The 56949-nt window shown below is 66.0% G+C and carries 52 protein-coding genes (2 of these 52 cut by a window edge); 24 read left to right on the top strand and 28 right to left on the bottom strand.

The features are described from left to right. The 6 genes from bioD to EQZ23_RS15125 form a co-directional block, all read left to right on the top strand. Positions 1-355 carry the 3' portion of a dethiobiotin synthase gene (gene bioD / locus EQZ23_RS15150; protein ID WP_128455246.1) on the top strand. It extends 263 nt beyond the left edge of the window, so only the last 355 of its 618 coding nucleotides appear in the window; its start codon lies beyond the left edge, outside the window; the stop codon is at positions 353-355. Further along, positions 352-1611, top strand: coding sequence for an adenosylmethionine--8-amino-7-oxononanoate transaminase (locus tag EQZ23_RS15145; protein ID WP_128455245.1), 1260 nt, complete (start codon positions 352-354; stop codon positions 1609-1611). Before bioD ends, EQZ23_RS15145 begins: the two co-directional genes overlap by 4 nt. Positions 1612-1731: 120 nt before the next feature. Further along, entirely contained in the window at positions 1732-2814 is a 1083-nt protein-coding gene (locus EQZ23_RS15140) for a PHB depolymerase family esterase (RefSeq protein WP_240663600.1), read from the top strand. 358 nt (positions 2815-3172) lie between these two features. Further along, positions 3173-4546 (top strand): MATE family efflux transporter, encoded by a 1374-nt coding sequence (locus EQZ23_RS15135; protein ID WP_128455244.1) that lies wholly within the window; start codon positions 3173-3175, stop codon positions 4544-4546. 85 nt (positions 4547-4631) lie between these two features. Continuing rightward, the gene (locus tag EQZ23_RS15130) at positions 4632-4850 is read left to right on the top strand and encodes a hypothetical protein (protein WP_128455243.1); all 219 of its coding nucleotides are present in this window, start codon (positions 4632-4634) and stop codon (positions 4848-4850) included. A 39-nt stretch (positions 4851-4889) separates the two neighbouring features. Continuing rightward, positions 4890-5285: an MAPEG family protein gene (locus tag EQZ23_RS15125; protein WP_128455242.1), complete on the top strand. Its 396-nt coding sequence runs from the start codon at positions 4890-4892 to the stop codon at positions 5283-5285. Positions 5286-5288: 3 nt separating this feature from the next. Here EQZ23_RS15125 and mmsB read toward each other — a convergent pair whose 3' ends face one another. The 6 genes from mmsB to EQZ23_RS15095 all read right to left on the bottom strand — a co-directional run bounded on the left by mmsB (position 5289) and on the right by EQZ23_RS15095 (position 11333). Further along, the gene (gene mmsB, locus EQZ23_RS15120) at positions 5289-6164 is read right to left on the bottom strand and encodes a 3-hydroxyisobutyrate dehydrogenase (RefSeq protein ID WP_128455241.1); all 876 of its coding nucleotides are present in this window, start codon (positions 6162-6164) and stop codon (positions 5289-5291) included. Between the two features lie 95 nt (positions 6165-6259). Further along, positions 6260-7036, bottom strand: a complete 777-nt coding sequence (locus EQZ23_RS15115) for an enoyl-CoA hydratase (RefSeq protein WP_128455240.1) — start codon at positions 7034-7036, stop codon at positions 6260-6262. Between the two features lie 95 nt (positions 7037-7131). Beyond that, a complete protein-coding gene (locus tag EQZ23_RS15110) occupies positions 7132-8175 on the bottom strand; it encodes an enoyl-CoA hydratase/isomerase family protein (RefSeq protein ID WP_128455239.1) in 1044 nt (347 codons plus the stop codon). A gap of 109 nt (positions 8176-8284) precedes the next feature. After that, entirely contained in the window at positions 8285-9430 is a 1146-nt protein-coding gene (locus EQZ23_RS15105) for an acyl-CoA dehydrogenase family protein (RefSeq protein ID WP_128455238.1), read from the bottom strand. Further along, positions 9427-9837 carry a VOC family protein gene (locus EQZ23_RS15100; protein WP_128455237.1) on the bottom strand — a complete coding sequence of 137 codons (411 nt, stop codon included), beginning with the start codon at positions 9835-9837 and terminating at the stop codon, positions 9427-9429. Before EQZ23_RS15100 ends, EQZ23_RS15105 begins: the two co-directional genes overlap by 4 nt. Further along, entirely contained in the window at positions 9837-11333 is a 1497-nt protein-coding gene (locus tag EQZ23_RS15095) for a CoA-acylating methylmalonate-semialdehyde dehydrogenase (protein WP_128455236.1), read from the bottom strand. Before EQZ23_RS15095 ends, EQZ23_RS15100 begins: the two co-directional genes overlap by 1 nt. Positions 11334-11439: 106 nt before the next feature. Here EQZ23_RS15095 and EQZ23_RS15090 point away from each other — a divergent pair, with 106 nt between their 5' ends. Together EQZ23_RS15090 and EQZ23_RS15085 are read left to right on the top strand one after the other, a co-directional pair. After that, the gene (locus EQZ23_RS15090; protein ID WP_128455235.1) at positions 11440-12345 is read left to right on the top strand and encodes a LysR family transcriptional regulator; all 906 of its coding nucleotides are present in this window, start codon (positions 11440-11442) and stop codon (positions 12343-12345) included. A gap of 54 nt (positions 12346-12399) precedes the next feature. Then, positions 12400-12717: a hypothetical protein gene (locus EQZ23_RS15085; RefSeq protein ID WP_128455234.1), complete on the top strand. Its 318-nt coding sequence runs from the start codon at positions 12400-12402 to the stop codon at positions 12715-12717. 84 nt (positions 12718-12801) lie between these two features. Here the strand turns inward: EQZ23_RS15085 and EQZ23_RS15080 are convergent, their stop codons facing one another. The 4 genes from EQZ23_RS15080 to EQZ23_RS15065 all read right to left on the bottom strand — a co-directional run bounded on the left by EQZ23_RS15080 (position 12802) and on the right by EQZ23_RS15065 (position 18213). Then, positions 12802-13884 (bottom strand): acyl-CoA dehydrogenase, encoded by a 1083-nt coding sequence (locus EQZ23_RS15080; protein ID WP_128455233.1) that lies wholly within the window; start codon positions 13882-13884, stop codon positions 12802-12804. 4 nt (positions 13885-13888) lie between these two features. After that, positions 13889-15085 carry an acyl-CoA dehydrogenase family protein gene (locus tag EQZ23_RS15075; protein WP_128455619.1) on the bottom strand — a complete coding sequence of 399 codons (1197 nt, stop codon included), beginning with the start codon at positions 15083-15085 and terminating at the stop codon, positions 13889-13891. 185 nt (positions 15086-15270) lie between these two features. Then, entirely contained in the window at positions 15271-16824 is a 1554-nt protein-coding gene (locus EQZ23_RS15070) for an alginate export family protein (RefSeq protein ID WP_128455232.1), read from the bottom strand. A gap of 54 nt (positions 16825-16878) precedes the next feature. Next, positions 16879-18213 (bottom strand): dicarboxylate/amino acid:cation symporter, encoded by a 1335-nt coding sequence (locus EQZ23_RS15065; protein WP_276318477.1) that lies wholly within the window; start codon positions 18211-18213, stop codon positions 16879-16881. A 205-nt stretch (positions 18214-18418) separates the two neighbouring features. On the opposite strand from EQZ23_RS15065, the gene EQZ23_RS15060 reads away from it, so the two are divergent. Beyond that, positions 18419-20203, top strand: a complete 1785-nt coding sequence (locus EQZ23_RS15060) for an ATP-binding protein (RefSeq protein WP_206364270.1) — start codon at positions 18419-18421, stop codon at positions 20201-20203. Continuing rightward, entirely contained in the window at positions 20200-21525 is a 1326-nt protein-coding gene (locus tag EQZ23_RS15055) for a sigma-54 dependent transcriptional regulator (protein WP_128455230.1), read from the top strand. Before EQZ23_RS15060 ends, EQZ23_RS15055 begins: the two co-directional genes overlap by 4 nt. Positions 21526-21692: 167 nt before the next feature. Here EQZ23_RS15055 and EQZ23_RS15050 read toward each other — a convergent pair whose 3' ends face one another. From EQZ23_RS15050 to rpiA, 14 genes are all read right to left on the bottom strand, one after another. After that, positions 21693-22751 (bottom strand): AbrB family transcriptional regulator, encoded by a 1059-nt coding sequence (locus EQZ23_RS15050; protein ID WP_128455229.1) that lies wholly within the window; start codon positions 22749-22751, stop codon positions 21693-21695. Further along, positions 22748-23410, bottom strand: a complete 663-nt coding sequence (locus EQZ23_RS15045; RefSeq protein ID WP_128455617.1) for a hypothetical protein — start codon at positions 23408-23410, stop codon at positions 22748-22750. The genes EQZ23_RS15050 and EQZ23_RS15045 overlap by 4 nt, the downstream gene beginning before the upstream one ends. Further along, complete coding sequence (locus EQZ23_RS15040; protein WP_128455228.1) at positions 23410-24708, bottom strand: Hsp70 family protein; 1299 nt, start codon at positions 24706-24708, stop codon at positions 23410-23412. The genes EQZ23_RS15045 and EQZ23_RS15040 overlap by 1 nt, the downstream gene beginning before the upstream one ends. 124 nt (positions 24709-24832) lie before the next feature. Continuing rightward, complete coding sequence (locus tag EQZ23_RS15035; protein ID WP_128455227.1) at positions 24833-25288, bottom strand: YaiI/YqxD family protein; 456 nt, start codon at positions 25286-25288, stop codon at positions 24833-24835. Between the two features lie 134 nt (positions 25289-25422). After that, positions 25423-27195 (bottom strand): DEAD/DEAH box helicase, encoded by a 1773-nt coding sequence (locus tag EQZ23_RS15030; protein WP_128455226.1) that lies wholly within the window; start codon positions 27193-27195, stop codon positions 25423-25425. Positions 27196-27251: 56 nt separating this feature from the next. Next, the gene (locus EQZ23_RS15025; RefSeq protein ID WP_128455225.1) at positions 27252-28424 is read right to left on the bottom strand and encodes an NAD(P)/FAD-dependent oxidoreductase; all 1173 of its coding nucleotides are present in this window, start codon (positions 28422-28424) and stop codon (positions 27252-27254) included. A 321-nt stretch (positions 28425-28745) separates the two neighbouring features. Next, the gene (locus EQZ23_RS15020) at positions 28746-28928 is read right to left on the bottom strand and encodes a hypothetical protein (protein WP_128455224.1); all 183 of its coding nucleotides are present in this window, start codon (positions 28926-28928) and stop codon (positions 28746-28748) included. Beyond that, positions 28928-29395, bottom strand: coding sequence for a GreA/GreB family elongation factor (locus EQZ23_RS15015; protein ID WP_128455223.1), 468 nt, complete (start codon positions 29393-29395; stop codon positions 28928-28930). The genes EQZ23_RS15020 and EQZ23_RS15015 overlap by 1 nt, the downstream gene beginning before the upstream one ends. Before the next feature lie 4 nt (positions 29396-29399). Next, complete coding sequence (locus EQZ23_RS15010) at positions 29400-30143, bottom strand: HAD-IIB family hydrolase (protein ID WP_128455222.1); 744 nt, start codon at positions 30141-30143, stop codon at positions 29400-29402. Further along, a complete protein-coding gene (locus tag EQZ23_RS15005) occupies positions 30140-30982 on the bottom strand; it encodes a Cof-type HAD-IIB family hydrolase (protein WP_128455221.1) in 843 nt (280 codons plus the stop codon). The genes EQZ23_RS15010 and EQZ23_RS15005 overlap by 4 nt, the downstream gene beginning before the upstream one ends. Then, positions 30979-31962, bottom strand: coding sequence for a phosphogluconate dehydrogenase (NAD(+)-dependent, decarboxylating) (gene gnd, locus EQZ23_RS15000; protein ID WP_128455220.1), 984 nt, complete (start codon positions 31960-31962; stop codon positions 30979-30981). The genes EQZ23_RS15005 and gnd overlap by 4 nt, the downstream gene beginning before the upstream one ends. Positions 31963-32099: 137 nt before the next feature. Next, on the bottom strand, positions 32100-33224 hold the full coding sequence (gene tal, locus EQZ23_RS14995) for a transaldolase (protein ID WP_128455219.1): 1125 nt from the start codon (positions 33222-33224) through the stop codon (positions 32100-32102). Further along, entirely contained in the window at positions 33224-35314 is a 2091-nt protein-coding gene (gene tkt / locus EQZ23_RS14990) for a transketolase (RefSeq protein WP_164913468.1), read from the bottom strand. The genes tal and tkt overlap by 1 nt, the downstream gene beginning before the upstream one ends. Positions 35315-35383: 69 nt before the next feature. Next, on the bottom strand, positions 35384-36058 hold the full coding sequence (gene rpiA / locus EQZ23_RS14985) for a ribose-5-phosphate isomerase RpiA (protein ID WP_128455218.1): 675 nt from the start codon (positions 36056-36058) through the stop codon (positions 35384-35386). A 374-nt stretch (positions 36059-36432) separates the two neighbouring features. On the opposite strand from rpiA, the gene EQZ23_RS14980 reads away from it, so the two are divergent. From EQZ23_RS14980 to EQZ23_RS14970, 3 genes are read left to right on the top strand one after another with little or no spacing between them, the layout of a single operon-like run. Then, positions 36433-37653 carry an efflux RND transporter periplasmic adaptor subunit gene (locus tag EQZ23_RS14980; RefSeq protein ID WP_128455615.1) on the top strand — a complete coding sequence of 407 codons (1221 nt, stop codon included), beginning with the start codon at positions 36433-36435 and terminating at the stop codon, positions 37651-37653. 6 nt (positions 37654-37659) lie between these two features. Beyond that, complete coding sequence (locus EQZ23_RS14975; protein ID WP_128455217.1) at positions 37660-40953, top strand: multidrug efflux RND transporter permease subunit; 3294 nt, start codon at positions 37660-37662, stop codon at positions 40951-40953. Beyond that, positions 40953-42521, top strand: coding sequence for an efflux transporter outer membrane subunit (locus tag EQZ23_RS14970; RefSeq protein ID WP_128455216.1), 1569 nt, complete (start codon positions 40953-40955; stop codon positions 42519-42521). The genes EQZ23_RS14975 and EQZ23_RS14970 overlap by 1 nt, the downstream gene beginning before the upstream one ends. A gap of 299 nt (positions 42522-42820) precedes the next feature. Here EQZ23_RS14970 and EQZ23_RS14965 read toward each other — a convergent pair whose 3' ends face one another. Continuing rightward, complete coding sequence (locus EQZ23_RS14965) at positions 42821-43384, bottom strand: transcriptional regulator (RefSeq protein ID WP_128455215.1); 564 nt, start codon at positions 43382-43384, stop codon at positions 42821-42823. A 6-nt stretch (positions 43385-43390) separates the two neighbouring features. Beyond that, the gene (locus tag EQZ23_RS14960) at positions 43391-44530 is read right to left on the bottom strand and encodes a Gfo/Idh/MocA family oxidoreductase (RefSeq protein ID WP_128455214.1); all 1140 of its coding nucleotides are present in this window, start codon (positions 44528-44530) and stop codon (positions 43391-43393) included. A 204-nt stretch (positions 44531-44734) separates the two neighbouring features. Between EQZ23_RS14960 and EQZ23_RS14955 the strand changes: the two genes are divergently transcribed. From EQZ23_RS14955 to EQZ23_RS14940, 5 genes are all read left to right on the top strand, one after another. Further along, positions 44735-47389, top strand: a complete 2655-nt coding sequence (locus EQZ23_RS14955; protein WP_128455213.1) for an EAL domain-containing protein — start codon at positions 44735-44737, stop codon at positions 47387-47389. Between the two features lie 231 nt (positions 47390-47620). Then, the gene (locus tag EQZ23_RS14950; protein WP_240663599.1) at positions 47621-48319 is read left to right on the top strand and encodes a haloacid dehalogenase type II; all 699 of its coding nucleotides are present in this window, start codon (positions 47621-47623) and stop codon (positions 48317-48319) included. Between the two features lie 117 nt (positions 48320-48436). Continuing rightward, complete coding sequence (locus EQZ23_RS20055; RefSeq protein WP_206364269.1) at positions 48437-48994, top strand: PAS domain-containing protein; 558 nt, start codon at positions 48437-48439, stop codon at positions 48992-48994. A 12-nt stretch (positions 48995-49006) separates the two neighbouring features. Further along, a complete protein-coding gene (locus tag EQZ23_RS14945; RefSeq protein WP_206364268.1) occupies positions 49007-50566 on the top strand; it encodes a PAS domain-containing sensor histidine kinase in 1560 nt (519 codons plus the stop codon). A 727-nt stretch (positions 50567-51293) separates the two neighbouring features. Continuing rightward, positions 51294-53213 (top strand): ribonucleoside-diphosphate reductase subunit alpha, encoded by a 1920-nt coding sequence (locus tag EQZ23_RS14940; protein WP_128455211.1) that lies wholly within the window; start codon positions 51294-51296, stop codon positions 53211-53213. Between the two features lie 100 nt (positions 53214-53313). Here EQZ23_RS14940 and EQZ23_RS14935 read toward each other — a convergent pair whose 3' ends face one another. Continuing rightward, positions 53314-53574: a DUF2171 domain-containing protein gene (locus EQZ23_RS14935; protein WP_128455210.1), complete on the bottom strand. Its 261-nt coding sequence runs from the start codon at positions 53572-53574 to the stop codon at positions 53314-53316. Between the two features lie 77 nt (positions 53575-53651). Here EQZ23_RS14935 and EQZ23_RS14930 point away from each other — a divergent pair, with 77 nt between their 5' ends. The 6 genes from EQZ23_RS14930 (at position 53652) to EQZ23_RS14905 (ending at position 56627) form a co-directional block, all read left to right on the top strand. Continuing rightward, positions 53652-53834: a hypothetical protein gene (locus tag EQZ23_RS14930; protein ID WP_240663598.1), complete on the top strand. Its 183-nt coding sequence runs from the start codon at positions 53652-53654 to the stop codon at positions 53832-53834. Positions 53835-53896: 62 nt separating this feature from the next. After that, positions 53897-54949, top strand: a complete 1053-nt coding sequence (locus EQZ23_RS14925) for a ribonucleotide-diphosphate reductase subunit beta (RefSeq protein WP_128455208.1) — start codon at positions 53897-53899, stop codon at positions 54947-54949. Further along, on the top strand, positions 54946-55770 hold the full coding sequence (locus EQZ23_RS14920) for an HAD family hydrolase (protein WP_128455207.1): 825 nt from the start codon (positions 54946-54948) through the stop codon (positions 55768-55770). Before EQZ23_RS14925 ends, EQZ23_RS14920 begins: the two co-directional genes overlap by 4 nt. 24 nt (positions 55771-55794) lie before the next feature. Then, positions 55795-56031, top strand: a complete 237-nt coding sequence (locus EQZ23_RS14915; protein WP_128455206.1) for a transcriptional regulator — start codon at positions 55795-55797, stop codon at positions 56029-56031. 70 nt (positions 56032-56101) lie between these two features. Continuing rightward, positions 56102-56371 carry a DUF4160 domain-containing protein gene (locus tag EQZ23_RS14910; protein WP_056412170.1) on the top strand — a complete coding sequence of 90 codons (270 nt, stop codon included), beginning with the start codon at positions 56102-56104 and terminating at the stop codon, positions 56369-56371. After that, positions 56364-56627, top strand: coding sequence for a DUF2442 domain-containing protein (locus tag EQZ23_RS14905; protein ID WP_128455205.1), 264 nt, complete (start codon positions 56364-56366; stop codon positions 56625-56627). The genes EQZ23_RS14910 and EQZ23_RS14905 overlap by 8 nt, the downstream gene beginning before the upstream one ends. 22 nt (positions 56628-56649) lie before the next feature. Here EQZ23_RS14905 and EQZ23_RS20050 read toward each other — a convergent pair whose 3' ends face one another. Then, positions 56650-56949, bottom strand: partial view of a thermonuclease family protein gene (locus EQZ23_RS20050; protein WP_240663597.1) — the 3' portion only. The gene runs 489 nt beyond the window's last position; the window shows 300 of its 789 coding nt (coding positions 490-789); its start codon lies off the right edge, out of view; its stop codon occupies positions 56650-56652.

Genomic DNA, 56949 nt, shown 5'->3' with positions numbered 1-56949 from the left:
CGCAATCGACGGTCCGATGGTCGTCGAGGGGGCGGGCGGTGTGATGGTACCGGTGACGCGCGACCTGATCTTCGCGGACCTGTTCGCGCGGTGGGCCAAGCCGGTGGTGCTCGTTGCGCGCACGGGGCTCGGCACGATCAATCACAGCCTATTGTCGATCGAGGCGTTGCGCGCGCGCGGCGTGCCGATCCTCGGTATCGCGTTCGTCGGCGACGCGGTCGAGGACAGCGAAGCGACCATCGCGGCACTCGGAAAGGTCCGCCGGCTCGGCCGCCTGCCCCGGCTCGATCCGTTGAACGCAGCGACCTTGGCCGAGGCGTTCGCTGCGAGCTTCGACCTGGAGGCGTTCCGGTGAGCGATTCCCCCGTCTGGCATCCGTTCACGCAGCACGGCCTGCGCGAGCCGATCCCGCTCGTCACGCATGCCGAGGGTGCGGCGCTCTACACGTCCGACGGGCGTCGGATCGTCGATGCGATTTCGTCCTGGTGGGTCACCACGCATGGCCACGCCAACCCGAGGATCATGGCCGCGATCGCCGAACAGGCGGGCAAGCTCGACCAGATCATCTTCGCCGGCTGGACGCACCAGCCTGCCGAAGATCTTGCGCGCGGCCTCACCGCGATCATGCCGCCCGAGCTCACCCGGGTGTTCTTCTCGGATTCCGGCTCGACCAGCGTCGAGTGCGCGCTGAAGATGGCGCTCGGCTATTGGCTGGATCGGGCTGAGGACCGCCACCGCATCCTCGTGCTGGAGCACGGCTATCACGGCGACACGATCGGCGCGATGTCGGTCGGCGCGCGCGGCGTCTTCAACCGCGCCTACGCGCCGCTGCTGTTCGACGTCGGCACGATCCCCTTCCCGGCCGCCGGGCACGAACAGGCTACGCTCGATGCGCTGGAACGCGCCTGCGCCGAACACCCGGCGGCGTTCATCGTCGAGCCGCTGCTGCTCGGCGCGGGCGGGATGCACATCTATCCGGCGCACATCCTCGCCGAGATGCGGCGGATCTGCGCGCGCCATGGCGTCCTGTTCATCGCCGACGAGGTGATGACCGGCTGGGGCCGCACCGGCACTCTGCTCGCCTGCGAACAGGCCGGCGTGGTGCCCGACATCCTGTGCCTGTCAAAGGGGCTGACCGGCGGCGCGATCCCGCTCGCGGTGACGATGACGAGCGAGCCGATCTACCAGGCGCATTACGGCACCGACAGATCGCGCATGTTCTTCCACTCGTCGAGCTACACCGCCAACCCGATCGCCTGCGCCGCTGCCAACGCGAACCTCGCCATCTGGCGCGACGAACCGGTGCGCGAGCGGATCGCCGATCTGGCCACACGCCAGGCCGCGCGGCTTGAGGCGCTCGCCCGGCATCCGCGGATCGCCAATGCCCGCGCGATCGGCACCATCACCGCGGTCGAACTGGAGGGCGAGGACGGCTATCTCTCGCAGATCGGCCCGCGCCTGCTCGCGTTCTTCGGCGAGCGCGACCTGCTGCTCCGGCCGCTCGGCAACACCGTTTACGTCATGCCGCCTTACTGCATCGACGACGCCGATCTCGACCGGATCTATACGGCGATCGGCGACGCGTGCGATGCACTCGGACATGGCTCCTGACGTTTTTGCTGCAGCGCAGCAACAAATGACGTAGACGCCGCGTTGACATAGGTTCGCGGCGGTTGTGCCTAGCGATGAAAGGCTCGCGTTTTGAGAAACATCGCCGATACCATTGCCCGCATGGCGCGCGCGGGAGCCCCTGCGCAGTTTCATGCCGGGCCAAGCCGACTGACCAGGCTGACCGAGTTCGGGACCAATCCCGGCGCGTTGCTGGGCCATAGCTACGTGCCTAGGGACCTCCCATCGGTCGCACCGTTGGTGGTGGTGCTGCACGGCTGCACGCAGACGGCGGCAGGCTATGACCACGGCTCGGGCTGGTCGCAACTGGCCGATCGCGCGGGCTTTGCGGTGCTGTTTCCCGAACAGACGCGCGCGAACAATACCAATCTCTGCTTCAACTGGTTCGCCTCCGAAGACACCGCGCAGGCCGGCGGCGAGGCCGAATCGATCGCGCAGATGACCGAGACGATGATCGCGCGCCACGGGCTCGACCGCAGCCGCGTGTACGTCACCGGGCTGTCGGCGGGCGGCGCGATGACGATGGCGATGCTGGCGACCCGTCCGGACCTGTTCGCGGGCGGCGCGGTGATTGGGGGACTCGCCTACGGGACCGCGACTGGCGTGTCGCAAGCATTCGACCGGATGCGCGGGCACGGCGACACCAGCGACACCGCGCTGGCCGACGCGGTCCGCAGCGGCGCGCGCGGGCATGACGGGGCGTGGCCGAAATTGTCGATCTGGCACGGCGCGGCGGATGCGACGGTCAACGTGTCGAACGCGGACACGATCGGGCGGCAATGGCGCGCGCTGCACGGCGTCGACGCGGAGGCGGTCCGCGAGGAGCACAGCGCCGCCGGCATGCGGCGCGTGTGGTCCGATGTCGCCGGTCGCGACGTGGTCGAGGAATGGATCGTGCCCGGCATGGGCCATGGCACGCCGATCGATCCCTCGGGGGACCGCCTGGGCAAGCCGGGGCCGTTCATGCTCGATGTCGGCATTTCGAGCACGGCGATGATCGCTGAATCTTGGGGCTTGGTCTCGGCGGACGAGGCTGCTGCGGTTGCGAAGGCGGCGCCGGAGCGGGTTGCCAAGCGGGCCATCCCGGTTCGCGGCAAAGCTGCCGCGAAGACGGCTCCGGCTCCGGCGACGGGTATCCAAGCGACGATCGAGACTGCGCTGCGGGCTGCTGGGTTGATGCGGTAGTCTGCCTGCGCCGGAGTGGTCGATGGCTGTCGCTCGCGGGGCGGATGACGGTTGCCACGACGATGATATCCCAGCTTTCGCTGGGATGACGGGGTTTTGGGGGCAGCGTTGCTCTCCCGCTCCTCACACACCTGATCGCCCCACTTCTATCCTCCCCCGCCAGGGGGAGGTGGCTGGCGCTTGCCAGACGGAGGGGGCGGTAAGGGACAATCCGTGTTGCGGGTCCTCCCCCTCCGTCGCCTACGGCGCCATCTCCCCCTTGCGGGGGAGGATCGGTAAGCTTCTCCGACAATGGCTGCCCCTCGAAGCGATCGGCCACGGTCATCGACTTGGCCTGAAACGCAGGTAAAGCCAGCGGATGACGTCGACTCCGCCCCGCCCCTGGCGCACCGAATTTGCCGCCACGCTGAAACTTGCCTGGCCGCTGGTCGCGACGAATCTCGCCCAGGCGTTGGTCGGCGCGACCGATGTGGCGATGCTCGGGCGGCTGGGTCCCGACACGCTGGCGGCAGCGACGCTGGGGCTGAACCTCTACCTCGTGTTCCTCGTTTTCGGCATGGGTCTCACGACCGCCGCGGTGCCGATGATCGCGCGCGAACGCGGCGCGCGGCCGCATGCGGTGCGCGATATCCGGCGGACCGTGCGCCAGACGATCTGGGTCGCCGCCACGCTCTGCATTCCGTCCTGGGTGATCCTCTGGAATGCCGAGGCGATCCTCGTCCACCTGCTCGACCAGGACCCGCTGCTCGCGCACGACGCGGCGCGGTTCGTGCGCGCCGTCATGTGGGGCATGCTGCCGAGCCTTGCCTTCCTCGTGCTGCGCGCGTTCGTCGCCGCGCTCGAGCGGCCCGGCTGGTCGCTGGTGGTGATGACCGGATTGCTGATCGTCAACGCCGGGCTCAACTGGTTGCTGATCTTCGGCCACGCAGGATTGCCCGCACTCGGCCTGCTCGGCTCGGGAATGGCGAGCAGCATCGCCAACGGCTTGAGCTTCGTCGCGATGGCCGCCGTCATCCTCTACGCCAAACCGTTCCGCCGCTATCGCCTGCTCGGCCGCTTCTGGCGCAGCGACTGGCCACGATACCGCGCGGTATGGACGCTCGGGCTGCCGATCGCGATCACATTGGGGTTCGAGTCCACCGTGTTCATCGCCGCGGTGTTCCTGATGGGATTGCTCGGCACCGTGCCGCTCGCCGCGCACGCGATCGCGATCCAGATCGCCGGCGTCACCTTCATGGTCCCGCTCGGCATCGCCCAAGCCGCCACCGTCCGCGTCGGTCTCGCCTCCGGACGTGGCGACCGGGCGGGGATCGGCCGCGCGGGCTGGGCGGCGTTCGCGATCGGCGAAGGCTTCATGGTGCTGACCGCGGCTTTGCTCGTGCTCGCCCCGCAACTGCTGATCGGCATCATCCTCGACGTCGATGCGCCCGCCAACGCACCGGTCGTCGCGCTGGCGATCTCGCTGCTCGCGGTGGCCGCCGTGTTCCAGGTGGTCGACGGCGCGCAGGTGATCGGCGCGGGGATGTTGCGCGGGCTGGGCGATACCAAGGTGCCGATGATCTTCGCGGCGATCGGCTATTGGGGAATCGGCATCGGCGTCGGCGCATGGCTCGCCTTCGGCCGCGGCTGGGGCGGGGTCGGCATCTGGACCGGATTGGCGACCGGACTGGCGGTGGTCTCGGTGCTGATGATCGCCCGCTGGCAGGCGCGCGAGCGACTTGGGCTCGGCTAAGGCTCGCTTGGCCTCTTTATCCGATATTACTGATACATAGCAGCTTGGACGTGTTAACGTGTGTTACACCACGGGAGCCTGACATATGCCTGATCAAGATCGCATCGTCGCGATCGGGTTGCTCACGCAGCGCGACATTTTCGCGCTCGGCCACGACCTGTCGCGTGTCTATCCGATCGACGAGATGCCCTGCTTCGGCAGCCTGCTTTGCGCGATCGACGACGCCGACCGCGCGTTCCACCGGGACCGCGACGCGCGCCAGCTTGCCAATCCGGTCCCACACGGCGCAACCTCGCGGGCATAGCGGCGTTCGAGATCCGCTGAGCCCCTGCGGAGATCGATCATGACGCTGCCCACCGAATTGCTGCTGCTAGGCTGGTCGACGGTCCTGCTGTTCGCGTATGTGATGATCCAGGGGCAGACGGCGACGCGCGACCGCGGGCTCGACTGGAATGCCGGCTCGCGCGACGGCGAGCAGAAGCCGCTCGGCGAGATGGCCGGCCGCGCCGAACGCGCGCTCAAGAATTTCCAGGAAACCTACCCGGTCTTCGTCGCGCTAGCGCTCGGGCTGGCGGTCACCGATCGCACCGGCGGGCTCGGTGCGATCGGGGCCTGGCTCTGGTTCGGCGCGCGGATCGCCTACATCCCGCTCTACCTGTTCGGCATCAAGTACGTCCGCAGCCTGTGCTGGATGGTCTCGATCCTCGGCCTGCTGCTGATGCTGATCCGCTTTCTTTGAGGCTTAGCCTCGCAACGTCTTGATGATCGCCGAGAAATCGAGGCTACCCTGCCCGGCCGCGGCGAAAGCCTCGTAGCGCTCTGCGGCCTTCGCCCCCATCGGGGTGTCCGCGCCGGTATCCTTCGCAGCTGCCATCGCGAGCCGCAGGTCCTTGAGCATCAACGCCGCCGCGAAACCGCCCTGGTAGTCATGGTCGGCTGGCGTATCGGGACCGATCCCCGGCAGCGGCGCGTAGCTCGTCATCGACCAGCTCTGCCCCGACGACACGCTGGCAATGTCGTAGAATGCCTGCGCGTCGAGCCCGAGCTTCTCCGCCAGCACGAAGGCCTCGCACGTCGCCATCATCGTCGCGCCGAGGATCATGTTGTTGCAGATCTTCGCCGCCTGCCCCGCGCCGTTCGCGCCGGCGTGGATGACCGCCTTGCCCATGTCGGCGAGGATGACGCGCGCCCGGTCGAACGCCTCGGCCGACCCGCCGACCATGAAGGTCAGCGTGCCCGCATTGGCCGCGCCAATCCCGCCGGATACGGGCGCGTCGACCGCGACGAGACCCTTGGCCTGCGCGGCCTCGGCGACATGCTTGGCGGTGGCGACGTCGATCGTCGAACAGTCGATCAGGATCGCCGACGGTGGGGCGACGCCGAACAGCGCGTCGTAAACCTCGGCGACATGCTTGCCGGCCGGGAGCATCGTCACGATCGCCTCGGCGCCGTCCGCTGCTTCGGCAGCGGACGCGACGAGGAGGCAGCCGGCGGTTTTGGCCTTGTCGAGGGCATCGGCGCTCAGATCGAACGCGCGGACGTCGTGGCCTTTCTTGGCGAGGTTGGCCGCCATCCCGCCGCCCATATTGCCGAGCCCGATAAATGCGATCCGTGCCATCTTCTCTCTCCTAATCTTTGCCGCCGCGACTGTGTCGCTCGCGATCCGTAACCAGCGTCGTCATCCTGACGAAAGTCAGGATGACGGGCGGCGTACTACTTCCCCGTCCAGCTCCCGGCGCGCTTCTCCACAAACGCGGCCATGCCTTCGCTCTGGTCCGCGGTCCCGAACAGCCCGTGGAACAGCCGCCGCTCGAACTGGACGCCCTGCGCGAGGCCCGTCTCGAACGCTGCGTTGACCATCTCCTTGTTCGCCAGCACCGCCAGCGGCGCCATCGCGGCGATCGTCGCGGCGGTCTTCACCGCCTCCTCGATCAGGTCGTCCGCGGGCACGATCCGCGACACGAGACCGGCGCGTTCGGCTTCTTCCGCGCCCATCATCCGCCCGGTCAGGCACATCTCCATCGCCTTGGCCTTGGCGACCGCACGCGTCAGCCGCTGAGATCCGCCCATCCCCGGCGACACCGCCAGCTTGATCTCGGGCTGGCCGAACTTGGCGGTATCGGCCGCGAGGATGAAGTCGCACATCATCGCCAGCTCGCACCCGCCGCCCAGCGCGAAGCCCGACACCGCCGCGATCACGGGTTTGCGCGTCCGCGTGAAATTCTCCCAGCCGGCGAAGAAGTTGCTTGCGTACATGTCCGCAAAGCCCTGGCTCTGCATCTCCTTGATGTCCGCCCCCGCCGCAAAAGCCTTGGCCGACCCGGTCAGCACCGCGCAGCCCTGCGACGGATCCGCATCGAACGCGGCGAACGCGGCGATCAGGTCCGCCAAAATCTGCGAATTGAGCGCGTTCAGCGCCTGCGGCCGGTTCAGCGTGACGAGCGTGACGCGGCCGCGCTGCTCGACCAGGATCGTTTCGTATTCGGCCATTCAATCTCTCCTATCCCGTCACCCCAGCGAAAGCTGGGGTCTCTCGATAATGATGAGACCCCAGCTTTCGCTGGGGTGACGCGTGTTCTTTCTACTTAGCCCGGCGTCCAAGCCTCGTTCACCGGCAACGGCGCGAAGATCTGGTCGATCACGTGATCGGTCACGTCCTCGGGCGTCGCCGGATCCCAGCGCGGCGCATTGTCCTTGTCGACGATCACCGCGCGCACGCCCTCGATGAAATCATGCCGCTGCACGACATGCGCGCCGACCGCATATTCCTGTTTCATCTCGTCCGCGAAACTCGCCATCCCCGCGCCCTCATGGAGGAGGCGGAGCGAAACTTTCATGGACTGTGGCGACTTGGTCTTGAGCGTCGCGAGCGTCTGCGCTGCCCATTCGCCGCCATCCGCCTCGAGCGCGGCAAAGATGTCCTCCAGCTCATCCGACGCGAACAGCCGGTCGATGTCATCCTGCTGCGCAAGCATACGCGCCTCGGGCGCCGCCACCGACAGCGCATCGAGCACGCCAGCAATATCCTGCGGCGTCTCGCCGATCCGCGCCTTGGCGGTCTCGATCGCCTCGCCCGGCAGATAATGCGTGGCGAGCCCCAGCGCGAGGCACTCCGCGCCGTCCAACCGATGCCCGGTCAGCGCCAGAAACTGCCCGATCCGCCCCGGCAGCCGCGACAGATACCAGCCGCCGCCGACATCGGGGAACAGCCCGATCCCCGTCTCCGGCATCGCGAACTTCGTATTCTCGGTCGCAACCCGGTACGTGCAGGGCAGAGCCAGGCCCACGCCGCCGCCCATCGTGATCCCGTCCATGACCGCGACGATCGACTTCGCATAGGTGAACAGCCGGTGGTTCATCCGGTACTCGGCATGAAAAAACGCCCGCGCCTCGACGCCGTCGGTGGCACCCGAAGCGGCCAGCATCCGGATATCGCCCCCCGCGCAGAACCCCCGCCCCTCGGCATGATCGATCACGATCGCCTCGACCGCCAGATCGCCCCGCCAGCCCTCCAGCGCCTCAAGCACGCCCTCGCACATCGCAAGGTTCAGCGCATGCAACGCCTTGGGCCGGTTCAACCGAATACGGCCGACAGGCCCTCTTGTCTCAACGATCAGATCATTGGTCACGCGTTCGCCTCCAAAGCGACATCTCCGCGCCTCCGCGTCTCCGCGTGAACAAAACCTTTTTCACGCGCAGACGCGGAGGCGCGGAGGAGAAAAACATAGCTGCGCGGGCTCACTGCCTCGTCAGTTCGCGCCCGACGATCATCCGCATCACCTGGTTCGTCCCCTCGAGGATCGAATGCACGCGCAGATCGCGCCAGAAGCGCTCGATCGGGTAATCCTGCAGATACCCGTACCCGCCATGCAGCTGCAACGCGCGGTCGACCACCGACGATCCCGTATCCGTCGCCAACCGCTTCGCCATCGCCGCGAACTTGGTCTTGTCGGGCGCGTTCGCCGTCACCTTGGCCGCCGCGATGTAGAGCAGCGCGCGCGCCGCCTCCAACTCGGTCGCCATGTCCGCCAGCATGAACTGCGTGTTCTGGAAATCCGCGATCGCTTTCCCGAATTGTTTCCGGTCCTTGGTGTAGGCGATCGCCTCGTCCAGACACCGCTGCGCACCGCCGAGCGAGCACGCACCGATGTTCAGCCGCCCACCATCGAGCCCCATCATCGCGATCCGGAAGCCCTCGCCCTCGCCACCGACTATGTTCGCCGCCGGCACGCGAACGCCGTCGAAGATCACCTGCCGCGTCGGTTGCGAATGCCAGCCGAGCTTCTTCTCGTTTGCGCCGAACGACACGCCCGCCATGTCCTTCTCGATCACGAGGCAGGAAATACCCTTGGGCCCATCCTCACCGGTGCGGACCATCGTCACGTACACCTCGTTCTCACCCGCCCCCGAGATGAACTGCTTCGAGCCCGTCACGATCCAGTCGTCGCCATCGCGCACCGCGCGCGTCTTCAGCGCCGCCGCGTCGGACCCGGAGCCCGGCTCGGTCAGGCAATAGCTCGCCAGCCGGTCCATCGTCACCAGATCGGGCAGATACTTGTCCTTCACCGCGGCCGACCCGAACCGGTCGATCATCCACGCCGCCATGTTATGGATGCTGATGAACGCCGACGTCGAAGGGCATCCGTACGACATCGCCTCCATGATCAGCGCGGCTTCCAACCGCCCGAGCGCGATCCCGCCGCTTTCCTCGCTGACATAGATCGCCGCGAACCCGACCTCCGCCGCCGCCTTGATCGTATCGCGCGGGAAGATGTGTTTCTCATCCCACTCGGCCGCGTGCGGCGTGATCCGATCGGCGGTAAACCGCCGCGCCAACTCCTGGATCTCGCGCTGGTCGTCGGTGAGGTCGAACTGGTTGGTCACGAGGAAACTCCATCAATACCGGCGTCTGGCGTCGATCCGACCAGATCCCATCTGTTGCCGTACAGGTCGGCGAATACGACGACCCATCCATAAGGCTCGTCGCGCGGTTCTTCGAGAAAGTCCACGCCGCGGTCGTTGAGCGTCGCGTAAGTGGCTCTGAAATCGTCGGTATGCAAAAAATAGCATACCCGTCCGCCGCCCGCCCGGCCGATCGCGGACGACTGTTCGTCGCCGATCGCTTTGGCCAGCAGCATGGCGGAACCGCCGCCGGGGGCAGCGACACGCACCCACCGCTTGCCGCAGCCGAGATCGGTATCCTCAACCAGCGAGAAGCCGAGCACATCGACAAAATACGCGATGGCCTCATCATACTCGCGAACGACCAAGGCGACCGATGCGAGCCGCATCACCCCATCGTCGGAATGACGAAGGCATTCGCCGCATCACCCACCCCGCCATCTGGCCAGCGCTGCGTGATCGTCTTGACCTTGGTCCAGAACTTCACGCCTTCCATGCCGTGCTGGTTGGTGTCGCCGAACGCCGAGCGCTTCCAGCCACCGAACGTGTGATACGCCACCGGCACCGGGATCGGCACGTTGATGCCGACCATCCCGACATTCACCCGCGCCGCGAACTCGCGCGCCGCGTGGCCGTTGCGCGTGAAGATCGCGACGCCGTTGCCGTATTGATGCTCGCTCGGCAGCCGCACCGCCTCCTCGAAATCCGCAGCGCGGACGATCTGGAGCACTGGCCCGAAGATCTCCTCCTTGTACGCCGACATGTCGGTCGTGACGTGATCGAACAGCGACGGCCCGATGAAGAACCCCTTCTCATGCCCCTGAAGCGCAAACCCGCGCCCATCGACGACCAGCTCCGCGCCCTCGTCCACCCCGGTCTGGATCCAGTTTTCAATTCGGCTGCGGTGCGCCGCATTCACGACCGGGCCATAATGCGCGTCATTGTCGGTAGACACACCCACGCGCAGAGCCGCGATCGCCGGAATGAGCTTCTCGCGCAGTGCAATCGCCGTCTTCTCACCGACCGGCACCACCACCGGCAACGCCATGCACCGCTCGCCCGCCGATCCGAATGCCGCGCCCGACAGATCGGCGACGACCTGATCGAGGTCCGCGTCGGGCATGACGATACCGTGGTTCTTGGCCCCACCCATCGCCTGGACGCGCTTGCCCGCCTCGACGCCGCGACGGTACACGTAATGCGCGATGTCGGACGACCCGACGAAGCTGACCGCCGAGATCGCCGGATGATCGAGGATCGCGTCGACCATCTCCTTGTCGCCGTGCACGACCTGGAAGATCCCCTCGGGCAGCCCTGCCTCGACGAACAGCTCGCCCAGCCGCACCGGCACCGACGGATCGCGCTCGCTCGGCTTCAGGATGAACGCGTTGCCCGTCGCGATCGCGACGCCGCTCATCCACAGCGGAATCATCGCCGGGAAGTTGAACGGCGTGATGCCCGCGCCGATGCCGAGCGGCTGGCGCATCGAATAGACGTCGATCCCCGGCCCCGCGCCCTGCGTGTATTCACCCTTGAGGATGTGCGGGATGCCGCAACAGAACTCGATCACCTCGAGCCCGCGCTGGATATCGCCCTTCGAATCCGCGATCACCTTGCCGTGCTCGGACGAGAGCATCCGCGCCAGCTCGTCCATGTTCGCCTCGACGAGACGCTTGAACTCGAACATCACGCGGGCGCGGCGCTGCGGGTTGGTCGCGGCCCAGGCCGGCTGCGCCTTTTGCGCGGCTGCGACCGCACGGTCCAGATCGACGGCGCCCGACAGCCGCACCCGCGCCTGCACTTCGCCCGAATTCGGGTCGAACACGTCGCCGAAGCGCTCGGCGGTGCTCGCTGCACCGCTCACGAAATTCTCGATGGTCCGCATGGCATCCTCTTCTAGTTACCGGCATCGTCGGCCATAAGCGTTTCGCAGCCAAGTGGGGCTGTTTGCAGATTCGCTCTGCAAATATGCAGCACAAGGTGAGGCGTTCATGGATTGGGACGACGTCCGGTATTTCCTCGCTTTGGCGCGCACGCATCGGCTGGGACCTGCCGCAAAACTGCTCGGACAGGACGCAACGACGGTCTCGCGGCGCCTGCAACGCTTGGAAAGCCGACTCCAGACGACGCTCTTCGAACAGACCGTCGCCGGCTACGCGCTGACCGAACGCGGCACCGCATTGCTCGATCATGCCGAAAAGATGGAGGCCGCCGCGCTCGGCATCCAGGAAGTCGTCGGCACCGATGCGGGCGTGCTCGCCGGCCCGATCCGGTTGAGCGTCTCCGAAGGCTTCGGCAGCCGCATCCTCGCGCCGCGGCTCGCATCGTTTACCAACCAGCACCCGCGGATCGCGATCGACCTGATCGCGTCGACCGGCTTCCTCAACCCGTCGCGACGCGAGGCGGATATCGCGGTGATGCTCGCCCGCCCAAAGAGCGGCCCGCTCGTCGCGCGCAAGCTCACCGACTATCACCTCGGCCTCTACGCGCACGCCGATCACCTCGCGCGGACGCCGCCGATCGCTACCACCGCGGACCTCACGCGCCACCGGCTGATCGGCTATGTCCCCGACATGATCTACGCGCCCGAACTGCGCTATCTGGCGGAGATCGACGCCCGGCTCGACGCCTCGATCCGCAGCTCGAGCATCGTCGCGCAGGCCGAATTGATCGCCGCAGGTGCCGGGTGCGGGATCCTGCCCTGCTTCATCGGCGACCAGATGCCGGGGCTGGTCCGCGTGCTGCCCGGATCGGTCGACATCCAGCGCTCCTTCTGGCTCGTCGTCCACCGCGACGTCCGCCGGATCGCGCGGATCGACCGGTTCATCGCCTGGCTCGATGCGACGATCGGCGCCCTGAAGCCGCTGATGCTGGGCACGATTGTCGCATCCGGCTGAGGCTCGTATAGGCTCGCACTGCCGCGGCACTGCCGTTTTCGCTCGGAGTGAAGCGTGATCCCCCAATTATACCATGATGCGATTATCTGGATCGGTGACGGCACGGGATTGCCCGACGCCATCCTGCATATCCACGCGGGCATGGCATTGTTGATGATCGCGAGACTGGTGACGCGTCGATCGTTCGGTACGTTCATTCCATGGTGGGTCGTCGTCGCCGGCGAGGCGTTCAACGAGATCATGGATCGACTAAGTTTCGGGTCGTGGCGTGTCGAAGATACCCTGCTCGATATTCTCAACACGCTTTTGTGGCCGACCGTGATCTGTCTCGGCGTCCGCCTGCGCCCAATGATCGGCAAGCGCGCGCGGTAGGTCGCGCGCCCATCCCCCACCGTTATCCTGACGGAGCGGGCGAGGGTGACGGAGCGGCGATAACGGAACGCAGATGACGGGCGCTCACCCCAGCGCGATATACCGTTGCAGGTGATAATCCTCGTCGCCCAGCTGGTGGTCGATCATCACCAGCCGCTTGGCATAATGCGACACCGCATATTCCCACGTCATGCCGATCCCGCCGTGCAGCTGGATCGCCTCCTCGGCCACCAGCGCGCCGGTCCGCCCGATCGTGTATTTCGCCGCCGCCAGCGCCCGGTCGCGCGCCTTCGCGTCGTCGCCGTCGAACGCCGACGCCGCGTTGATCACCGCCGACTGCGCCTGCTCGATCTCGAGCAGCACCGTTGCCATCCGGTGCTGGAGCGCTTGGAACTTGCCGATCGGCACGCCAAACTGCTTCCGGTCGCGCAGATAGCCGAGCGTAGCTTCCTTCACGAACTCCATTGCTCCGAGCGCCTCCGCCGACAGCGCGAGCAACCCAGCACCGACGGCTGCATCGACGATCGCCTGCCCCTGCCCATCGCCACCAAGCCGCGCGCTGGCGCCCAGCGTCACGCCGTCGAACGTCACGTCGCCCGCCGCACCGCCCTCGACGATGTTGTAGCTGCGCACCGACACGCCGGCCGTGTCCGCGGGCACCAGCAGCACAAGCGGATCGCCGTCCTGCTCGACCACCACGACGAACACCGACGCGGCGCCTGCCTGCTGCACGACAGCCTTGGTGCCGCTCAGCGTCCAGCCGTCGCCGCTCTTCGTCGCGGTCACCGGCGTCGCGCCGTCGTCCATCGCGAACGCCGCAATCGTCTCGCCGGACACGATCCCGGCCAGCATCTCGTCCTGCCCGCCAGCAGCCGCCAGTGCGCGCCCAGCCATCAGCGCGCCAAGGAACGGCTCGACCACCAGCGCGCGGCCGAGCGCCTCGAACACCACCATGATGTCGAACCCGCTGCCGCCAAAGCCGCCCGCCGCCTCGTCGAACAGTGCCGAGACGATCCCGAGCTCGTTCAACTGCGTCCACACCGCCGGATCATACCCCGCCTCGCTATACGCCCCGGCGTTGCGCGTATCGATCGGATAGCCGTCGCGCAGCGCGCGGACGAGCGTGTCGGCCAGCATGCGCCGGTCGTCGCTGTGCTCGAAATTCATGTGCTCAGAGACCCAATATGGCTTTGGAGATGATGTTCTTCTGGATCTCGTTCGACCCGCCGAAGATCGACAGTTTCCGGTTGTTGAAATAGCTCGGCGCCGCCATCGCCGCATCCTCGGGCCCGACATCCTCGCCGTTCCACCCGGCCTCCAGCGCCTCGGGAATATACGGCGCCGCATACGAGCCATACGCGCGGCGAGTCAGCGAGGTGATCTCCTGGCGGATCTCGGTCCCCTTGATCTTGAGCATCGAGCTTTCCGCCCCCGGCGCACCGCCGCCCGCGACCGCCGCCAGCACACGCAAATTGGTCGTCTGCATGTTGGCGAGATCGATCTCGACCCGCGCCATCCGTGCCGCGAACAACGGGTCGTCGGCCAGCGCACGCCCGCCCTTCTTCTGCGTCTGCGCGACCTCCTTCAGTCGCTCGAACGACGCGATCGAGAAGCCGACCCCGGCGATGTTGGTGCGCTCATAGGTCAGCAGATACTTGGCATAGGTCCAGCCAAGATTTTCCTCCCCGACGAGGTTGGCGACCGGCACCTCGACATCGGTGAAGAACACCTCGTTCACTTCCTGCTCGCCGTCGATCAGCGTGATCGGCCGCACTTCGATGCCGGGCGACTTCATGTCGATCAGGAGGAACGAGATGCCCTCCTGCTTCTTCGCCGTCGCATCGGTGCGGACGAGGCAGAAGATCATGTCGGCATGCTGGCCGAGCGTCGTCCAGGTCTTCTGGCCGTTGACGACATAGACGTCGCCCTTCCGCACCGCGGTCGTCTTGAGCCCGGCGAGATCGGACCCCGCACCCGGCTCGGAATATCCCTGGCACCACCAGTCGGAGCCATCGAGGATCCGCGGCAGCCACTGCTTCTTCTGCTCCTCGGAGCCGTATTTGATCAGCACCGCCCCGAGCATGTTGACCCCGAACGGCACGACGCGCGGCGCGTGCGCGAGTGCGGATTCATTATCGAAAATGAAGCGCTGGATCACGCTCCAGCCCGGACCGCCCCATTCCTCGGGCCAATGGTTCGCCAGCCAGCCACGATCGTTCAGAATGCCGTGCCATTCCTCCATGTCCGACTTGCGCAGCCGCTTGCCCTCACGGACCAGCGTGGAAAGCCGTGCGGGCAGTTTGTCGCGGAAGAACGCGCGAACCTCGTCGCGGAATGATTCTTCCTCGGGCGTGAAGCTGAGATCCATGACCATGTGACTCCTGATGATGGAGCCTCTGTGCCACAGCCGAGGACGAAATTGAAGGACCGGTATGGTCGATGCGATGGAATTTGTTCTGTGATGCGACGCAAGTTAATCCGAACGGTATCGCGGCCCCTCCCGTCATCCTGACGAAAGTCAGGATGACGGGAGGGGCAGGCAGTTCGACTTGATCAGAACCGGAAGCTTAACCACCCCGCGCCGAAGTTCGAGCTCTTATACCCGGCGTTGGTCAGCGCATCGCCCGCCTTGAAATGCTCGAGCCGCCCGGTGAACGACAGCCGTGGCGAAATCGACCACACCGCCTGCAACCGCGCCGCCTGGCCGATCTCGCGCCCGCCTACATTCTGCGTGCCGACATACGGCGTCCCGTTCGAGCGATAGACCGCATCGCGCAACGTCGACCGCCACATGAACTCGTATTCGGCGGTCAACCGCACCTTCTTGATCGGCTGGAACGACACGTTCGGCGCCGCCGCGAGGAAGTTGATCGGCCCGACGAACACGCCGTAGGTGTAATAGATGTTGTTGCCGAACGGCGAGAACGACGTCCGCAGCGGCTTGGTCTGGTCGAACGCGTCGCCGCCGCTGCCGTAATCGCCACGCAGCCCGACCCGCGGCGCGGCCGCGTCCTTGCCCAGGCGATAGGTCTGCGCGGCGAACACCTGCCACGCCTTGATCGGGCGACCGTTGAAATTCCCCTCCTCGCGCGTGACGGTGTAATCGACCGTCAGCGGTCCCGCGGTGCCCCACAGGCGCCCGCCATAATAGATCCGCTCCTCGACGCCGCGCACCTGCCCCCAGATCTGGTCGCGGCTTCGCAACCGCCACAACAACGGGTCGAAAAACAGCTTCGATCCGCCGAACAGGGTCTTGGGCAGGACGACGCCAACGCTGATGCCGCTGAACCGGGTATCCTTGTCGGTCTTGTCGTCCGACAGCCCTTCGGTCCCGTAGTTGACGAAGTTGAAATCGAACACGTCGGCGCGCAGCTTCGAACCCTTCACCCAACCGCGAACGCCGTCGAGCACGAACATCAGCGCATTATTGTCGCGCGCGGAGACCAGCAGGCTGATGCCGTCGGTGAACTCCTGGCGACCGCCGCGCACCCCGACCTCGACATTGCCGACCTTGCCGTACACGTCGGCAAACGCCTGTTGCAGGAACAGGTCGTTGCGCTGCGTGCCCGCGACCGCGCCGGTGTTGACGCCGCCGACCGTCCCGTTGGCCAGCTCGCCGAACACGCGGAAATGATCGCCGAGATGCAAGTCCGCGCCGCCGACGACGCGGAGGATGTCGAGCCGCTGCGCATCCGTCTCGACCAGCCCCTGGTTGCTGGTGGAATTCACGCGCGCACGGATTTCGCCGCTCAACGTCAGATAGCTGTTCGAGGCACTGTCGATCGAAATGTACTTGAGCGCATCGAGCGGATCGTCGCGCTTGGCGGGATCCTTGTACTTGCTCCAATCCTCCGCCCAGCGCGAGATGTTGTAGCCCCCCGTCGTCGCGCCATAGCCCTCGGCCTCGGCCGGATAGGTCGCATCCTTGGCGGACGCCGGCGTGCCTGCAGGCTTTCCGCCCTTGTCGGCATTGACGGGTACGTTCGCCCCGGTCGGGTCGGTCTGCGCCGAACCGGCCTGCGACGGGCTGCCGGTCTGGGCGAAGGCGGGGCATGCGATCACGACGGCGAGCGCGCAAACGCTACCACCCACGAAAAGTCGGGTCATTTGGAACACCTTGGTTCGGAAGAAGCCGCCCACAACAACGCAGACGGCCTCAGATCAGGCAGCGTTGGGGATCGCCGCCGGGACGAGTTCGGGCAGCTTGCCCGAGAGCGCTGCGTCGAGCTTCTCGCGGTCAAGGCCGCCCTCCCAGCGCGCGACCACGATCGTCGCGACCGCGTTGCCGATGAAGTTGGTGAGGCTGCGGCACTCGCTCATGAAGCGATCGACGCCGAGGATCAGCGCCATGCCCGCGATCGGCACGGTCGGCACGATCGACAGCGTCGCGGCCAGCGTGATGAACCCCGCGCCGGTCACGCCCGCAGCCCCCTTGGACGAGATCATCGCGACGACCAGCAGCAACAGTTCCTGACCGAGCGTCAGGTGCGTGTTGGTCGCCTGCGCGATGAACAAAGCCGCCAGCGTCATGTAGATGTTGGTGCCGTCGAGGTTGAACGAATAGCCGGTCGGCACGACCAGCCCGACGACCGACTTCTCGCAGCCCGCGGCCTCCATCTTCTGGATCAGGTTCGGCAGCGCCGCTTCCGACGACGACGTGCCGAGCACCAGCAGCAGTTCGGCCTTGAGGTAACGGATCAGCTTGAAGATCGAGAAGCCGGTAAGCCGCGCGACCGTGCCGAGCACGACCACCACGAACAGCGCCGCGGTGAGATAGAAGGTCGCGACCAGCGCGCCGAGATTGGCGAGGCTGCCGATCCCGTACTTGCCGATCGTGAAGGCGATCGCACCGAACGCACCGAGCGGTGCCGCGCGCATCAGGATGCCGACCAGCTTGAAGACGATCAGGCTGAGGCGCTCGAGGAAGTTCAGCACCGGCTTGGCAGGCTCGCCGACCAGGCTCAGCGAGATACCGAACAGGATCGCGATCAGCAGAATCTGCAGGATGTTGCCGTCGGTGAACGCGCTGACCATCGTGTCCGGGATGATGCTCATCAGGAACCCGGTGATCGTCGTCTCGTGCGCCTTGACGGTATAGTCGGCGATCCCCTTGGTATCGAGCGACGAGACGTCGACGTTCATCCCCGCGCCCGGCTGGACGACGTTCGCAACGATCAGGCCGACGATCAGCGCCAGCGTCGAGAAGAACAGGAAGTAGGCGAACGCCTTGCCCGCGACGCGGCCGACCGATCCGATTTCCTTCATCCCGGCGATACCGGTGACCAGCGTCAGGAAGATCACCGGCGCGATGATCATCTTCACCAGCTTGATGAACGCATCGCCAAGCGGCTTCAGCGCCGCGCCATAGGTCGGATAGAAATGCCCGAGCGCAGCGCCGAGCGCGATCGCCACCAGCACCTGAAGGTACAATTGGCTCGACCAGCGCTTGCGCTTTGGCGTTTCCGCGACCGCATATGTCTGGGATGGTAGGGTCAACATCGTCTCCTGAAGCCTCGTCCACTGCCGCGGGACGTTATGTGCGACGGTAATGCCGGGCCGGACCCGGGACTACAAGAGTACGTCCATACCGTAATAAAACGTTGGTTTTGCGTCGTTTATCGGCATACCGACAGTTCAGATGTGCGGAAAATGCCGACTTTCCTGCATGGCGCCATACCAATGTGTGTGATAATCCGCACAAATGAATCGACCCCGCCGCCCCCTGATCGCGACCGCACTGGTCGTCCTGCTCGCGTTCGCGGCGTTGGGCGTGATCGTTGCCGGGGTCGCATCGATCTATGGTCCACGCGCCGATGCCGACGCCACCGCGGCAGTACGGATGCGCGCGGTGCAGCAGACCCGCAGCAACCTCCGCCTGCTCGAGGCCGAGTTGCAGACCTATCGCCTGCTGCCGGTCATGCTGGGCGAATATGCCGACCTCCGTGCGGCTCTGGTGTCGGGTCGCGCGGACTCTGCGCTGAACCAGAAGCTGGCGATGCTGGCGCGGCGAACCGGCGCCCCGGTGATCTACGCGCTCGATACGCAGGGGATGACGATCGCCGCCTCGAACGCCGGCCGCCCCGACAGCTTTCTCGGCCATGACTACCGGTACCGCGAGTATTTCACCGCCGCGATGGCGTCGGGCGCGACCGAGTTCTTCGCGCTGGGCAGCGTCAGCGGACGCCCCGGCCTCTATCTCTCCCGCCGGATCGAACAGGCCGGACGCCCGCTCGGCGTCGTCGTGGTCAAGGTCGAATTCGGCAAGATCGCGCGCGCCTGGATCCAGGATCAGATGGCGACCTTCGTCACCGATCGCGACGGCATCATCCTGATCTCCAGCGACCCGCGCCTGCAATTCCGCACCACGCACCCGTTGTCCGCGGCCCGCCGCGACGCGTTGATCCGTACGCGCCAGTTCGGCGCCTTTCCCCTCGCTCCCGCGCCGCTCCGGCTCGACGACGGACGCTCGCGGCTGGTCGACGGCACGCCCGCGGTAACGGTGTCGCTGCCCGTCCCGATCGCAGGCTGGCGACTGGTGCATATGGAGCCGCTCGACGCCGCGCTCCGCACCGCCGCGGCGCGCACCCGCTGGGCCACCGCGATCGCAGCGCTGGCGACGATCGCGGCGATGCTGGCCGCATGGTGGACGTATGAGCGCCGCAAGCGCAACGCCGGCGCGCGCGCCGAACTCGAAGCCGAGGTCGCGCGCCGCACCGCCGAGCTCCGCGCCACCGCCGACCGCCTCCAGATCGAAGTCGAACAGCGCGAGGTCTCTGACCAGCGCTTCCGTCAGGCGCGCGAGGAACTCGCCCACGCCAACCGCGTCGGCTCGATCGGCACGATCACCGCCAGCGTCGCGCACGAGATCAACCAGCCGGTCGCCGCGATCCGCACCTTCGCCGACAACGCCGCCGCGTTCCTCGCACGCGGCGCCCCCGACCGCGCCGCCGCCAATCTCGATTCGATCGTCGATCTCACCAGCCGGATCGGTACGATCACCGCCGGCCTGCGCCGCTACGCCCGGCGCGGCGCAGGCTCGATCGGCCCGGTCGCACTCGACGAGGCGATCGACGGCGTCCGCCTGCTGATCGGCGACCGCTTCCGCGCGAAAGGCGTCGCGCTCGACCTTCCCGCCGGCCCCGAGGCACGGCTGACGGTCATCGCCGGTCGCGTCCGCCTCGAACAAGTCCTCGTCAACCTGCTCCAGAACGCGCTCGACGCGGTTGCCGATCGCGCCGATGCGCGCGTCAGCGTCACGGTCGGGCGCCGGGGCCGCGACGTCGTGCTGACCGTCGCCGACAACGGCCCCGGCATCGATCCCAGCATGGCCGACCATCTCTTCACCCCGTTCGAGACGAGCAAGAAGGACGGCCTCGGGCTCGGCCTCGGCATCGCCCGCGACATCATGACCGAGTTCGGCGGCACGCTCGATCTCGTCCCAGCCCCCGAAGGCGCGATCTTCCGCATGATCCTGGTGAAAGCATGACCGAGCAGGCCGTCCTTCTCGTCGACGACGACGACGTTCTGCGTGGCGCGCTCGAACAATCGTTCGAACTTGCCGGCATCGCGGTCATCGCCGAGCGCGATCCGACCGCGGCGCTGGCCCGCGTCCATGCCGGGTTCGACGGCGCGGTCGTCTCTGACATCCGCATGCCGAAGATGGACGGATTGGAGCTCTTCCGCCGCATCGCCGCGATCGACCACGAGATCCCCGTCCTGCTGATGACGGGCCACGCCGACGTCGCGATGGCGGTCGCCGCGCTCAAGAACGGCGCGTTCGACTTCATCCCCAAACCCTTCGCGACCGATCACCTGATCGCGGGGGCACGCCGCGCGCTCGAAATGCGCCGCCTCGTCCTCGACAACCGCCGCCTCCGCGCCGCCGCCGAGGAGACGATCGGCGCCGAACCGCTGATCGGCGAAACCCCGGTGATGATCCGCCTCCGCGACACGATGCGCCAGATCGCGCAGGCCGATATCGACGTGCTGGTCGAGGGCGAGACGGGTACCGGCAAGGAACTCGTCGCGGTGCTCCTCCACCGCTGGAGCAACCGCCGCTCGCGGCCGTTCGTCGCGGTCAACTGCGCCGCGCTCCCCGAGGCGGTCGCGGAGATCGAGCTGTTCGGCCATGACGGCGACTCGCGCCTGCCACGCACCGGCCGGATCGAGGCATCGAACCGCGGCACGCTGTTCCTCGACGAGATCGAAAGCACCCTCCCCGCCTTCCAGGCGAAACTGCTGCGGGTGCTGGAGGAGCGCGAGGTGATGCCGGTAGGCGGCGACCTGCCCCGCGCGCTCGATCTCCGCGTGATCGCCGCCGCCAAGCCCGGCCTCGAACAAGCCGTCGAGGACGGTCGCTTCCGCGCCGACCTCCTCTTCCGCCTCGACGCGGTCCGCCTCCGCATCCCGCCGTTACGCGAACGCCGCGACGACATACCGTTGCTGTTCGGGCATCTGCTCCACCAGGCAGCGGAGCGGTTCGGCCGCGAGGTGCCGACCGTGGACACCGCCACGCTCGCCTATCTCGGCCAGCACGACTGGCCCGGCAACGTCCGCGAACTCGACAATCTGGCGAAGCGGCTGGTCCTGCGCGTCGAGGCCGAAGACCCCACCGACGAGGACAGCGACATCCCCCTCCCCGCGCGCGTCGACAAGTTCGAAGAAGCCACGATCCGCGCCACCCTCCAACAGGTCAATGGCGACGTGCGGTCAGCGCTGGCGGCGCTCGGCATCCCGCGGAAAACCTTCTACGACAAGCTCAAGCGCCACGACATCGACGTAGAGGCGTACCGGCCTGTGAAGGGCTAAGTCTCGATCCTCCCCCGCAAGGGGGAGGTGGCTGGCGCTTGCCAGATGGAGGGGGAGGAAAGGAATAACCTTGCTTCCGGGTCCTCCCCCTCCGTCACCTTCGGCGCCACCTCCCCCTTTGCGGGGGAGGATCAGGATGACCGCCGGAGATCGTTGATCCGGTCCTGCTAAGTCGGAATAACCGGCGGCACCACCCCGCCCTGCCGCGTCGCCACGAACTTCGCGAGCGGCGGCCCGATCACCAACACCCCCAGAAACCGCAACACTTGGAGCGCCATCACGAACGGCACATCCACCGGACTCGACGCGGCGATGATCGCGACCGAATCCATCCCCCCCGGGCTCGTCGCCAGATACGCGGTGACCGGATCGATCCCCGCCCAGCGCGTCAACGCCGCCGCGATCCCGCCACAGAACGCGATCAGCAGCGCCACCGACAACAGGATGCGCGGCATCGCCTTCCCCGCCACGCGCAACGTATCGCGCGTGAACGACAGCCCGATCCGCCACCCCACCACCGCATAGCTGATCGCCAGCAGCCACTGCGGCAACACCGGCTGCGCGACCCCGGTGACGTTCAGCGCAGCGCCCGCGACCAGCGACCCGAGCAGCGCCCCCGCGGGCAGCCGCAACGCGATCCCCACGCCCGCACCGATCCCGGCAATCGCGATCGTCCGCAGCACCACGAGCGTATCGACCGCCGCGAACCACGCCCCGGCGACATGATGCCCGCTCCCGCCGCCGACCATCACCGCGGCCAGCACCGACGCGACCACCGCCACGCTGACGACCCGCGTGTAGGTCATCACCGCGACCAGCCGCGAGTCCGCGCCATACGCCTGCGCCATCAACACCATCGCGCTCGCGGCACCAGGCGTCGATCCCCACACCGCGACGGTGCCGGGCAACACCTGCCACCGGCTCAGCAGATAGCCGAGCACGCTGCTCGCCGCGAGCGTGACGAAATTGACCATCAGGAACACCGGCCAATGATCCGCCACCGTCGCGACGATTCCCGTGGTGATCGATCCCGCGATCAGCGTGCCCACCGCCGCCTGCGCGCCGCGAAACGCCGAAAGAGGCACGGTCAGCGACCACCCGCGCACCGCCAGCACGACCGCCGCGATCATCGGCCCGAGCAGCAATCCCGCCGGCAGTCCGACCAGTTCCAGCACACCCGCCATCACCGCCGACAGCGCAATCAGGATAGCCCAGCGCCCGATCATGCCCTCGTGGCGAACCAGATCACATGCCGCGCCCCGCCCTTGCGCGTCGCCCGCGCGACCACCTCGTCGACCGCGAACCCCGCTTCGGCAAGCCGGTTGGCGAACGGCTTGCTCGGCGCGGACGACCACACAGCCAACACGCCGCCCGGTCGGAGCGCCGTCCACGCCAGCGAAAGCCCCCGCGCGCCATACAGCCGGTCGTTACCCGGCCGAGAAATCCCGTCAGGCCCGTTATCGACGTCGAGCAGGATCGCGTCCCAGTCGCCTTCGGCGATCACCGCCGCGACATCGCCCTCGACGATCCGGGTCCGCGGATCGGTCAGGCTCTCCCCATGCAGCGCCGCCATAGGCCCGCGCGCCCACTCGATCACCGCCGGCACGATCTCCGCGACCGCCACCTCGGCGTCGGGACCCAACCGGCCAAGCGCCGCGCGGAGAGTGAACCCCATGCCCAGCCCGCCGATCAGCATCCGCACACCCGGCCGCGCCCCGATCCGATCGCACGCCTGCTCGGCCAGCGCCTCTTCCGATCCGCTCAGCCGGCTGTTCATCAACTCGTTCGCACCGAGCATGATCGAGAACTCCGCGTCCCGCTGCAGCAGCCGGAGTTCACCCCCACCCGGCACCTGCGCCGTCCCCAGAAGAACCCGCGGCACCATCAGGCCGACCACGCCGCGATATCGTCCTGCTCGCCGATCAAGGCCAGCCCGTGCGCGATCGAGGTCAGCTCGCCGCCGCTCATGATCGCCGCCTCGCCGAACCGCTCGACGAAGATCCGCCGGATGCGCGGGATCAGCGACGATCCGCCGGTCAGGAACACCCGGTCGATCTCGCCACCGCCGACGTTGGCCACTGCCAGCGCCCGGTCCACCGCCGCCTCGATTCGGACGACGTCGTCGGCGATCCAGTCCTCGAACTGTTTGCGCGTAACGTCCGCCTCAATCTCCAGCCCCGCGCCCGCAAAGTGGAAATGCGCGTCCTCGCCTTGTGACAAAGCCCGCTTCAGCGTGCCGACCGCATCGTACAGCGGATAGCCCAGCTCGTTCTCGATCACCGCGATCATCCGCCCGATCGCGACCGGATCGACCGCGGTCTTCTGCAACCGCTCGAGCTCGGTCATCGTCTTGCGGTTGCGCATCAACGCGAGCCTCGACCAGTCCGCAAAATCGGCGAAATAGGCGCGCGGGATCTCCAGCTCCTTGCCGAACGACTTGTACGCGCCACCCTTGCCCAGCATCGGCAGCACCAGCCGGTCGAGGATGCGGTAATCGAACCGGTCGCCCGCGATCCCGACGCCCGCATGCCCCAGCGGCGTACACCGCCGTGCCGCCCCCGGCTCGGCGACGCGCACGACCGAGAAATCGCTCGTGCCCCCGCCGAAATCCGCCACCAGGATCGTCGCCGGTTCGGTCAGCCGTGTCGCATAACTGTACGCCGCGCCAAGCGGTTCGTAGACATAATGGATCTCCGAGCCGAACCCCTTGAACATCGCGTCATAGCGCGTCCGCGCCAGCGCCTCGTCGGGCCGCGCACCGGCATATTCGACCGGCCGCCCGACCACGATCCGCTGCGGCCGCGTATCGAGCCTGCCGCCGGCATGCGAAATCAGCTTGTCGAGGAACAGGTTGCCCATCTCCTCGAACCGGTATCGCTTGTCGAAGACCGATGCCTGCTCGAAACTCTTCATCGCCGCGACCGACTTGAACGACTGGATGAACCGGCTGTCGAGCGGATATTCCATATATTCGGCGATCGCCCACGGTCCCGCATCCGACGCGAGCCCCTTGCCGCTATCGTCCTGCCAGAAACACAGCGCCGACCGGAACACCGGGCTCGTCTCGGCGGGGGCGGCAAAGCTCACCAGTTCGGGCGAGCCCCCCGCCGTCCCCAGCGCCACGACGCTGTTGGTCGTGCCGAAATCCAGCCCCAGGGCGGGACCGCCAGCGTTCGTGTGCATCGCATGTTCTCCGTGAACGCGCGCCTATGGCGATACGGGGTGCAGGATGGCAACCCCGCGCGTGCACGCCATAAGCGCAACATTTCGCCCATCCCTAAAAGGGAGGGGTGAGAAACGAGCCGCCCTAAAGGCGCTTCAACCGAACGAGTGCCGCGTCGAGCGCGGAGAGGAATCTCGAGCGGTCGGTCTTCGAAAACGGTGCCGGCCCGCCGATCACGTCGCCGCCCGCGCGCAGGTCGGCCATGATCGCCCGCGTCGCGATCGCACCGCCGATCGAGCTGGTCGTGAACGGCTTGCCGGTGTTCGCCAGCACGGTCGCGCCGGCCTTCACGCAGCGATCGGCGAGCAGGATATCGGCGGTGATCACGACCGACTTCGCATCGACCTGTTCGGCGATCCAGTCGTCGGCCGCATCGAACCCATCGCTGACGACGACGCGGTTGACCAGCGGATGGACGGGCACGCGAAAATGGCTGTTCGCGACGATCGTCACCGGCACCTCGTGCCGCCACGCGACCTTGTAGATCTCCTCCTTCACCGGACACGCGTCGGCGTCGACGAGGATGCGAAGCGATGTCATCGATCCTCCCCCGCCAGGGGGAGGTGGCAGGCGTAGCCTGACGGAGGGGGCGGTGACGACGACATCCGTTGCGTGTCCTCCCCCTCCGTCACCTTCGGCGACAACTCCCCCTTGCGGGGGAGGATGAGCATCGCTCAGCTCCGCTCGCGGTTCCCGCGATACGGGGGCTTCCGCGCCGGAGCCGGACCGCCACGCGGTGCCGCACGGTGCAGCGTCGAGCGCGGACCGCCCGCATTGCTGCGACCACCACCGCCGCCGCCATCATGCCGCGCACCGCTCTCGGGCGCGCCCTGCATCGCCTCGATCGCCACGCCGCTCTCTTCTTCGCCAGCCTGCGCGGTGCGCTGAATCGCCGCCGAGAAGCGCGCCGCAACGGTGCGCGGAATCTCGAACGCGGTCTCGTTCGGCCCGATGCGGATCGCCCCGATCTCGGACTTGGTGATGTGCCCGCGACGGCAGATCAGCGGCAGGATCCAGCGCGGATCGGCGTTCTGGCGACGACCGATGTCCATCCGGAACCACACCGTGTCCTCGAAGCCTGCGCGCGGGCCCTGCGAACGCTCGTCCTGCGTCGGCTGCTTGCTCTGGTCGATCAGATCCTCGGCCTGCGGCATCGTGGCGCGGTGCATGTGCACCAGCGCCGCGGCGATATCCTCCGGCGTCTTCTCGGCCATCAGGCGGACGGCGAGTGCGCGATCCTCCTCCTCGACCTCGACCGGCTGCAACAGCATGCCGATCAGCCGCTCATGATCGTTCTTGCGGATGTCCTCGGCGGTCGGGGCGTTGACCCACTCCGCGTTGATCTTCGCACCGCGCAGCATCATTTCGACGCGACGGCGACGCGGGAACGGCACGATCAGCACGGCCGTGCCCTTCTTGCCCGCACGACCGGTACGACCCGAGCGATGCTGCAATGTCTCGGCATCGCGCGGCAGTTCGACATGAACCACCAGCGACAACGTCGGCAGATCGATTCCGCGCGCGGCAACGTCCGTGGCCACGCAGACACGCGCACGACGATCGCGCAGCGCCTGCAACGCGGCGTTACGCTCGTTCTGCGAATGCTCGCCCGACAGTGCGACCGCGGCAAAGCCACGCTCGACCAGGCTCGCATGCAGATGGCGCACGTTATCGCGAGTCGCGCAGAACAGCATCGCCGTCTCCGCCTCGTGGAAGCGCAGCAGGTTGATCACCGCATGCTCGATCTCGGACGGCGAGACCGTGACGGCCTGGTACGAGATGTCGCCATGACCGCGGTCCTCGCCGACGGTCGAGATGCGCAGCGCGTCCTTCTGGTAGCGCTTCGCAAGCGCGACGATCGGCCGCGGCATCGTCGCCGAGAACAGCAAAGTCCGGCGCTGTTCGGGCGACGCGTCGAGGATCTGCTCGAGATCCTCGCGGAAGCCCATGTCGAGCATCTCGTCGGCCTCGTCGAGCACCGCGACCTTCAAGGCCGACAGGTCGAGCGCGCCACGCTCGAGATGGTCGCGCAGACGGCCAGGCGTGCCGACGACGATATGCGCGCCGTGGGCGAGCGAACGACGCTCCTTCGAGGCGTCCATCCCACCGACGCAGGTCGAAATCCGCGCGCCGGCCTTGGCATAGAGCCACATCAGCTCGCGGCTGACCTGGAGCGCGAGCTCGCGGGTCGGCGCGATGCAGAGAACGAGCGGCTTGTGCGGGGCTGGCAGGCGCTGGACGCCGTCCTCACCCGCTTCACCGAGCAGTTCGCCGGCCATAGCCAGGCCGAACGCGACGGTCTTGCCCGACCCGGTCTGCGCCGACACGACGAGATCGCGACCGATCGCATTGTCCTCGATCACGTGCGCCTGCACGGGGGTGAGCGCGGTATAGCCACGCGCTTCGAGCGCCTCGGAGAGAAGCGACGGAATATTTGTAAAAGGCATGTACGTCCTAATTGGTGGCCGGCTTACGCAACGGCAAGGCACTGGCGTGGTGGTCCCTACAGGACTTGACCCGCGGCCCACCCGCTCGCCCATGCCCATTGGAAGTTGTAGCCGCCGAGCCACCCTGTGACATCGACCGCTTCGCCGACTGCATACAGCATTGGTACGCGTTTGGCTTGCATTGTTTGCGAGGAGAGCTCCGCGGTGCTGATTCCGCCCGCGGTGACCTCGGCCTTGGCATAGCCCTCCGAGCCATTTGGTGTGAATTGCCAGTAGCTTAGTGCGCGTTCGGCGTCCTGGAGCTTGCGATCGGTGACGGTCGAAATCTCGCCGGTCAGCGCCAGTTTCTCGCTCAAAGTCTCCGCGAGTCGGTCCGGAAGCGTGCCCCCGAGCAATTTCCGCAGAGTCGCGCGCGGCGTGGCACGCTTGGCCGCCGGCAGCCATCCGGACTCGCGATCGGGCAGGAAATCGATCCCGATCGGCTGCCCGTTGCGCCAGTAGGACGAAGCCTGGAGGATCGCCGGCCCCGACAAGCCGCGATGCGTGAACAGCGCCGCCTCGCGAAACGCGGTCTTGCCGGCAGTGGCCACGACATCCGCGGCAACCCCCGACAATTCGCGAAACAGGATCTCGTCGCCGCCCAGCGTCAGCGGCACCAGCGCTGGCCGCGGCTCGACCACCTTCAACCCGAACTGCCGCGCGAGATCATAGGCAAACCCCGTCGCGCCCATCTTGGGGATGGAAGGCCCGCCGGTCGCGATTACCAGCGCAGGCGCGGTGACGGTACGGCCTTCGATCGACACGCGGTACCGCCCGTCTGCATGTTCGACTCCGGTGACAGAGCGCCCGAGCGACAAGTCGACGCGCCCCTTGTCGCATTCGTCGAGCAGCATCTCGACGATCTGTTTCGCGGAGCCGTCGCAGAACAGCTGCCCCAGCGTCTTCTCATGCCACGCGATCCCGTAGGACTCGACGAGCGCAATGAAATCCTGCGCGGTGTAGCGACCGAGCGCGGACTTCGCGAAATGCGGGTTGGCGGAGATATAGCGATCGGCGGCGGTGTGGATGTTGGTGAAATTGCACCGCCCGCCACCGGAGATGAGAATCTTCTTCCCCGCCTGCTCGGCATGGTCGACGAGCAGAATCTTCCGCCCGCGCTGCCCGGCGACTGCAGCGCACATGAGCCCGGCGGCGCCGGCTCCAAGGATGATTGCGTCGTAGTCGGACAAGTATCGCTCCGCGCGGCTTGGGTCTGCAGCCGCCAACAAGGTGTGTCCCCGCGAAGGCGGGGACCCAGACTGGACTCCCGCCTTCGCGGGAGAACAAGGAGGGGCGGATATAGCGCATGATAGATCGCTGGACCTACCCCCCCACCCCGGCGAAGGCCGGGGCCCAATTGGGGGACGCTAGTGACGCCGGTTGCGCGCGGTTACGCCGACCTTCCCAATTGGGCCCCGGCCTCCGCCGGGGTGTTTGCACTAATCATACTCCCGTCATCCTGACGAAAGTCCAGGGTGACGGGAGTCGAGCGTCAGTGCGTCAGCCCGCCCCTACCGCAACTTCGCGATATTCAGCGCATCTTCCTTCGCGCGCGTCTTGATCGACTCCTCGCTCCGGGTCAGCGCCTTGGCGATCTGCTTCAACGCCATGCCCTTCTTCGCCAGCGTGTGCAGTTTCTGGATCTCGTCCTGCGTCCACGCCTGCCGGTGCCGTTCGAATTTAGCCTCAGCCATCAGCCGTCATCCTTGTCGATCGCTAGCACCTCGATCGCATCCGCCTTGTCCGCAAACGCCACCTTCTCGCCGACCGCAGCCCCCATCAGCGCGCGCGCCAACGGTGCCGAAAACGCCAGCCGATCCTCGCCCGGCTCGGCCTCGTCGCCCCCGACGATAGCAATAACCCGCTCCGCCCCGTTCATCCGCACCCGAACGCGCGAACCGATCCCGACCTCGTCGTCTTCAGGCTCGGGCGCAATCTCGGCGGTCGTCTGCCGCGTGTGCCAATAGCGCAGGTCGCGCAGTAAAGCCTTGCGCGCCTCCTCGTCAGCCTCCGCCGCGACCGCAGCCTCGATCGTAACAACCCGCTCGCCAATCAACCGCAACCCTCGCGCCGTGACCAGATTGGGCCCCGGCGCGATCGGCTGCTCGAACTTCGGCTCGAGATGTTCCTCGTCGCTCTCCCGGCGAAACGCGACGCTCACGAGATCACTTCAGACACGCGACGATCCCGGCGATCGCCGCCAGCGTGCCATCGACATTCTTCACCTTTACGACGTCCAGCCCAAGCTGCTCGGCCGGGTAATCATTCCCGCCCGGGAAGATCGCGTCGCCGATGAACATCATCTTGTCGAGCGCGATCCCGCTCGCATCGCTGAGCTTCTTCAAGCCATAGGCCTTGTCGACACCCTCGCGCGTGATGTCGATCGAGGTCGCACCACCCATGTTGATCGACAGCCCTGGCAGGCGCTTGCGCAGATCGGCCTGGATCACCTTGCGCTTGGCGAAATCGGGATCCCAGCTGTGCTTGGCGTCGATCGGCGCTTCCTGGCCGAGGGCCGAGAACGTGATCTGGCTCCCACGATCCTCGATCCGCTCCCCCCAGGTCTTTTCGGGAACGAAGCCAGTCGCTTCCAAGGACTCGTCGAACGCCGTCAGGATCTTCTGCTTCTCGTCGTCCTCGAACAGCTCGGCATAGACCGCGCGCCATTCGTCATCGAACCGGTACAGCTTCGTACCCGTCGTCGGCATCAGCCACAGCTTGGTGCGATCGGCGCGCTCGGGCAGGCGGCTCGCCACCTGCTTTTCGAACTGAGGCCAGTCGCCGCCCGAGATCACCGCGACATGCGCGACGTCGAGCAGATTGGCCAGCGCCTCGCCCATCGGCTCTTGCAGCGGCTGCTTGCTCTCGGCCAGCGTTCCGTCGAGATCGAAGGCAACGAGTTCTTTCATGCGGAAACTCCGGTCAGGATGAATGTGTCGATCGCGTGCGCAACGCCGTCGGCATCGTTCGCGGTGGTAACCTCATGGACGACATCGCGCACGCTCTGCGGCGCATTGCCCATGGCGATGGCCAACCCGGCCCGCTTCAGCATCGCGATGTCGTTCGCCTGATCGCCGATCGCGGCGGTGTCGGTCAAGCTCACGCCGAACGCATCCGCCAGTTCCTCGATCCCGCTGCCCTTGTTGCCGGCGACGGGCGTGATGTCGAGATAATAGGTCTGGCTCTGGACGATCGTCGCCTTGGTGTCGAACTTCGCCGCGACCTTGGCGTGCAGGTCGCGCAACAGGTCTTCGTCGTCGCTGACGAACGTCACCTTGTCGGCCTTGGCCAGCAAATCGGTAAAGTCGGAGACGATCACCGGATCCTGCGCCGATGCTTTCCGCTCGCTGCCGACATGCCCGCCCTGGTCGGTGCTGGCATACCAGACGTCACCCGCGAAGAACCATGTATCGACAGGCGCATCGCCGATGATCTCCATCGCGCCGCGAACCACGTTGACGTCGATCATGTGATGCTCGATCACCGAACCGTCGCGCTTGAACACGATACCGCCGTTAAAGGCCCCCATCGGCTCGTCGATCCCGAGCAGGTCGGCGATCGGCATCATCCCCGACCGCGGCCGCGCGCTGATGATCGTGAAGCCGAGGCCCGCCGCCTTAAGCCGCTCGACCGCGTCGACCGTCACCGGCGTTACCGTCTTCTCCTTGTCGACGAGCGTCCCGTCGACATCGGAGACGAGGAGCTTGATCGCCGACCCTTCTGCGCCGTCGCTCCTGCCGCCGCTCACTGCGGCATCTCGACATGACCGCCAAACCCGAAGCGCATCGCCGACAACAGCTTGTCGCCGAACGTATGGTCGACGCGGCTGCGATAGCGCGCATAGAGCGCGGCGGTCAGCACGTTGGCGGGCACCTTCTCCTCCATCGCCGCGTCGATCGTCCACTGGCCCTCGCCCGAATCCGCGACGCTGCCGCTATAGCCTTCGAGCGTCCCGTCCTTCGCCAGCGCGATCGCCGACAGATCGAGCAGCCACGACGAGATCACGCTCCCGCGACGCCACACTTCCGCAACGTCGACCAAGTTGATGTCGAAGCGCTCCTCCTCGACGACATGCTCGCCCGACTTGCCCTTGAGGATGTCGAAGCCCTCGGCATAGGCCTGCATCAGGCCGTATTCGATCCCGTTATGCACCATCTTGACGAAGTGCCCCGCCCCCGGCGGGCCAGCGTGGATATAGCCTTGCTCAGCGCGCGGATCGGCCTTTTCCTCGACGCGGCCCGGTGTGCGGACGATGTCGCCCATGCCCGGCGCCAGCGTCGCGAAGATCGGATCGAGCAGGTCGACGGTGTCCTTCTCGCCGCCGATCATCATGCAGTAGCCGCGCTCTAGGCCCCACACGCCGCCCGACGTACCGACGTCGACATAGTGGATGCCCTTTTCGGCCAGTTCCTTGGCACGACGGACGTCGTCCTTGTAGAAGCTGTTGCCGCCATCGATGATGATGTCGCCGTCGTTCGCCTTCGCGGCGATTGCCTGGACGGTGCTCTCGGTCGGCTCGCCCGCGGGAACCATGACCCACCAGATCGCCGGCGTGTCGAGCTTGCCGCGCATGTCGTCGAGCGACTCCGCACCGATCGCGCCGTCGGCGGCCAGCTTCTTCACGGCCTCCGCGTCACGGTCGAACGCGACGACCTCATGGCCGTCGTTCATCAACCGGCGCGCGATATTGCCGCCCATCCGGCCGAGGCCGATAAGTCCGATCTTCATGCGGAATCCTTTATGTAGGGTATGCACACCTAAAGTCCGTCACCCCGGACTTGTTCCGGGGTCCACCGTCCCGCGCACTCGAATCGATCGGTCTGGCGGAACGGTGGATGCCGGACCAAGTCCGGCATGACGTAACCTTACGCAGTCGCGGGCTGCTTCTTCGCGATCGCGCCGAGCAGGTCGTCGAACGCCTTCACGAACGATGCGACACCCTCTTCGACCAGCTTGCCGGTCACGCCGTTGAGGTCGAGCCCCAGCCGCTCGGCTTCGGCCAGCACGTGGCGGGCCGCATCGACATTCTGCGTGATCGTCTCGGCCGCAGTGCCGTGATCGCGGAACGCGTCCATCGTCTTCGGTGGCATCGTGTTGACCGTGTCCTTGCCGATCAACGTGTCGATATACAGCGTATCGGGATAGCTAGGATCCTTCACGCCGGTCGACGCCCACAACAGCCGCTGTGGCTGTGCGCCCTTGGCGGCGAGTGCCTGCCAGCGATCCGACTTCAGGAAGTCGAGATACCATTGATACGCCATCTTCGCATTGGCGATCGCAACCTTGCCGCGCACCGCCTTCAGCGCCTCGGCCTCGGCATCGCCCTTCTCGACGCGCGCATCGATCGCCTTGTCGATCGTCGAATCGATCCGGCTGACGAAGAAGCTCGCAACGCTGGCGATCCGGTCGATCGGCTTGCCCTCGGCGACGCGCTTTTCGAGCCCCGCCGCATAGGCCTCGGCGACACGCACATACGCGTCGATCGAGAACAGCAGCGTCACATTGACGTTGATCCCTTCCGAGATCGCGGTCGAGATCGCCGGGCCGCCCGCGAGCGTGCCCGGAATCTTGATCATCAGGTTCTGCCGGTCGACCGCCGCCCACAGCTTCTTCGCCTCGGCGATCGTCGCGTCGGTATCGTCCGAGATATAGGGCGACACTTCGAGGCTGACATAGCCGTCCTTCGCGTCGAGCTTGTCATAGACGGGCTTCAGCGTGTCCGCCGCCGCCTTGATGTCCTGGATCGCCAGATGCTCGTAGCGGTCGATCGTCGCCGCGCCGGGGTTCTCCTTGTCGAACTTCGCGAGCGTCGAGTCATAGGCATCACCATGCCCCATCGCCTTTTCGAAGATCGACGGGTTCGACGTGACCCCGGTCAGACCGTCCTCGTCGACCAGCTTCTGCAGGCCACCGGCCTCCAGAAACTTCCGGTCGACGAAATCGAGCCATACCGCCTGGCCATGGCCTTCGAGATCGTTGAGCGCACCCATCACTTGGTCTCCATAACCTGGCGGGCCACCTTGACGACATTGTCGACGGTGAACCCGAATTTGTCCTGCAACTTGGCGAGCGGTGCCGATGCGCCGAAGGTCGACATCGTCACAGTCGCGCCGTCGAGCCCGACATACCGATCCCAACCGATCGATCCGGCCATCTCGATCGCGACGCGGGCGCGGACGCCCTTGGGCAGCACGCTCTCCTTGTACGCGGCGTCCTGCAACTCGTAGCGATACCAGCTCGGCATCGACACGACCCGGCTCTTCACCCCGACCGCCGTCAGTTTCTCATGCGCCTCGACCGCCAGCGACACTTCGCTGCCTGTGGCGATCAGGATCACGTCGGGCGTGCCGTCACTGTCCGCAAGGACATAGCCGCCCTGCGCGACGCCGTCGGCGCTCGCGTACTTGGTCCGGTCGAGCGTCGGCAAAGCCTGGCGCGACAGGATCAGCGCGGCGGGCGTGCTCGCGTCCTTCAGGACCGCCTTCCAAGCCGCGACCACTTCGTTCGCGTCGCTCGGACGGAGCGTGTCGAGGCCGGGAATCGCGCGCAGCGTGGCGAGATGCTCGATCGGCTGGTGCGTCGGGCCGTCCTCGCCGACTCCGATCGAGTCGTGCGTGAACACCCAGACTGTGCCGACTTCCATGATCGCAGACAGTCGCACTGGTGCGCGCATGTAATCGACGAACACCAGGAAGGTGGAGCCGTAGGAGCGCAGATGCGACAACGCCATGCCGTTGACGATCGCGCCCATGCCATGTTCGCGAATGCCGAAATGGAAGTTCCTGCCGCCGTAATTCTCGGCCTCGAACGAGGGCTGGCCCTTGATGTCGGTCTTGGTCGACGGCGCGAGATCGGCAGAACCGCCGATCAACCACGGCACCTTGGCCGCAATCGCGTTGAGCACCTTGCCGCCCGAATCACGGCTGGCAAGCCCCTTGGGATCCGCCTCGAACACCGGAATGTCGGCATCCCAGCCCTCGGGAAGCTCGTCCTTGAGCAGCAGCTCAAGCTCGGCCGACAGCTCGGGGTGCGCGTCGCGATATTTGTCGGTCAGCGCGACCCACGCGTCACGCAGCTTCGCACCACGATCCGCGATCGCTCCGTTGAAATGCTCGATCACGCCGTCGGGCACGTAGAAGGACTTGTCCTCGGGCCAGCCGTAAGCCTGCTTGGTAAGGCGGATATTCTCCTCGCCGAGCGGCTCGCCGTGCGCCTTCTCGCTGCCCGCCTTGGGGCTGCCGTAGCCGATCACCGAATGCACGACTATGAAGGTCGGCTTGTCGGTGGTCGCCTTGAACGTTTCGATCGCACGGGCAAGCGCGGCGGTGTCGTTGGCGTCGTCGATATGGATGACGTTCCAGCCATAGGCGTCGAAGCGCAGACCGACATCCTCGTCGAACGCGAGGTCGGTCGCACCCTCGATCGAGATATGGTTGCTGTCGTAGATCCAGCACAAATTGCTGAGCTTCAGATGCCCGGCCATGCTCGCCGCCTCGGCGGAGACGCCCTCCATCATGTCGCCATCGCCGCACAGCGTGTAGACGTCATGGTCGAACAGCGTGAAACCGTCCTTGTTGTAGCGCGCGGCCAGCCAGCGCTCGGCGATCGCCATGCCGACCGAATTGCCGCAACCCTGGCCCAGCGGACCCGTCGTCGTCTCGACGCCCGTCGTGTGGCGATATTCGGGGTGGCCCGGCGTCTTCGACGACAGCTGGCGGAACTGCTCGATATCCGAAAGGCTGACGGCCTCCTTGCCGGTCTTGTTACCGTCCGCGTCGATCTCTTCGATTTTGGCGAGGTGGATCAGCGAATAGAGCAGCATCGACGCATGGCCGACCGACAGCACGAACCGGTCGCGGTTGGGCCAGTCGGCGTGCTTGGGATCGTAGCGCAGGAACTTCGACCAGAGCGTATAGCCGACCGGCGCCAGCGCCATCGGCGTGCCCGGATGGCCCGAATTGGCCTTCTGCACCGCGTCCATCGACAGCGTGCGGATGGTATCGATCGTGAGGCGTTCGGGCGAACCGTCCTCGTGCAGCATGGGGTCCGCCTTGGGGGCGACGGTTGCGGTATCGGTCATGGAAGAAGCCTCGTTCTAGACTGTGACCGAACGCCGCGCATCCGATCTGGTTGCCAAGATAGGATGCCTTTAGGCGGATGCACCCGAGCGTTCCAGTCGCGTAACGACACCATTCGTTGCAATATAGGCCGCATCGACCTCGTCGAGGAACAGCCCGTGGCCGAGAATGCCGGGGATCGCGGCGAGCATGGCAGCCGTTGCGCGGGGGTCTTCGAGCGTGGCGAAGTGACAGTCGACGACAAGATTGCCTTGATCCGTCCGATACTTGGCCCGAATCACCGGCGCCGCACCCTGGTCGGTCAGCACGCGCATCGCATAGGTTATGGCGAACGGCAGCACCTCGACCGGCAGCTTGGCCGCGCCGATCCGCGCGACCTGCTTGGAGCCATCGGCGATCACGATCATCCGTGCCGAGCTTGCGGCGACGATCTTCTCGCGCAGCATCGCCCCGCCGGCGCCCTTGATCGCGAAGCAGCGCGCGTCGATCTCGTCGGCGCCGTCGATCGTCAGGTCGACGCGCGCGATGTCGGCGAAGTCGAGGATGTCGATCCCCACGGCGCGCGCGAGTTCGCCGCTGGCATCGGAGGTGACGACCGCGCGGACCGCCAAGCCCGCCGCGACCCGCTCGCCCAGCGTCCGGATCGCGAACGCCGCGGTCGACCCGGTGCCAAGGCCGACGAGCATCCCGTCCGTCACTTCAGCCACCGCCGCCACCGCCGCGGCCATCTTGTCGTCATCGATCATCGTCCTGCGCCTTTTCAAACCGACCGCTTCCCCGTTCGCCCTGAGCGATGTCGCAGGGCATGCCCCAGGCGAAGGTGATTCGACTTCGCTCGGCACGAAAGGATAGGGGACGTGGTCGTCGCAACGGGCACCCCAACACACCCGTCATCCCGACGAAAGCCAGGACCTAGAGCCACAAACGATCCCCTCGCAACTCTGGATCCTGACTTTCGTCAGGATGTCGGAACGGGGAGAAACGTCTCCACCAAACAAACAGGTTACTCTTTCTACCCTATTTTCCGCGCCCGCTTTTCAACTGACATACTTCTGGTACATCCTCGTGGTTTAGCCCGACCAACAGCTGCCACACTGATCGCGAGCGGATACCAAACTTGATAGCCACACGATTTTCTACGCGGCGGTGCGCCATCCTGCTCGTACCCGCGCTGGCGCTCGCCGCCTGCTCCGGCGGCGGCGAAAAGGCGCAAGGCAAGGGCAAAGCCGGCCAACCCGGCCAAGGTACCCCGACCGTCGGCTATGTCGTCGTCCAGCCGACCAGCGTCGCGATGACCACGCAGCTCGCCGGCCGCACCACCGCGTTCGAAAGCTCGGACGTCCGCCCGCAGGTCACCGGTATCATCCGCCGCCGCTTCTTCACCGAAGGCACGCTCGTGAAGCGCGGCCAGCCGCTCTACGAGATCGACCCCCGCCTCTACCGCGCCGCCGCCAACGAGGCGCAGGCAAACGTGCAAAGCGCGCAGGCGAACCAGCAGGCGCAAAAGCAGCTCGCCGATCGCTACAAGCCGCTCGCCGAGATGGAGGCGATCAGCAAGCAGGATTACACCAACGCCGTCGCCACCTCGCGTCAGGCCACGGCTTCGGTCGCGCAGACCCGCGCCGCGCTCGAGACCGCGCGGATCAACCTGAAGTTCACGACTGTCCCCGCGCCGATCACCGGTCGCATCGGTCGCTCGCTGTTCACCGTCGGCGCACTCGTCTCGGCAACACAGACCGATCCGCTCGCGCAGATCCAGCGGCTCGATCCGATGTTCGTCGATATCCAGCAATCCTCCGGCGACCTGCTCGCGCTGCGCCGCTCGCTCGGCCAGAACGGCATCGTCCCGACCCGCGCCGAAGTGCGCCTGACGCTCGAGGACGGTAGCGAATATGGCGCGACCGGCTCGGTCGAATTCGCCGAAGCCCTGGTCAACACCGAGACCGGCACGGTGACGCTGCGCGCGCGCTTCCCCAATCCGCAGGGGCTGCTGCTGCCCGGCATGTTCGTCCAGGCCAAGTTCGCGCAGGCGATCAACCAGCGCGCGTTCCTCGTGCCGCAGGCGGGTCTGTCGCGCGACGCGAAGGGCAATGCGACGGTCTATGTGATCGATGCCAACAACAAGGCGATCCAGAAGACGGTCAAGGCCGACCGCACGCAGGGCGCGTTCTGGGTCGTGACCAGCGGCCTCAACCCCGGCGACAGGATCATCACGCAGGGCCTGTCGAAGATCGCGCCCAACCAGAGCGTGAAGCCCGTCCCCGAAAACGCCGCGCAAAAGATCGAAGCGCCCAAGGACGATGGTTCAGGCGGCGACTCCAGCCAGAAAAAGGCCGGCTAAGCCCTTATGTTATCCCGTGTCTTCATCGATCGCCCGATCTTTGCCTGGGTGCTCGCGATCATCGTGATGCTCGGCGGCATCGGCGCGATCATGGCATTGCCGATCGCGCAATATCCCGACGTGGCGCCGCCGCAGGTCTCGATCCGCGCGAACTTTCCCGGCGCCAACGCGCAGACGCTCCAGAACAGCGTCACGCAGGTCGTCGAGCAATCGCTGACCGGGATCGACGGGCTGATCTATTTCAGCTCGTCCTCGTCGTCGCGCGGCTCGGTGACGATCACGGTCACGTTCGAAAAGGGTACCGATCCCGACATCGCGCAGGTCCAGGTCCAGAACCAGGTCCAGCAGACGATCTCCCGCCTGCCGCAACAGGTCCAGCAACAGGGCCTCGTCGTCCGTAAGTCGAACCCGGACAACCTCCTGATCGTCGGCGTCTATGACGAGACCGACAAGATGACCAACCAGGACGTCTCGGACTATCTCGTCTCGAACCTGCAGGACCCTCTCGGCCGGATTCCCGGAATCGGCGACAGCAACGTGTACGGCGCACAATATGCGATGCGGATCTGGCTCGATCCCGCCAAGCTGGCGAGCTTCCAGCTGATCCCGAGCGACGTGACCACCGCGATCCAGGCACAGAACACCGAGGTCGCCGCCGGCGAACTCGGCGGGCAACCCCAGCCAGATACGCAGATGCTGAACGCGACCGTCACCGCGCAGTCGCGGCTCCAGACGCCCGAGCAGTTCGCCAACATCATCCTGAAGACCACCAACGACGGTGCGATCGTCAAGCTGCGCGACGTCGCCCGGATCGAGCTGGGCGCCGAGAACTACAACGCCCGCAGCCGCATCAACGCGCATCCCGGCGCCGGTATCGCCGTCCTGCTCGCACCCGAAGCCGACGCGCTCAAGACCGCCGAGTTGGTGAAGGCCTATGTCGCGGAGGCGTCAAAGCGGTTCCCGCCAGGCCTGAAATACGCCTATGCCAACGACACGACGGATTTCATCAAGCTCTCAATCGACGAGGTCGTCGAGACGCTGATCGAGGCGGTCATCCTCGTCGTCATCGTGATGTTCGTGTTCCTGCAAAGCTGGCGCGCGACGCTGATCCCGACGATCGCGGTGCCTGTCGTGCTGCTCGGCACGTTCGGCATCTTCTATCTCGCGGGCTTCTCGATCAACACGCTGACGCTGTTCGGGCTCGTGCTCGCGATCGGCCTGCTCGTCGACGATGCGATCGTCGTCGTCGAGAATGTCGAGCGCCTGATGGACGAAAATCCCGACATGTCGCCGCGCGAGGCGACGATCGAATCGATGAACGAGATCACCGTCGCGCTCGTCGCGATCGCGCTCGTGCTGTCGGCGGTGTTCCTGCCGATGGCGTTCTTCGGCGGATCGACCGGCGTGATCTATCGCCAGTTCTCGCTGACGATGGTGTCGGCGATGATCCTCTCCGTGCTGGTCGCGCTGATCCTCTCCCCCGCCCTTACCGCGACGCTGCTCACGCAGAAGAAGAAGGACGCGGAGGGCAACCACGAAAAGAGCTGGGGCCAACGCAGATTCCCGAAGGTGTCGCATGTCTTCACGCGCGCCGGCGACAAGTTCAACGACGGGTTCGAGAAGGCCACGCAGAAATATACCAGCGCGGTGCATTCGGTGATCGACCGCAAATGGCTGTTCCTGCTGATCTACGCAGGCGTCGTCGCGCTGCTCGCGGTGCTGTTCCTGCGGTTGCCGACGGGCTTCCTGCCGACCGAGGATCAGGGCGCGGGTATCGTGCAGTTCCAGCTTCCCGCCGGCGCCACGCAAGGTCGAACCTTCGCGCTGCAAAAGCGGATCGAGCAATATTATCTGACCAACGAAAAGGCGAACATCGGCACGATGTTCACCGTTAGCGGCGGCGGCGGCGGCGCGTCGGGCCAGAACACCGGCCGTGGCTTCATCTCGTTCGCGCCGTGGGACGAGCGCAAGGGCAAGGAAAATACCGCCGACGCGATCACCGGGCGCGCCTCGAAGGCGTTTGCCGGTTTCCGCGACGCGGAGGTCTATTCGCTCGTGCCGCCGGCGATCCGCGGGCTGGGCGCGTCGAACGGTTTTACGATGGAGCTGCAGAACTCGGGCAGCCTGACCGACGCCGAATTCAATGCCGCGCGCGACAAGCTGCTCGCGCGCGCCCGCGCCGATTCCTCGCTGTCCGGCATCCGCCTGACCGAACTGCCGGACGTCGCGACGCTGAAGGTCGATACCGATCCGCAAAAGCTGTCGACGCTGGGACTGACGCAGACGAGCGTGAACTCCACCCTGTCGACGGCGTGGGGCGGGCAATATGTGAACGACTTCATCGACCGCGGCCGCGTGAAGCGCGTCTACGTGCAGGGCGACGCGCAATTCCGCGCCGCGCCGTCTGATCTCAGCCAATGGTTCGTCCGCGGGTCGAACAACCAGATGGTGCCGTTCTCGTCCTTCGCCACGACCAGCTGGAGCCAGTCCCCGACGACGCTGTCCCGCTTTAACGGGCTGTCGTCCTACGAAATCCAGGGCGCGGGGGCCGACGGCGTCAGTTCGGGCGACGCGATGCAGCGTATCTCCGACATCGCCGCCGAAATTCCCGGCACCTCGATCGCCTGGGCGGGGCTGTCCTATCAGGAGCGGCTCTCCTCGGGTCAGGCGCCGATCCTCTACGGCCTGTCGCTGCTCGTCGTGTTCCTGTGCCTCGCCGCGCTGTATGAAAGCTGGACGATCCCGATCGCGGTCCTGCTCGTCATCCCGCTCGGCCTCGTCGGCGCGATCCTCGCGGTGACGCTGCGCGGGCTCATCAACGACGTATATCTCCAGATCGGCCTGCTCACAACGATGGGTCTGGCCGCCAAGAACGCGATTTTGATGATCGAATTCGCCGAGCAGGAGGAGAAGAAGGGCAAGCGCGTCATCGAGGCGGCGATGTCCGCCGCTAAGATCCGTCTTCGCCCGATCCTCATGACGTCGTTCGCGTTCATCCTCGGCGTGTTGCCGCTGGCGCTGTCGACCGGCGCGGGCGCGAACAGCCGCATCGCGATCGGCACCGCGGTGGTCGGCGGCATGCTGACCGCGACGATCCTCGCGATCTTCTACATCCCGCTGTTTTTCGTCCTCGTGCGCCGCGGCGCGCGTGACGGCATCGCCAAACTGCGTGGGCGCCCGACCGGCTTCCACGGCGGCGATGACGATGGGCACGGCGGCGATAACGAGCCCCCGCTGGGTCCGCCCGAACCGCTTGGCCCTCGTGAACAACAGGGCCCCCACCGGCCGGAGCCCGCCTGATGCGTTCGCTAGTCCTGATCCTCGCCGCCTCGACCGCGCTGGCGGGCTGCTCGCTCGCGCCGAAATACGCGCGGACCGAACTCCCGGTGCCGCCATCGCTCCCCGTCGGCGACGCGTATCTGCGCCAGTCCGAGGCGGCGCTGCCCGCGTTCACCTACCGCGACGTGTTCAAGGACCCGCGGCTCCAGCAGATCATCGTGCAGGCGCTCGCCAATAACCGGGACCTGCGCGTCGCCGCCGCCAATATCGCCTCGGCCCGCGCGCAATACCGGATCCAGCGCGCCGATCTCCTGCCGCAGATCGATGGCACCGGCCGATACAGCTATTCGGACGGCGGCAACGGTGCGCGTAGCACCGCGATCGGCGGCACCGGGACGGGCGGCACGGGGACTGGTGGAACGGGCACGGGTGGCACGGGCACTGGCACGGGCGGAACCGGTACCGGTGCAGGCACGATCGTCAGTTCGTCCGGGTCCAACAGCGCCTATTCGGTCAACCTCGGCACCACCGCGTTCGAGCTCGACCTGTTCGGCCGGATCCGCTCGCTGACCGGTGCCGCGCTCGATCGCTATTTCTCGACCGAAGCTGCGGCGCGCACCACGCGCCTCACGCTGGTCGGCGACATCGCCGACGCATGGCTGACCTACGCCTCGGACCAGAGCCTGCTCAAGATCGCGCAGGACACCGTCGCCAGCTCGCAACGCAGCGTCACGCTCACCAACGCCCGGCTGCGCGGCGGCGTCGCCCCGCGCACCGATCTCCGCCAGGCGCAGCAGATCCTGTTCACCGCGCAGTCCGACCTCGCGCAACAACGCACCGCGCTCGCGCAGGACGTCAACGCGCTTCAACTGCTTGTCGGCGCGCCGGTCGACGCGGCGCTGCTGCCCGAGTCGATCGAGCAGGCGTTGCCGACCGTCGCGACGCTGCCCGCCGGGCTCGACAGCAGCATCCTTCTGCGCCGTCCCGACGTCGTCCAGTCCGAATACGAACTCCGTGCCACCAACGCCGAGATCGGCGCAGCGCGTGCCGAGCTGTTCCCGCGCGTCTCGCTGACCGGGCTGCTCGGTTTTGCCAGCAGTGCGCTGTCGTCGCTGTTCGCCGGTGGTGCGTTCAACTATTCGGTCGCGCCGTCGATCAGCTACCCTATCTTCCGCGCCGGCGCGGGGGTGGCTGGCGTCGCCTATTCGAAGGCGCAGCGCGACGCAGCCCTCGCCACCTACGAAAAGACGATCCAGACCGCGTTCCAGGAAACCGCGGATGCGCTCGCCCGGCAGGGTACGATCGCCGACCAGCTACAGGCGAACGTGAATTTCTCGGCCGCCGCGCAGGACACGTACCGCCTCGCCGACGCGCGCTACCGCGGCGGCATCGACACCTTCCTGAGCTCGCTCGACGCGCAACGCTCGCTCTACACCGCGCAACGCAACCTGGTCGCGACGCAACTGGTCGGCGCCAGCAACCGCGTGACGCTGTACCGCGTGCTGGGCGGGGATTCGACGCTGGAGGCAACCGCGAACGGCCCGCAACCGGTATCGGCAACCGGCGCTCCAAGGCCGGAAACCGACTGACCGCGCCCAAGTCCGTCATCCCAGCGAATGCTGGGATCTCTCAACAAGGCGGGCGACGCGACCCAAGCACGATACCCAGTTTCCGCTGGGATGACGGATAGAGGCTGGTTCGCGTCCCGATTCCGAACAGCCCTTCCTTGTTCTCCCGCGAAGGCGGGAGCCCAGTCTGGATCCCCGCCTTCGCGGGGAAACATCCTTTGAACGTGTTGAGGCCTGAATATGGCTGGGTATCGCTTGCGCACATCCACCCCGGCGAAGGCCGGGAAGGTGCACATCAGACGAGTTCGCGCACGGTATTGTCAGTCCGCAGCGAGAAACCCCCGCGCCCGCCTCTGCGCCTCAACCCGCACCTCCAACCACTGCGCCAGTTCCCCCTCGGCGTCCGCCAGCGCCCGATGCTCCGGCACCCGCCCGTTACGCCGCTGAGACACTTCCCCGACGACCTCCCGAGCCAGCGCCTCCCGCACCGCCCCCGGCTCCACGCCCACCAGACAAACCCGAGCCGCCTCCAACTGCGCCTCGTCCGAATCGCGCAACCGCAAGACCCGCTTAGGCTGCCCACCGGCCCGCAACAGTGCGCTCAGCCACTTCCCGTCCCACGACGGCGCGCTCGCCAGCAGATCGTGCCCCGTAAGCACCGCGACCATCCGTGCCGCCACCACCCGGTGATCCTCGCCCTCAGCCTCAAGCACAGTTCGCGGAATCTGGTGGATCGCCTCCGCCGCCGGGTTCCAGTCGGTCCAGTCGGGCGCCGGCCGGATCAGGTGGCTCTCGGACGCACCATCCTCGAACACCCACGCCACCTCGATCGGATAGCTCGCCTTCCCGAGCGACGACGCTTCGAAATCCAGAAAGGCGAGCATATCGGATCAGCCGGTCGGGCTGGCGGCGTTGACGAGCTTGGGCACCTTGATCGGCGAGAGCGTCTGCTCCTGCTCCGCCGAAATCCGCCGCGAGCGATGGGATGGCGGCAACGTCACCGACCGGCCGGTCTTCAGCGACTCGAGCACGCCCTCGATGACGCGCAGGTCGGCGATCCCCTCCTCCGCATCGGGCTCCGGATCGCGGTCCTCGAGGATGCAGTCGGAGAAATAGCGCATCTCGCCGCCGAACTGGTCGGTCGGCTTGAAGCTTTCATGGCTCTTCTTGTCGCCGATCGTCACGCGCTGCTCCATCGCGTCGCCGAAACCGTAGGCCGGATCCATGTGGATGCTGCCCTTGGTGCCCGAGATCGTCAGGCTGTCGACGTTATTGGCGTAATAGGAGACGGTGAACTGCGCGAGCTTGTCACCCGGAAACCGCAACGTGACCGCGAACGTGTCGTCGAGATCGCTGAACCCCGAATCGGCATGGCGCGTCGTGGCCGCCGAGACGACCTCGATCGGCTCTGCCCCGAACAGATAGCGAGTCGCGTTGATCGGATACGGCCCCATGTCGAACAGCGGCCCGGCGGTGACACCGTTCTTCACGCGGTGGTTGTCCGGATCGACCTTCTGCGTGAAACACGAGGTGAACGCGACCAGATCGCCAAGCTCACCGCTGCGGATCCGCCGGATCGCATCGAGCGTCGACGGCTCGAAATGCAGCCGGTACGCCACCATCAACTTGGCCGACGATGCACGCTCGGCATCGCGGATCGCCTCGGCCTTCTCGACGGAAATCTCCAGCGGCTTCTCCGACAGCACGTGGATACCCGCCTTCAGCGCGGGGATCGCGAACTCGGCATGCCGCCAGTTCGGCGTCGCGAGATAGATCGCATCGATCAGCCCCGAACCGAGCAGTTCGTCGAACTGGTCGTAGCGATAGGTCGCATCGACCCCGTACATCTTGCCCAGCTCGCGCGCCTTTTCGGGATCGTCGGTGACCAGCGCGGTGATCTCGGAATTGCCGGTATGCGCGACGCCCGGCATCATCGACGCCTGCGAGATGTCGCCGAGCCCGACGATCGCGTAGCGGACCTTCGTCTTGCCCAGCCCGAGGGCGGAGGTGATGTTGGAAACGACGCTCATGGGAAATGCCTCGCAGAAGGGGTTCGGACCCTCAACGCGACAGCACGCATAGCTATCCCCAGAAGCAGGAACTTCCCGTTTACGCTAAAAAAACCAATTTGGGTCGATTGGTGGACAACCGGACATTCCGACCGCGTTCGCTCCAGCCCTGGGGCCTGCGTCGCCGCATAGGCCCGGACCGCCTCGAATCCGCAGGATACCCCGATGTACGCGCCGCTTCCCACCGCCGATCGCCGTGCGCAGAGCCGCCCGCACGGCCTTGCCCTGCGCGGGCTGTTCGGGTTGAGCGAGGACGACCGCGATCAGGTAACCGATCTGTTCGTGCTGAAGCTCGCGCAGGTCGCGGCGGTCTGGCCGTTCACGCTGGCGATCCAGATCATCGCCTGCGCGTTGTTGATCGGTCTCGCCGCGTTCGGCGCTAACGATGCGCAGGTCAGCCTCATCGGGATCGCCGCGCAGTCCGCGATCCTCCTGGCTGCCTCGCTGTCGATCTTCGCGACCGTCCGCCTGCCGGCGCTGGTCGCGCTGGCGCCGTACAAGCGCAACCGGATCGTGACGCTGTGCGCCGGCGCGATGGCGTCCATGATGACCGCGCTGCTGTGGGTCATCACATCGGCGCCCGATGGTCCGATCCGGTTCACCGACGCGGTCGCGGTGGCGGGGACGATCGGCATCACCGCCGTCAGCCTCCACTCGGTCCGTGCCGCTTCGCTCGGCTTCGGTGGCGGGCTGGTGCTGACGCTGGCGATCCTCGCGGGGCCCGGCATCCCGGTGGCGATCGCCCTGCTGTTCTTCGGTTGCCTGATCGCCGCTACGCTCCGCCTCGCGCGGATCGATCATGCCCGCGAACTCGATCGCGCGACCGCCTCGGATGCAGGGCGCGTCGCAGTCAAGATGATCTCCGAGTTCGAACAGTACGGCGCCGGCTGGTTCTGGGAAGCCGATCGCCAGGGCCGCGTGACCTACCTCTCGGCCAAGGTGGCACGCGATCTCGTGCCCTATGGCAGCGCGATCGGCCAGTCCCTCACCGACCTGTTCCAGATGGACAGCGACACGCCTGGCACCGAGCGCACGCTGGCCTTCCACATCTCGTCGCGGACATCCTTCTCGGACTATTCGGTCTGCGCCGCCGCGTCGGACAGCGACCGCTGGTGGTCGATCTCGGGCCGCCCGGTGGTCGACGATCTCGGCCGGTTCCAGGGCTTCATCGGCTCGGGCAGCGACCTGACCGAACAGCGCAAGTCGGAGGCGGAGATCACCCGGCTGGCACTGTTCGACGGCCTCACCGGGCTCGCCAACCGCCAGCGGATGCGGATCTCGCTCGAAAAGACGCTCGCGCAGAACACCGGCCCCTACCGCGCGACCTCACTGTTCCTGATGGACCTCGATCGGTTCAAGGCGGTCAACGACACGCTGGGTCACCAGGCCGGCGACGCGTTGTTGAAGCAGGTCGCGCAACGGCTCCAGCGCGGGGTTGGCGGCACCGGGCTGGTCGGGCGGCTCGGTGGCGACGAGTTCAAGGTGGTGCTGCCCGGCATCGACAATCGCGACACGCTGGCCGATCTGGCGCGCGACCTGATCGCGTCGTTGTCGCAGCCCTATTTCATCAGCGGCACCGCGGTCACGATCGGCTGTTCGATCGGCATCGCGATCGCGCCCGACGATGGCGAGGATTCCGAGACGCTGGTCCGCAACGCCGATCTCGCGCTGTACGCCGCCAAGGGCGACGGCCGCGGCGTCCACCGGTTCTTCGCGGACGAGATGCTGGCAGGCGCGCGGACGCGCAAGCTGCTCGAGGACGACCTGCGCATCGCGGTATCGGAAGGCGCGTTCCATCTCTGCTATCAGCCCGTCGTCAGCACGGACTCGGTCCGGATCGTGGGTTACGAGGCGCTGATCCGCTGGAACCACCCGACACGCGGGCTGGTCTCGCCTGCCGACTTCATCCCGGTCGCCGAGGAATGCGGGCTGATCGAGGCGATCGGCGAATGGGTCCTGCGCACCGCGTGCAGCGAGGCGGCGCGCTGGCCCGACACGATCCGCGTTGCCGTCAACGTCTCGCCGATCCAGTTCGCCAACCCGGTCCTCCCCGCGCTCGTCACCAGCGCGCTCGCCCAGTCGGGAATCGCCCCCGGCCGGCTCGAACTCGAGATCACCGAGGGCGTTTTCCTCGACGAGACGCGCTCGTCCGAACAGATGTTCAAGGCGCTCAAGGGCGTCGGCGTCCGCCTCGCGCTCGACGATTTCGGCACCGGCTATTCGTCGCTCGGCTATTTGCGCAACGCACCGTTCGACAAGATCAAGATCGACCAGTCGTTCGTGAAGGGCGCCGCCGAGCCCGGCAACCGCAACGCCGCGATCATCAAGGCGATCGTCACGCTCGCCGACACGCTCGGGATGGAGACGACCGCCGAGGGGGTCGAGGTGCAGGACGAGATCGACCTGTTGCGCGATCTCGGATGCAGCCACATCCAGGGCTACGTCTATGGCCGCCCGGTCCGTGCTGAGGATGCGCTGCGCCAATTGGGTGTCGAGAACGGCGCCGCCACCGCGAGCGGCTTCAAGGTCAGCCGCGCCCGCCGCCACAAGATGCTCCGCTCCGCCCGCATCCTGCTCGACGGCATCCACGGCGACGTCCGGATCCGCGACATATCGACCTCCGGTGCGATGCTCGACGGCTTGAATTTAGACGGCAACCCCGATGGCATCGAGATCCAGATCGAACTCCTCGAAAACCAGATGACCCCCGCCCGGGTTCGCTGGGCGCGCGGCGGCAAGGCGGGGATCGAGTTCCACGAGGCGTTCAATCTGGATCGGCTGAACCCCGGCCAGAGCGCTCGCATCCGCCGGGTGGGGTGATAGCCTGTCTTGGCTGACGGATTCGTCTCGGCTGACGGATCGGTGGCGGCGGACTGCGGTGAGAGACGAGCTCGCCCCCACCACCACCCCGGCCTCCGCCGGGGTGGTAGCTTCCACCGGCGTGGTAGATGGCCAGGGCTTTCAATAGGGACGCGCTAACGCCTCCGCTCGGAACCAACCGCCCCCCACCGCCGTCTCTCCTCCATGCCCCAGCGTCCCCCTATCAAAGCCTTGGCCTTCGACGTGTTCGGCACCGTGGTCGACTGGCGCTCCGGCGTCGCCCGCGACGCTGCGCCCGTCCTTGCGCGCCTCGGTCGCAGCGATATCGATCCGCACGCGTTCGCCGATGGCTGGCGCAAACGCTATCAGCCCGCGCTTGAAGAAGTCCGCAGCGGGCGGCGGCCGTTCGTGATCCTCGACACGCTTCACCGCGAAGCGCTCGAAGACCTGCTCCGCCACCATGCCATCGATCCCGCCACGCTCGACGAGGACACGCTCGTCGACCTTACCCATGCCTGGCACCGCCTCGACCCCTGGCCAGACGCCGTCGAAGGCTTGGCGCGCCTCAAGACCCGCTATCCGGTGGTCACGCTCAGCAACGGCAACATCGCGCTGATGCTCGACATGGCCCGCCGCGCGCGCCTTCCCTGGGACGCGATCCTCGGTGCCGAAGTCAGCCGCGTCTACAAGCCTCTTCCCGAATCCTACCTTGCCACCGCGCGCATGCTCGCCGTCGACCCCGCCGAACTGTGCCTCGTCGCTGCCCATCACAGCGATCTCGCCGCTGCTCGCGCGGCCGGGTTGCAGACCGCCTATGTCGACCGCCCGCTCGAATATGGCGGCCGCCCCGCACCCGACGCCAACGACGCCCAGGCGTGGGAGTTCAGCGTCGACAGCCTGACCCGACTTGCCGACCAGCTGTGCCGATGACCCGCTGACCCGTGGCGGCCAGTGCCGTGCGAGCAATGGATTATCGCCGCCTGAACCGGTATCGACGCGCTGTCGGAGTATACTTCGGGCCGGTGTGCGACCCGGCAGGACTCTGAGATGACGACAGACGTGAAGACCCCGGCGGGACAGCCGATGGCCTCGGCCGACTTCCTCACCGGTGGCGGCGAGATGGCAGCGATGATCCGCGCGCACGACTGGTCGTCGTCGCCGCTCGGCCCGATCGAGCAATGGCCGCAATCGCTCCGCTCGATCGTCTCGTTGATGCTCGCCTCGGAATTCGCGATGTGCGTCGCATGGGGGCCGGAACTCGGCTTCCTCTACAACGATCATTACGCGCGGATCCTCTACGACAAGCATCCCGCCGCGCTCGGCGGTCGGCTCGATGTCATATGGTCGGAACTCTGGTCCGATATCGGCCCGCTGGTCGACCGCGCGCTTGCCGGCAAGGCGTCGTTCTTCGAAAACCTGCCGCTGGTCACCAACCGCAAGGGCTATGACGAGGAGACCTGGTTCACCTTCTCCTATTCGCCGGTGCGCGACGAGAGCGGCGCGGTCGCCGGCATGTTCTGCTCGACCTATGAAAGCACCGAGCGGGTCCTGATCGAACGCGCGCTCCGTGACGAACGCGAGCGGATGGGCCAGATGTTCGCATAGGCGCCGACCTTCATGGCGATGCTGCGAGGGCCCGAGCACCGCTTCGAACTGACCAATCCAGGCTACGACAAGCTGGTCGGCCACCGCCCCGTGCTCGGCCGCACCGTCGCCGAGGCGCTGCCCGACGCGGTCGAACAGGGCTTTCTCGAATTGCTCGACCATGTCTACGCGACCGGCGAGCCGTTCACCGCGTCCGGCATGCTCTATGCAGTACAGGCCTCCCCCGGCGGCCCGGTCGACGATCGCTATCTCGATTTCGTCTACCAGCCGATCCGCGACGCCAACGGCGCCGTCGTCGGCATCTTCGTCGAGGGCGCCGACGTCACCGACCGCAAGATGCTGGAGCGCGACCTGCAGGCGCTCAACGCCGACCTCGAACAGCGCGTCCGCGATCGCACGCAGGAACTGGTCGAGGCGCAGGAGGCGTTGCGTCAGGCGCAGAAGATGGAGGCGGTCGGCCAGCTCACCGGCGGCATCGCGCACGACTTCAACAATCTGCTGCAAGGCATCACCGGCAGCCTCGAGATCGTCCAGCGCCGCGTCGCGCAGGGCCGCGTGGGCGAACTCGATCGCTTCATCACCGGCGCGACCACCGCCGCCAATCGCGCGGCGTCGCTCACCCATCGCCTGCTCGCCTTCTCGCGCCGCCAGCCGCTCGATCCGCGTCCGGTGAAGGCCAACCCGCTGGTCGCGTCGCTGGAGGATCTGCTCCGCCGCACGATCGGCGAACGGATAGAGTTCGAGATGGTGCTTGGTGCCGGCCTGTGGACGACGCTGTGCGATCCCAACCAGCTCGAGAATTCGCTGCTCAATCTCGTCATCAACGCGCGCGACGCGATGCCGCACGGCGGCAAGCTGACGATCGAGACGTGCAACGCGCATCTCGACGATCACTTCGCCGCCAGCCAGCGCGACGTGCGCCCCGGCCATTATGTCTGCATCTGCGTGTCCGATACCGGCACCGGCATGTCCGCCGATACGATATCAAAGGCGTTCGAGCCGTTCTTCACCACCAAGCCGATCGGCCAGGGCACCGGGCTCGGCCTGTCGATGATCTACGGCTTCGCGCGCCAGTCCGAGGGCTATGCGAAGATCTACAGCGAGGTCGGCCAAGGCACCACGGTCAAGCTGTATCTGCCGCGTCATTACGGCGAAGCGGAGCAGGACGAGCCGCTTCCCGGACTGACGCAGGACCACGTCACCGACGCGGGCGAGATCGTGCTGGTGGTCGAGGACGATACGGTCGTTCGCTCGCTGATCGTCGAGGTGCTGGGCGAACTCGGCTATCAGGCGGTCGAGGCGCATGACGGCCCGACCGGTCTCGAACGGCTGCGGACGATGGAGCGGATCGACCTGCTCGTCACCGATATCGGCCTGCCCGGCCTCAACGGCCGCCAGGTCGCCGACGCCGGCCGGGCGATGCGTCCGGGCCTCCGCGTGCTGTTCATGACGGGGTACGCGGAAAACGCGGCGCTCGCGGCGGGCTTCCTGGAGCCGGGCATGTCGATGATCACGAAGCCTTTCGCGATGGAGGCCCTCGCGACGCAGATCCGGACGATCATCGAGGGGTAGGAAGCGGCACGGTCCCTCCGATTATCAGCACCCCGGCGGAGGCCGGAGCCCAAGTGGAACGGTCGCAGTAACGACGCGCTACGCTCAGTTGGCGACGTTTCCCAATTGGACCCCGGCCTCCGCCGGGTTGGTGCCGTTGTGGCTTGCTCGGATCAATCGCAGCCCGGTCTTTCGATCCTCCCCCGCCAGGGGGGGTGGCGCCGAAGGCGACGGAGGGGGAGGACACGGAACGGAGGTGGCTCGTACCTCCCCCTCCGCCTGGCAAGTGCCAGCCACCTCCCCCTGGCGGGGTAGGATCGTTAGGTCGTCACACCATATCAAGCGCCCCGCCCTCCCTCTCGACCAAAGCAACATTTGCCACTTCGACCCCCGAAATAATTTTTCGTTCCCGCCCCGTTCCCTTGCACATCGCGTACCCCGCAGAAGTCCACGCGTCGCGCGCAGGCACCTCGATCACCCCCACCGCGAACGCGACGAACCGAGCCCCGGATCACCCCCACACCCCCTTGCGTCTCTTCGCGCTTTGGCACAATCTCTTGGGGTTGCGTTCGGGGGCGAACCCAATCGCTGGTAGAACAGGCCGTGCATAACCATATGCAACATGACCGTAAGCGCGCCTTCCACCGCCGCGATGGTCACTTTTTGTTCTCCCGTTTGCGCTCGCCCGATGGTAGCATGGCGACAGGCGACCGATTCGAACGAATACAGAACACTAGGAGCAGTTTCGATGGATTTCAGAAACAGCAGCCGGGATAGCGACATGACCACTGACACGATCGAACAGACCACCGAAACTGCCGCCGTCGAGACGCCCAAGGCGCCGCGCCAGGCGCAGGACAGCCACTCCGTGCGCGCACAGATCTATCCGGTCGAGGTCGATCACAGCCGCGACGCGCTCCTGACCGAATTCGGCAAGGACACGCTGAAGGATCGCTACCTGCTGCCGGGCGAAAGCTATCAGGACCTGTTCGTCCGCGTCGCCTCGGCCTATGCCGATAACGCCGGCCACGCGCAGCGGCTGTACGACGCGATCTCGAAGCTCTGGTTCATGCCCGCCACCCCCGTTCTGTCGAACGGCGGCACCGGCCGCGGCCTGCCGATCTCCTGCTACCTCAACTCGGTCCCCGACAGCCTCGGCGGCATCGTCGACACCTGGAACGAGAATGTCTGGCTCGCCTCGCGCGGCGGCGGCATCGGCACCTATTGGGGCAATGTCCGCGGCATCGGCGAGCCGGTCGGCCTCAACGGCAAGACCAGCGGCATCATCCCGTTCGTCCGCGTCATGGATTCGCTGACGCTCGCCATCTCGCAAGGGTCCCTGCGCCGCGGTTCGGCCGCCGTGTATCTCGACGTCTCGCACCCCGAAATCGAGGAATTCCTCGAGATCCGCAAACCCTCGGGCGATTTCAACCGCAAGGCGCTGAACCTCCACCACGGCGTGCTGATCACCGACGCCTTCATGGAGGCGGTCCGCGCCGGCGACGAATGGCATCTCCGTTCGCCGAAGGACCAGGCGATCCGCGCCACCGTCGATGCGCGCTCGCTGTTCCAGAAGCTCGTCGAGACCCGCCTCCAGACCGGCGAGCCGTACATCGTCTTCGCCGATCACGTGAACAAGGCGATGCCCAAGCATCACCGCGAGCTCGGCCTCAAGGTCTCGACCTCGAACCTGTGCTCGGAAATCACGCTGCCGACCGGCAAGGATCACCTCGGCAACGAGCGGACCGCGGTCTGCTGCCTGTCGTCGATGAACCTCGAGACCTGGGATCAGTGGAAGGACGAGAAGGGCCTGATCGAGGACGTCATGCGCTTCCTCGACAACGTGCTGCAGGATTATATCGACCGCCACGAGCCCGGCATGGAACGCGCTGCCTATTCGGCGGGCCGCGAGCGTTCGGTCGGCCTCGGTGTGATGGGCTTCCACAGCTTCCTCCAGGCGCGCGGCATCGCGTTCGAGGGCGCGATGGCGAAGTCGTGGAACCTGCGCATGTTCAAGCATATCAGCAGCCAGGCGAACGAAGCCTCGATGCAGCTCGCGATCGAGCGCGGCCCCTGCCCCGACGCCGCCGACACCGGCGCGATGGAGCGGTTCAGCTGCAAGATGGCGATCGCGCCGACCGCGTCGATCTCGATCATCTGCGGCGGCACATCGGCGTGCATCGAGCCGATCCCGGCGAACATCTACACGCACAAGACGCTCTCGGGCAGCTTCTCGATCAAGAACCCGTATCTCGAAAAGCTGCTGAGCGAGAAGTCGAAGAACTCGGACGCGGTGTGGAACTCGATCCTCGAACAGGGCGGTTCGGTCCAGCATCTCGACTTCCTCTCGGTCGAGGAAAAGGACTGCTACAAGACGTCGTTCGAGATCGACCAGCGCTGGCTGCTCGAGCTCGCCGCGGACCGCACGCCCTATATCGACCAGGCGCAGTCGCTGAACCTGTTCATCCCGGCGGACGTGGAAAAGTGGGACCTGCTGATGCTCCACTTCCGCGCATGGGAGCTCGGCATCAAGTCGCTCTATTACCTCCGCTCGAAGTCGGTCCAGCGCGCCGGGTTTGCCGGTGGTGTCGAGGCCGACAACACGATCGACCTGCGCCAGATCGACGTCGAGTCGAAGGATTACGATGAGTGCCTTGCCTGCCAGTAAAGCGCCTCGCCGCGGCCTGACGCAACGAACCCCGGCCCGTGGATCACGGACCGGGGTTCGGGCAGGCTCGGCGGCACGCGTAGAGCGTACCGCCCGCGCGTCAGGCCTCTTCTTCGAACGTCACCGCCACGTCGGCGTTGGCGGACAGGCGGACCTTGCCGCCTTCGATAGCCGCGACCAGACCGAGCGAGATGAAGTGATGATGCCCTTCATGGCGGCCCTTGCCCTCGACGACCTGCGCGCCGGAATCCTTCTTGGTCAGCTTGATGCGGTCGCCCTCGACGTGATCGACGGTGCCGACATGGACGCCGTCCGCGCCGATGACTTCGGCATGTTCCTGAATCTGGGTTGCATCGACCATGGTCGTTCTCCTGTGTTGGGTACACGTGCTCAACGCCTGTGCCGGACAATCGGCGCATGACGTACGGCAGCGCTATCATGTTTGCCGTCGCAGGCGTGCTCGGTCTGGTCGGAATCGCACTTCTTTTGCGACTCCGCTCGCCCAGCATCACCGAACCGCAGACCTACGCGTTCCGCATGATCGGCATCATGCTCACCTCGGGCGCGATCGTCCTCGCGATGTCCGCCGCCGCGATGTGGCAGTGGAGCACCGAGACATGACGCACCCCACCTAATCCCACCAGTTTCCCGAATTAAAACATATTCCCCGAAAGGCTTACCCCATGTCCCTCCTTCACGCCTCCAAGCAGTACAAGCCGTTCGAATACCCCTGGGCGTTCGAGTTCTGGAAGCGCCAGCAGCAGCTCCACTGGCTCCCCGAGGAAGTGCCCTTGGGCGAGGATTGCCGCGACTGGGCGCAGAAATTGAGCGATCACGAGCGCAACCTGCTGACCCAGATCTTCCGCTTCTTCACGCAGGCCGATGTCGAGGTGCAGGATTGCTACCACGAGAAGTACGGCCGCGTGTTCAAGCCGACCGAGATCAAGATGATGCTGACCTCGTTCAGCAACATGGAGACGGTCCACATCGCCGCCTACAGCCATCTGCTCGACACGATCGGCATGCCCGAGAGCGAGTATGGCGCCTTCCTCGAATATGCCGAGATGAAGGAAAAGCATGATTACATGCAGAAGTTCACCGTCGACAATGACGAGGACATCGCCCGTACGCTCGCCATGTTCGGCGGCTTTACCGAGGGCGTCCAGCTGTTCGCGTCGTTCGCGATGCTGATGAACTTCCCGCGCTTCAACAAGATGAAGGGCATGGGCCAGATCGTCACCTGGTCGATCCGCGACGAGTCCCTGCACTGCGAGGGCATCATCAAGATGTTCCACACCTTCTGTCAGGAGCGCCAGTGCCTGACCAAGGCGGTCAAGGACGACATCGCCGACGTCTGCCAGACGACGATCCGCCTCGAGGACAATTTCATCGATCTCGCCTTCGAGATGGGCCCGGTCAACGGCATGACCCCCAAGGAGATCAAGAAGTACATCCGCTTCATCGCCGACTGGCGCATGACGCAGCTCGGCCTGAAGCCGATCTACATGATCGACGAGCACCCGCTGCCCTGGCTCGCCCCGATGCTCAACGGCGTCGAGCACGCCAACTTCTTCGAACAGCGCGCGACCGAATATTCGAAGGCCGCCACCAAGGGCCAGTGGAACGACGTCTGGGACAGCTTCGACAAGCGCCAGACCGCGAAGAAGGGCCCGATGGCTAATGTGGACATGAGCGAAGTGCGCGACATGTTCAGTGACTCGGTTGCGGCTGAATGACCAACTTGCTGCATCGAACCGCGATCGTGTACGATTTTGATGGCACACTTTCGCCAGGTTCGATGCAGCAACACAGCCTGTTGCCGGACATGGGATACGCCGACCCAAATATGTTCTGGCAAGAAGTTAAAGCACTCAATCTAGAAATAGATGGCGACGAAATTCTGACATACATGCACCTTCTCCAAAAAGTGGAAGGTGATCACATGTCAAAGGAGCGCCTTGCTTCGCATGGCGCATGCCTGCCGTATTTTGATGGTGTAGACGACTGGTTTCCCCGCATTACAGCGTACGGAAGGCTCAGAGGCCTAGAAATAGAGCATTACATTATAAGCTCTGGCCTCGAAGAGATTATTGATGGAACAACAATAAGAAAGCACTTCAAGCATATTTTCGCTTCGAAGTATGCTTATCTCGATGGCAAGCCGCTTTGGCCAGCAGCCGCCGTAAATTATACCGGAAAAACTCAATATCTTTTCCGTATAAATAAGGGTGTTCTTAACCAGTCGGACGACAAGGCCGTCAATCGCTGGATACCAATGAACGAACGCCCGATACCCTTTGAACGGATGATCTTCATAGGTGATGGCGACACCGACATTCCCGCCATGAAGATGCTCCGCTACCAACATGGTGTGCCGATTGCCGTCTTTGATCCAGACCGCTTTAAAGGACCAGATTCTGACAAGGTCTACAATCTGATCGCGGAAGATCGAGCCGACCACGTTTGTCCGGCCGATTACAGAGACAAGTCGCAGCTAGATATCACTGTAAAAGGCGTGCTGGGCCGCATGGCGCGCAATGCCGGGTATCGTCCGTAGATAGTGCACCGAGGAGTCCGACAGATGACCGTCGAAACGACCGGCTGGACCGCCACCGAGTACCTCGACAGCGACGCCGCGATCCTCGCCTATCTCGAGGCTGCCTTCGAGGACGGTGACCCCCCGTTGATCGCCGCGGCACTATCCGACGTAGCGAAGGTCCGCGGTATCGCCGAACAGCCCAAGCCCGATATCGCGCTCGACTCGGTCATTCGGACACTCAAGGCGCTCGGCCTCGAACTGACCGCCAAGGCGGCGTGATCCGAACTTCAGAGCATAACCAGAAACGAGGCGGACTTTGGCACCCCTTGAAACTCGGCATGCGCTCTCGATGCCGGTAATCTCGCTCTTCTTCGGTATCGTGATCCGGATGTACTTCGACGATCATCCGCCCCCGCATTTCCATGCCAGCTATCAGGGCTTCGAAGCCTTTGTCCGGATCGCGGACGGCAAGATCATCCGTGGCAGCCTGCCCCGCAAGGCGGAACGGATCGTACAGCAATGGGCCCTCGACCACACACCCGAACTCATGGCAAACTGGCAGCGCGGCGTAGACCTGTTGCCGCTGGAGATGATCGCCGGTGCAGACCTCGATGATTAAGCTCGTCCGCCTCACGGTCACGGAACCTGACACGCTTGAACTCGTGTTTTCCGATGGGGCAGCAGCGCAGTGGTCGGCTGCCAGCCTTATCGCTCGCGATACGGTGATGACGCGCCCGCTGACCGATCCGGCCTATTTCGCGCGCGCCTTCATCGAAGGCGGCGCACTCGCCTGGCCTAACGGCTTCGAACTATCGGCGGACGCCTTGCATCAAAAACTGAACAGCATCGGGGCGTTGATCCGCGACGCTGCCTGAAGCCGCAACCGCCAGGCGCGCGTTACGCCCTGCCCCACCCACACCAAGGCGAGCGCTTCCCCCCGCCATACTGCCGCGCGAGGCCGTGGCGGACCAGTTCCGCGCCCAGCGACTTGCCATCGCGCTCGACGAGCCGGAGTTTGCGGCCGTAGCGGTCGACGTCGCGCTTGATCGGGACCAGCTTGAAGGGGCCGGCGTTGAGGAGCGCTTGCATCTTCACCGTCGCCGCCTCCCCCAGGCGCCGCTCCCGCGCGCAACGCGGCGGGTGCGTCTCGGGGGTGTCGATGTCGGCGATGCGGATCTTGGTGCCCGCCATCCAGAA

Source organism: Sphingomonas sp. UV9, from assembly GCF_004101245.1.
GTDB lineage: Bacteria > Pseudomonadota > Alphaproteobacteria > Sphingomonadales > Sphingomonadaceae > Sphingomonas.
This window is presented reverse-complemented; position numbering and strand designations above follow the sequence as displayed.

What these genes read in the sequence shown, in the direction of transcription:
- EQZ23_RS15095 (WP_128455236.1), bottom strand. Translation starts at nt 11,333, where the DNA reads ATGCGGACCATCGAGAATTTCGTGAGCGGTGCAGCGAGCACCGCCGAG.
- mmsB (WP_128455241.1), bottom strand. Translation starts at nt 6,164, where the DNA reads ATGGCACGGATCGCATTTATCGGGCTCGGCAATATGGGCGGCGGGATG.
- EQZ23_RS15090 (WP_128455235.1), top strand. Translation starts at nt 11,440, where the DNA reads ATGGATTGGGACGACGTCCGGTATTTCCTCGCTTTGGCGCGCACGCAT.
- EQZ23_RS14945 (WP_206364268.1), top strand. Translation starts at nt 49,007, where the DNA reads ATGGCGATGCTGCGAGGGCCCGAGCACCGCTTCGAACTGACCAATCCA.
- gnd (WP_128455220.1), bottom strand. Translation starts at nt 31,962, where the DNA reads ATGAAGATCGGACTTATCGGCCTCGGCCGGATGGGCGGCAATATCGCG.
- EQZ23_RS15035 (WP_128455227.1), bottom strand. Translation starts at nt 25,288, where the DNA reads ATGACATCGCTTCGCATCCTCGTCGACGCCGACGCGTGTCCGGTGAAG.
- EQZ23_RS15040 (WP_128455228.1), bottom strand. Translation starts at nt 24,708, where the DNA reads ATGCACACGAACGCTGGCGGTCCCGCCCTGGGGCTGGATTTCGGCACG.
- EQZ23_RS15075 (WP_128455619.1), bottom strand. Translation starts at nt 15,085, where the DNA reads ATGGATCTCAGCTTCACGCCCGAGGAAGAATCATTCCGCGACGAGGTT.
- EQZ23_RS14940 (WP_128455211.1), top strand. Translation starts at nt 51,294, where the DNA reads ATGGATTTCAGAAACAGCAGCCGGGATAGCGACATGACCACTGACACG.
- EQZ23_RS20055 (WP_206364269.1), top strand. Translation starts at nt 48,437, where the DNA reads ATGACGACAGACGTGAAGACCCCGGCGGGACAGCCGATGGCCTCGGCC.
- EQZ23_RS15130 (WP_128455243.1), top strand. Translation starts at nt 4,632, where the DNA reads ATGCCTGATCAAGATCGCATCGTCGCGATCGGGTTGCTCACGCAGCGC.
- EQZ23_RS14955 (WP_128455213.1), top strand. Translation starts at nt 44,735, where the DNA reads ATGTACGCGCCGCTTCCCACCGCCGATCGCCGTGCGCAGAGCCGCCCG.
- EQZ23_RS14910 (WP_056412170.1), top strand. Translation starts at nt 56,102, where the DNA reads ATGCCGGTAATCTCGCTCTTCTTCGGTATCGTGATCCGGATGTACTTC.
- EQZ23_RS14930 (WP_240663598.1), top strand. Translation starts at nt 53,652, where the DNA reads ATGTTTGCCGTCGCAGGCGTGCTCGGTCTGGTCGGAATCGCACTTCTT.
- EQZ23_RS14935 (WP_128455210.1), bottom strand. Translation starts at nt 53,574, where the DNA reads ATGGTCGATGCAACCCAGATTCAGGAACATGCCGAAGTCATCGGCGCG.
- EQZ23_RS14920 (WP_128455207.1), top strand. Translation starts at nt 54,946, where the DNA reads ATGACCAACTTGCTGCATCGAACCGCGATCGTGTACGATTTTGATGGC.
- EQZ23_RS15100 (WP_128455237.1), bottom strand. Translation starts at nt 9,837, where the DNA reads ATGCGGCTCGCATCGGTCGCCTTGGTCGTTCGCGAGTATGATGAGGCC.
- EQZ23_RS15060 (WP_206364270.1), top strand. Translation starts at nt 18,419, where the DNA reads ATGAATCGACCCCGCCGCCCCCTGATCGCGACCGCACTGGTCGTCCTG.
- EQZ23_RS14905 (WP_128455205.1), top strand. Translation starts at nt 56,364, where the DNA reads ATGATTAAGCTCGTCCGCCTCACGGTCACGGAACCTGACACGCTTGAA.
- EQZ23_RS14970 (WP_128455216.1), top strand. Translation starts at nt 40,953, where the DNA reads ATGCGTTCGCTAGTCCTGATCCTCGCCGCCTCGACCGCGCTGGCGGGC.
- EQZ23_RS15135 (WP_128455244.1), top strand. Translation starts at nt 3,173, where the DNA reads ATGACGTCGACTCCGCCCCGCCCCTGGCGCACCGAATTTGCCGCCACG.
- EQZ23_RS15115 (WP_128455240.1), bottom strand. Translation starts at nt 7,036, where the DNA reads ATGGCCGAATACGAAACGATCCTGGTCGAGCAGCGCGGCCGCGTCACG.
- EQZ23_RS15045 (WP_128455617.1), bottom strand. Translation starts at nt 23,410, where the DNA reads ATGGTGCCGCGGGTTCTTCTGGGGACGGCGCAGGTGCCGGGTGGGGGT.
- EQZ23_RS14975 (WP_128455217.1), top strand. Translation starts at nt 37,660, where the DNA reads ATGTTATCCCGTGTCTTCATCGATCGCCCGATCTTTGCCTGGGTGCTC.
- EQZ23_RS15125 (WP_128455242.1), top strand. Translation starts at nt 4,890, where the DNA reads ATGACGCTGCCCACCGAATTGCTGCTGCTAGGCTGGTCGACGGTCCTG.
- tkt (WP_164913468.1), bottom strand. Translation starts at nt 35,314, where the DNA reads ATGACCGATACCGCAACCGTCGCCCCCAAGGCGGACCCCATGCTGCAC.
- EQZ23_RS14960 (WP_128455214.1), bottom strand. Translation starts at nt 44,530, where the DNA reads ATGAGCGTCGTTTCCAACATCACCTCCGCCCTCGGGCTGGGCAAGACG.
- EQZ23_RS15140 (WP_240663600.1), top strand. Translation starts at nt 1,732, where the DNA reads ATGGCGCGCGCGGGAGCCCCTGCGCAGTTTCATGCCGGGCCAAGCCGA.
- EQZ23_RS15030 (WP_128455226.1), bottom strand. Translation starts at nt 27,195, where the DNA reads ATGCCTTTTACAAATATTCCGTCGCTTCTCTCCGAGGCGCTCGAAGCG.
- rpiA (WP_128455218.1), bottom strand. Translation starts at nt 36,058, where the DNA reads ATGATCGATGACGACAAGATGGCCGCGGCGGTGGCGGCGGTGGCTGAA.
- EQZ23_RS14915 (WP_128455206.1), top strand. Translation starts at nt 55,795, where the DNA reads ATGACCGTCGAAACGACCGGCTGGACCGCCACCGAGTACCTCGACAGC.
- tal (WP_128455219.1), bottom strand. Translation starts at nt 33,224, where the DNA reads ATGGGTGCGCTCAACGATCTCGAAGGCCATGGCCAGGCGGTATGGCTC.
- EQZ23_RS15070 (WP_128455232.1), bottom strand. Translation starts at nt 16,824, where the DNA reads ATGACCCGACTTTTCGTGGGTGGTAGCGTTTGCGCGCTCGCCGTCGTG.
- EQZ23_RS14965 (WP_128455215.1), bottom strand. Translation starts at nt 43,384, where the DNA reads ATGCTCGCCTTTCTGGATTTCGAAGCGTCGTCGCTCGGGAAGGCGAGC.
- EQZ23_RS14925 (WP_128455208.1), top strand. Translation starts at nt 53,897, where the DNA reads ATGTCCCTCCTTCACGCCTCCAAGCAGTACAAGCCGTTCGAATACCCC.
- EQZ23_RS15020 (WP_128455224.1), bottom strand. Translation starts at nt 28,928, where the DNA reads ATGGCTGAGGCTAAATTCGAACGGCACCGGCAGGCGTGGACGCAGGAC.
- EQZ23_RS15010 (WP_128455222.1), bottom strand. Translation starts at nt 30,143, where the DNA reads ATGAAAGAACTCGTTGCCTTCGATCTCGACGGAACGCTGGCCGAGAGC.
- EQZ23_RS15080 (WP_128455233.1), bottom strand. Translation starts at nt 13,884, where the DNA reads ATGAATTTCGAGCACAGCGACGACCGGCGCATGCTGGCCGACACGCTC.
- EQZ23_RS15055 (WP_128455230.1), top strand. Translation starts at nt 20,200, where the DNA reads ATGACCGAGCAGGCCGTCCTTCTCGTCGACGACGACGACGTTCTGCGT.
- EQZ23_RS15050 (WP_128455229.1), bottom strand. Translation starts at nt 22,751, where the DNA reads ATGATCGGGCGCTGGGCTATCCTGATTGCGCTGTCGGCGGTGATGGCG.